The 57671-nt window shown below is 58.4% G+C and carries 48 protein-coding genes and 1 pseudogene (1 of these 49 running past the window's edge); 29 read left to right on the top strand and 20 right to left on the bottom strand.

What is annotated here, in order from left to right:
• Nucleotides 1-1186, bottom strand: partial view of a xylulokinase gene (gene xylB / locus IPK17_RS17385; RefSeq protein WP_343418957.1) — the 5' portion only. It extends 299 nt beyond the left edge of the window; the window shows 1186 of its 1485 coding nt (coding positions 1-1186); its start codon is at nt 1184-1186; its stop codon lies off the left edge, out of view.
• Between the two features lie 113 nt (nt 1187-1299).
• Here xylB and IPK17_RS17380 point away from each other — a divergent pair, with 113 nt between their 5' ends.
• The 6 genes from IPK17_RS17380 (at nt 1300) to IPK17_RS17355 (ending at nt 9352) form a co-directional block, all read left to right on the top strand.
• Nucleotides 1300-1956 carry a hypothetical protein gene (locus IPK17_RS17380; protein ID WP_343418956.1) on the top strand — a complete coding sequence of 219 codons (657 nt, stop codon included), beginning with the start codon at nt 1300-1302 and terminating at the stop codon, nt 1954-1956.
• A 375-nt stretch (nt 1957-2331) separates the two neighbouring features.
• Nucleotides 2332-3684 (top strand): thioredoxin domain-containing protein, encoded by a 1353-nt coding sequence (locus IPK17_RS17375; protein WP_343418955.1) that lies wholly within the window; start codon nt 2332-2334, stop codon nt 3682-3684.
• A complete protein-coding gene (locus IPK17_RS17370) occupies nt 3678-4361 on the top strand; it encodes a YyaL domain-containing protein (RefSeq protein WP_343418954.1) in 684 nt (227 codons plus the stop codon). The genes IPK17_RS17375 and IPK17_RS17370 overlap by 7 nt, the downstream gene beginning before the upstream one ends.
• A gap of 248 nt (nt 4362-4609) precedes the next feature.
• Entirely contained in the window at nt 4610-5065 is a 456-nt protein-coding gene (locus IPK17_RS17365) for a hypothetical protein (protein ID WP_343418953.1), read from the top strand.
• A gap of 119 nt (nt 5066-5184) precedes the next feature.
• Nucleotides 5185-6783, top strand: coding sequence for a DUF4365 domain-containing protein (locus IPK17_RS17360; protein ID WP_343418952.1), 1599 nt, complete (start codon nt 5185-5187; stop codon nt 6781-6783).
• Nucleotides 6784-6946: 163 nt separating this feature from the next.
• Entirely contained in the window at nt 6947-9352 is a 2406-nt protein-coding gene (locus IPK17_RS17355) for a lytic transglycosylase domain-containing protein (RefSeq protein ID WP_343418951.1), read from the top strand.
• On the opposite strand, the gene IPK17_RS17350 is transcribed toward IPK17_RS17355, so the two are convergent.
• A complete protein-coding gene (locus tag IPK17_RS17350; protein WP_343418950.1) occupies nt 9338-9817 on the bottom strand; it encodes a response regulator in 480 nt (159 codons plus the stop codon). The genes IPK17_RS17355 and IPK17_RS17350 overlap by 15 nt on opposite strands.
• A gap of 205 nt (nt 9818-10022) precedes the next feature.
• Here IPK17_RS17350 and IPK17_RS17345 point away from each other — a divergent pair, with 205 nt between their 5' ends.
• The 5 genes from IPK17_RS17345 (at nt 10023) to IPK17_RS17325 (ending at nt 16124) form a co-directional block, all read left to right on the top strand.
• Nucleotides 10023-10946 (top strand): ABC transporter ATP-binding protein, encoded by a 924-nt coding sequence (locus IPK17_RS17345; RefSeq protein ID WP_343418949.1) that lies wholly within the window; start codon nt 10023-10025, stop codon nt 10944-10946.
• Nucleotides 10939-12180 carry an ABC transporter permease gene (locus tag IPK17_RS17340; RefSeq protein ID WP_343418948.1) on the top strand — a complete coding sequence of 414 codons (1242 nt, stop codon included), beginning with the start codon at nt 10939-10941 and terminating at the stop codon, nt 12178-12180. Before IPK17_RS17345 ends, IPK17_RS17340 begins: the two co-directional genes overlap by 8 nt.
• A complete protein-coding gene (locus IPK17_RS17335; RefSeq protein ID WP_343418947.1) occupies nt 12177-13472 on the top strand; it encodes an ABC transporter permease in 1296 nt (431 codons plus the stop codon). Before IPK17_RS17340 ends, IPK17_RS17335 begins: the two co-directional genes overlap by 4 nt.
• 119 nt (nt 13473-13591) lie before the next feature.
• The gene (locus tag IPK17_RS17330; RefSeq protein WP_343418946.1) at nt 13592-14674 is read left to right on the top strand and encodes a WD40 repeat domain-containing protein; all 1083 of its coding nucleotides are present in this window, start codon (nt 13592-13594) and stop codon (nt 14672-14674) included.
• Between the two features lie 316 nt (nt 14675-14990).
• Nucleotides 14991-16124: a cytochrome P450 gene (locus IPK17_RS17325; protein WP_343418945.1), complete on the top strand. Its 1134-nt coding sequence runs from the start codon at nt 14991-14993 to the stop codon at nt 16122-16124.
• Nucleotides 16125-16164: 40 nt separating this feature from the next.
• On the opposite strand, the gene IPK17_RS17320 is transcribed toward IPK17_RS17325, so the two are convergent.
• Nucleotides 16165-18300, bottom strand: a complete 2136-nt coding sequence (locus IPK17_RS17320; RefSeq protein ID WP_343418944.1) for a histidine kinase N-terminal 7TM domain-containing protein — start codon at nt 18298-18300, stop codon at nt 16165-16167.
• Between the two features lie 338 nt (nt 18301-18638).
• Nucleotides 18639-19622: a hypothetical protein gene (locus IPK17_RS17315; RefSeq protein WP_343418943.1), complete on the bottom strand. Its 984-nt coding sequence runs from the start codon at nt 19620-19622 to the stop codon at nt 18639-18641.
• A 157-nt stretch (nt 19623-19779) separates the two neighbouring features.
• Here IPK17_RS17315 and IPK17_RS17310 point away from each other — a divergent pair, with 157 nt between their 5' ends.
• Complete coding sequence (locus IPK17_RS17310; RefSeq protein ID WP_343418942.1) at nt 19780-20475, top strand: hypothetical protein; 696 nt, start codon at nt 19780-19782, stop codon at nt 20473-20475.
• A gap of 130 nt (nt 20476-20605) precedes the next feature.
• On the opposite strand, the gene glgP is transcribed toward IPK17_RS17310, so the two are convergent.
• Nucleotides 20606-23179, bottom strand: coding sequence for an alpha-glucan family phosphorylase (gene glgP / locus IPK17_RS17305; protein WP_343418941.1), 2574 nt, complete (start codon nt 23177-23179; stop codon nt 20606-20608).
• A 242-nt stretch (nt 23180-23421) separates the two neighbouring features.
• Here glgP and IPK17_RS17300 point away from each other — a divergent pair, with 242 nt between their 5' ends.
• Entirely contained in the window at nt 23422-23859 is a 438-nt protein-coding gene (locus IPK17_RS17300; protein ID WP_343418940.1) for an isoamylase early set domain-containing protein, read from the top strand.
• A gap of 198 nt (nt 23860-24057) precedes the next feature.
• Here IPK17_RS17300 and IPK17_RS17295 read toward each other — a convergent pair whose 3' ends face one another.
• The 4 genes from IPK17_RS17295 to IPK17_RS17280 all read right to left on the bottom strand — a co-directional run bounded on the left by IPK17_RS17295 (nt 24058) and on the right by IPK17_RS17280 (nt 29653).
• A complete protein-coding gene (locus IPK17_RS17295) occupies nt 24058-24729 on the bottom strand; it encodes a hypothetical protein (protein WP_343418939.1) in 672 nt (223 codons plus the stop codon).
• 211 nt (nt 24730-24940) lie between these two features.
• The gene (locus tag IPK17_RS17290) at nt 24941-26197 is read right to left on the bottom strand and encodes a glucose-1-phosphate adenylyltransferase (protein ID WP_343418938.1); all 1257 of its coding nucleotides are present in this window, start codon (nt 26195-26197) and stop codon (nt 24941-24943) included.
• A gap of 295 nt (nt 26198-26492) precedes the next feature.
• Nucleotides 26493-27950, bottom strand: a complete 1458-nt coding sequence (locus IPK17_RS17285; RefSeq protein ID WP_343418937.1) for a glycogen synthase — start codon at nt 27948-27950, stop codon at nt 26493-26495.
• Nucleotides 27951-27958: 8 nt separating this feature from the next.
• Nucleotides 27959-29653: a glycoside hydrolase family 57 protein gene (locus IPK17_RS17280; RefSeq protein ID WP_343418936.1), complete on the bottom strand. Its 1695-nt coding sequence runs from the start codon at nt 29651-29653 to the stop codon at nt 27959-27961.
• Nucleotides 29654-29894: 241 nt separating this feature from the next.
• On the opposite strand from IPK17_RS17280, the gene IPK17_RS17275 reads away from it, so the two are divergent.
• Nucleotides 29895-31103: a hypothetical protein gene (locus IPK17_RS17275; RefSeq protein ID WP_343418935.1), complete on the top strand. Its 1209-nt coding sequence runs from the start codon at nt 29895-29897 to the stop codon at nt 31101-31103.
• Nucleotides 31104-31380: 277 nt separating this feature from the next.
• Nucleotides 31381-32841: a PAS domain S-box protein gene (locus IPK17_RS17270; protein ID WP_343418934.1), complete on the top strand. Its 1461-nt coding sequence runs from the start codon at nt 31381-31383 to the stop codon at nt 32839-32841.
• 109 nt (nt 32842-32950) lie between these two features.
• Here the strand turns inward: IPK17_RS17270 and IPK17_RS17265 are convergent, their stop codons facing one another.
• Nucleotides 32951-34168, bottom strand: coding sequence for a sensor histidine kinase (locus IPK17_RS17265; RefSeq protein ID WP_343418933.1), 1218 nt, complete (start codon nt 34166-34168; stop codon nt 32951-32953).
• Nucleotides 34169-34170: 2 nt separating this feature from the next.
• Entirely contained in the window at nt 34171-34596 is a 426-nt protein-coding gene (locus tag IPK17_RS17260; RefSeq protein WP_343418932.1) for a response regulator, read from the bottom strand.
• A gap of 244 nt (nt 34597-34840) precedes the next feature.
• Between IPK17_RS17260 and IPK17_RS17255 the strand changes: the two genes are divergently transcribed.
• The 13 genes and pseudogenes from IPK17_RS17255 to IPK17_RS17195 all read left to right on the top strand — a co-directional run bounded on the left by IPK17_RS17255 (nt 34841) and on the right by IPK17_RS17195 (nt 48395).
• Nucleotides 34841-35311, top strand: a complete 471-nt coding sequence (locus IPK17_RS17255) for a response regulator (protein ID WP_343418931.1) — start codon at nt 34841-34843, stop codon at nt 35309-35311.
• A 2-nt stretch (nt 35312-35313) separates the two neighbouring features.
• Nucleotides 35314-36054 carry a nuclease-related domain-containing protein gene (locus IPK17_RS17250; RefSeq protein WP_343418930.1) on the top strand — a complete coding sequence of 247 codons (741 nt, stop codon included), beginning with the start codon at nt 35314-35316 and terminating at the stop codon, nt 36052-36054.
• Nucleotides 36055-39249, top strand: coding sequence for a PD-(D/E)XK nuclease family protein (locus tag IPK17_RS17245; protein WP_343418929.1), 3195 nt, complete (start codon nt 36055-36057; stop codon nt 39247-39249).
• Between the two features lie 68 nt (nt 39250-39317).
• Nucleotides 39318-40297 (top strand): annotated as a pseudogene (locus tag IPK17_RS17240) (UvrD-helicase domain-containing protein); the annotation flags it as partial.
• Nucleotides 40298-40393: 96 nt separating this feature from the next.
• Nucleotides 40394-42562: a UvrD-helicase domain-containing protein gene (locus IPK17_RS17235; RefSeq protein WP_350341639.1), complete on the top strand. Its 2169-nt coding sequence runs from the start codon at nt 40394-40396 to the stop codon at nt 42560-42562.
• On the top strand, nt 42559-43524 hold the full coding sequence (locus IPK17_RS17230; RefSeq protein ID WP_343418927.1) for a hypothetical protein: 966 nt from the start codon (nt 42559-42561) through the stop codon (nt 43522-43524). Before IPK17_RS17235 ends, IPK17_RS17230 begins: the two co-directional genes overlap by 4 nt.
• Before the next feature lie 100 nt (nt 43525-43624).
• Nucleotides 43625-43864 (top strand): PIN domain-containing protein, encoded by a 240-nt coding sequence (locus IPK17_RS17225; RefSeq protein ID WP_343419121.1) that lies wholly within the window; start codon nt 43625-43627, stop codon nt 43862-43864.
• Nucleotides 43771-44622, top strand: a complete 852-nt coding sequence (locus IPK17_RS17220) for an NYN domain-containing protein (RefSeq protein ID WP_343418926.1) — start codon at nt 43771-43773, stop codon at nt 44620-44622. The genes IPK17_RS17225 and IPK17_RS17220 overlap by 94 nt, the downstream gene beginning before the upstream one ends.
• Before the next feature lie 2 nt (nt 44623-44624).
• Complete coding sequence (locus IPK17_RS17215; RefSeq protein ID WP_343418925.1) at nt 44625-45740, top strand: TolB family protein; 1116 nt, start codon at nt 44625-44627, stop codon at nt 45738-45740.
• 228 nt (nt 45741-45968) lie between these two features.
• Nucleotides 45969-46964: an SH3 domain-containing protein gene (locus IPK17_RS17210; RefSeq protein ID WP_343418924.1), complete on the top strand. Its 996-nt coding sequence runs from the start codon at nt 45969-45971 to the stop codon at nt 46962-46964.
• Nucleotides 46965-47166: 202 nt separating this feature from the next.
• Nucleotides 47167-47841: a Crp/Fnr family transcriptional regulator gene (locus IPK17_RS17205; protein ID WP_343418923.1), complete on the top strand. Its 675-nt coding sequence runs from the start codon at nt 47167-47169 to the stop codon at nt 47839-47841.
• A 72-nt stretch (nt 47842-47913) separates the two neighbouring features.
• Nucleotides 47914-48129 (top strand): YgaP family membrane protein, encoded by a 216-nt coding sequence (locus tag IPK17_RS17200; protein WP_343418922.1) that lies wholly within the window; start codon nt 47914-47916, stop codon nt 48127-48129.
• A gap of 26 nt (nt 48130-48155) precedes the next feature.
• Entirely contained in the window at nt 48156-48395 is a 240-nt protein-coding gene (locus IPK17_RS17195) for a thioredoxin domain-containing protein (RefSeq protein ID WP_343418921.1), read from the top strand.
• A gap of 34 nt (nt 48396-48429) precedes the next feature.
• Here the strand turns inward: IPK17_RS17195 and IPK17_RS17190 are convergent, their stop codons facing one another.
• From IPK17_RS17190 to IPK17_RS17150, 9 genes are all read right to left on the bottom strand, one after another.
• Entirely contained in the window at nt 48430-50061 is a 1632-nt protein-coding gene (locus IPK17_RS17190; protein ID WP_343418920.1) for a hypothetical protein, read from the bottom strand.
• Between the two features lie 529 nt (nt 50062-50590).
• Nucleotides 50591-50968, bottom strand: coding sequence for a methylglyoxal synthase (locus tag IPK17_RS17185; protein WP_343419114.1), 378 nt, complete (start codon nt 50966-50968; stop codon nt 50591-50593).
• A gap of 78 nt (nt 50969-51046) precedes the next feature.
• The gene (locus tag IPK17_RS17180) at nt 51047-52123 is read right to left on the bottom strand and encodes a glycosyltransferase 87 family protein (RefSeq protein WP_343418919.1); all 1077 of its coding nucleotides are present in this window, start codon (nt 52121-52123) and stop codon (nt 51047-51049) included.
• Nucleotides 52124-52306: 183 nt separating this feature from the next.
• Entirely contained in the window at nt 52307-53548 is a 1242-nt protein-coding gene (locus IPK17_RS17175) for a DUF6056 family protein (protein WP_343418918.1), read from the bottom strand.
• Entirely contained in the window at nt 53476-54249 is a 774-nt protein-coding gene (locus IPK17_RS17170) for a hypothetical protein (RefSeq protein WP_343418917.1), read from the bottom strand. The genes IPK17_RS17175 and IPK17_RS17170 overlap by 73 nt, the downstream gene beginning before the upstream one ends.
• Nucleotides 54250-54854: 605 nt before the next feature.
• Nucleotides 54855-55232 carry a methylglyoxal synthase gene (locus IPK17_RS17165; RefSeq protein ID WP_502748894.1) on the bottom strand — a complete coding sequence of 126 codons (378 nt, stop codon included), beginning with the start codon at nt 55230-55232 and terminating at the stop codon, nt 54855-54857.
• Complete coding sequence (locus IPK17_RS17160; protein ID WP_343418916.1) at nt 55229-55939, bottom strand: glycosyltransferase; 711 nt, start codon at nt 55937-55939, stop codon at nt 55229-55231. Before IPK17_RS17160 ends, IPK17_RS17165 begins: the two co-directional genes overlap by 4 nt.
• Nucleotides 55887-56255 (bottom strand): glycosyltransferase, encoded by a 369-nt coding sequence (locus IPK17_RS17155; RefSeq protein ID WP_343418915.1) that lies wholly within the window; start codon nt 56253-56255, stop codon nt 55887-55889. The genes IPK17_RS17160 and IPK17_RS17155 overlap by 53 nt, the downstream gene beginning before the upstream one ends.
• Nucleotides 56256-56563: 308 nt before the next feature.
• The gene (locus IPK17_RS17150) at nt 56564-57040 is read right to left on the bottom strand and encodes a PHP domain-containing protein (protein WP_343418914.1); all 477 of its coding nucleotides are present in this window, start codon (nt 57038-57040) and stop codon (nt 56564-56566) included.
• Nucleotides 57041-57471: 431 nt separating this feature from the next.
• Here IPK17_RS17150 and IPK17_RS17145 point away from each other — a divergent pair.
• Nucleotides 57472-57671, top strand: a 200-nt coding sequence (locus IPK17_RS17145) for a hypothetical protein (protein WP_343418913.1), incomplete at its 3' end; no start/stop codon positions are given.

Here is a 57671-nt window from a genome sequence, read left to right as displayed (position 1 = left end):
TCGCGGGCAAATTCGCATTCGCCATCAGATTGAAGCAGTCCTTGAGGCTGAAGGCCACGCCTTCGAGCACGGCGCGCGTCATGTGCGCCTGTGTGTGCCGCGTCGTCAGACCGATGAACGCGCCGCGCGCCAGCGGATCCGGATGCGGGGTGCGTTCGCCGCTCAGGTACGGCAGGAAGATCAAGCCATCGCTGCCCGCGGGCACGTCCGCTGCCGGGGCGAGCAGTTCATCAAACGACTGGCCATGCCCGAGCGTGTCGTGATACCACTGTAAGCTGCCCGCCGCGCTCAACGTGACGCCCATGAAGTGCCAGCGTCCCGGCACGGCGTGCCCGAAGGCGTGCAGACGGCCTTCCGGCTCATAGCTGTACTGATCGAGCGGCGCGAACACGACGCCCGACGTGCCGACCACCAGCGAGACGACGCCCGGATCAACCGCGCCGACGCCGACCGCGCCCGCCGCCTGATCGCCGCCACCGCCGACGACGGGCGTGCCCGCCTTCAGGCCGGTGAGCGCCGCCGCTTCCGCGCTGATCACGCCGGAAACTTCCGAGCCTTCGCACAGCTTGGGCATCCACGCGGCGGGGATCTCCAGCGCGTCGAGCACGTCGCTCGACCAACGGCGGTTGGCCACGTCGAGCAGCAGCGTGCCGGACGCTTCCGAGATGTCCATCACATACTCGCCCGTCAGCTTGTAGCGGATGTAGTCTTTGGGCAGCAGCATGTGCGCGCCACGCGCATAGACTTCGGGCTCGTTCTCGCGCACCCACACGATCTTCGGGGCGGTGAAGCCGGTCAGCGCGCGGTTGCCCGTGAGCTGAATCAGGCGTTCCGCGCCGACGCGCTGCGTGATTTCGTCGCACTGCGCCTGTGTGCGCTGGTCATTCCACAGAATGGACGGACGGAGCACGCTGCCCGCCGCATCCATCAGGACGAGGCCATGCATCTGCCCGGTCAAGCCGATGGCGCGGATCGCATCGCCGCTGATGCCGCTCGCGCTGAGCGCCGCACGGATCGAGGCGACGATGCCGTCCCACCAATCGGACGGATTCTGTTCGCTCCACAGCGGCTTCGGGGTGCTGATCGGTTGGGGAGAGGTGTGAGAGGCGACGACCGCACCGCGTTCGTCGATGATGAGGGCTTTCGCGCCCGTGGTACTGATATCTAAGCCGAGCAAGTAAGCCATAACAGCTTCTCCAAGGTGACAGGATATTTGTGACGGATTCTATCTACTAGGTTAGGTGGATTGCCAGAGCAATTCGTCTATAATCAGTAGTGTAGGAAGTTAAGGATGTAATCATGACGACGCATGACGATCAGCGCCCGCTGTCCGATGACCGTACCATCCCTGCGCGGAGCGCCAGCCGCGAACGTCCGCGCCTTGAAGTGCCGATAGAGTCGCTGCCGCCCGATGCGAAGCCGCTTCCCTGGCTGCTCGAACTGTACTATCGCGCCGAGACGGACGTGAACAAAGAGCTGGTCGCGCGTTTTCCGCACATGCCCGTCATGTCGCTGATCCACTTCCGCACGCTGGGTGACCGCATGAAGCTGTACAGTGCCACCATCTCCACGCAGGACGGCGCGGCCTCGCTGACCGTCGACGTGGACGGGAACTCAAAGGCGGTCTGCTTCACTTACACGCTGAGTTCAATGCTCGCGCTGCGCTTCAGCCTCGCTGGATTGCAAGACAAAGATCGCGCCCAGTGGCTGTACGAGATGCGCACCGAGCGCGGCGAAATTGCCTTTCTGTGGGATCAAACGCGCTGGGGCAGCGATTACCTGATCGGCGTGTCGTTCAAGAACTTCACCAACCTGTTCGCCTTCTCGCCGCACCATGTCGAAGCAGGCGTGCGTCTGACCCATGAGGTCACGCACAAGCTGCTCGACTGGCTGCACGGCTTCTGGAAGCTCGATGCCGCTTCGACCGATGGTACGCCGTCCGCGCAGCCGTGGTAACGCGCTAAAGCTCACCCTGCTTGCTCCGCCACTAAAGTGCGTCTCGGGACGCGATAGAGAGGGACAAAAAGCGCAGAAATTTCACCATGCGCGAACTGTTTGTAGGGACAAGCCTTCTGGCTGTCCATTCTTCTCCATAGACGCGAGGATGCCCGTCCCTACAGGAAAATGCCCTTTTGGGAAATTTTCTATATCGCGTCCGTTTTGGTTTTCAGGCGACGGACGCCATGTATGGCGTCCCTACAAATCCCGCTCTCTGCCTAAACTGCCCCAGCCGATGTGGCTGACGCTCATCCGCAATTCCCCGAATTCCCACTATAATCTCCATGCGCTCTGTGGTTTACTGGCATTCTGGTGAGGTGGTGGAGTAGTCGTATGAATAGACTGGCGAACGAGACGAGTCCGTATTTGCAGCAGCACGCCGACAACCCGGTCGATTGGTATCCGTGGGGCGACGAAGCGTTTACCAAAGCGAAAGCGGAAGATAAGCCGGTGCTGTTGAGCGTCGGCTACAGCGCGTGTCACTGGTGTCACGTCATGGCGCACGAGAGCTTCGAAGACGAGGCGACCGCAGCGATCATGAACGACCTGTTCGTGAACATCAAAGTCGACCGCGAAGAACGCCCGGATGTGGACGAAATCTATATGCAGGCCGTGCAGATGATGACCGGGCACGGCGGTTGGCCGATGACCGTCTTCCTCACGCCGGAGGGCAAACCGTTCTACGGCGGCACCTATTTCCCGCGGGAAGCCCGCTACGGCATGCCGTCGTTTCAGCAGGTGCTGGAAGGCGTGATCGATGCCTACCGCAACCGCCGCCCGCAGCTCGAAAAGATGGCGAACGAGCTGTCCGGCTCGCTCCAGCGCGAAAAGCTGGCGATTGGCGGCACGCCCGACGACCTCAATGCCGAGCTACTCACGGCAGCAGCGAGTAAGCTGACGGCGGCGTTTGACAAGCAGTACGGCGGCTTCGGCGGCGCGCCGAAGTTCCCGCAGCCCATGAATCTCGAATTCTTGCTGCGCGAATATCAGCGCACGGGCAGCGCCGAGCTGTTGGACATGGTCACGTTCACGCTCCAGAAGATGGCGCGCGGCGGCATGTACGATCAACTGGGCGGCGGCTTCCACCGCTACAGCGTGGACGCGATCTGGCTGGTGCCGCACTTCGAGAAGATGCTCTACGACAACGCGCAGTTGAGCCGTGTCTACCTGCACGCCTACCAGATCACCGGGGAGGCGTTCTATCGGACGATTGCCGAAGAAATCTACGATTACGTGCTGCGCGAGATGACCTCCGCCGATGGCGGCTTTTACAGCGCGACCGACGCCGACAGCGAAGGCGAAGAGGGCAAGTTTTTCGTGTGGAGCAAAGCCGAACTGGACGACCTGCTCGGCGACGATGCGCGGATCGCGGTCGAATACTGGGGTGTGTCGGCGCGCGGCAACTTTGAAGGCCACAACATCCTGTTCGTGCCCAACGACGAAGCGGTCGCGGCGGAACGGCTCGGCTTGTCCGTCGCTGACCTGCGCGCCAAGCTGGCGCTGATCAAGGACAAGCTGTTCGCCGCGCGGACGCAGCGCGTGCATCCCGGCCTTGACGACAAAATCCTCACGGCGTGGAACGGGCTGATGCTCGCCAGCCTGAGCGAAGCGGCGCGCGTGCTGGATCGGCGGACTACCGCGTCGCCGCTGAACGCAACGCGACCTTCCTGCGCGATCACATGCTGACCAACGGCGACCGCCTGCTGCGCACGTTTAACCACGGCGTGGCGAAGGGCAACGGCTACCTTGAGGATTATGCCAACTTCATCGACGCGCTGATCGAACTGTACCAGACGACGTTTGACGAGGAATGGTTCACGCTGGCGCAGGCGCTGGCGACCGCTGCGCTGACGCACTTCCGCGCCGAGGATGGCGGCTTCTTCGACACCAGCGACGACCATGAAACGCTGATCACTCGCCCGCGCGCCATGCAGGACAACGCGCTGCCCTCCGGTAGTTCGATGTTCGCGCGCGATCTGCTGCGCCTAGTGGCCTACACCGCTAATGCCGACTACGACGAGGCGGCGCGCAAAGCCTTGAGCATCCTCTCGGCGGCGCTGCGCGAATACCCGCAGGCCTTCGGCGAGGCGTTGAGCGCGGTCGAACTGATCGTCATGGGTATTGACGAGATCGCCATCATCGGCGAGCCGGACGAGGCCAAGCCCATGCTCGACGCGGTGCAAAAGCCCTACCGCCCGAACGCGGTGGTCGCGCTCTTCCCGACCGATGTGGAAGGCGAGGCGTCGATTCCGCTGCTGAACTATCGCAGCATGCGCGACGGCCTGCCGACGGCGTACGTGTGCCGCCAGTTCGCGTGCAAACTCCCCGTGACGACGGTGGAAGCGCTAGAGAAAGAGCTTTAAAGACGCAACGCAAAGTCGCCAAGGCGGAAAGGCGCAAAGTGTGATCGGTGTAGGGACGCGATTTATCGCGTCCGCTGCTTCCGACCCCACCCCCGGCCCCTCCCCGAATTCAGGGAGGGGAGACAGCAGGGACGTTCGTGTAGGGACGAGGCATGCTTCGTCCTGATTTCCGTTTCCTTCGAGAACTTTCCTTGGCGTCTTGGCGACTTCGCGCCTTTGCGTTGAATCTTGGTCTTTGGGATGAGGCTATGACACACCAATCTCCCCAGCAGTACTTCAAGCTGATGCTGCTCACGGTAGTGGAGCAGGCGTTCGCGGCGGCTGGCTACCAGCTCGAAGATCGCCCGGTGCAGTGGGCGGGCGGACAGTTCCGCTTTAGCCAGCCGTTTGACGATGGGCTGTACGGTTTCATCGAGTATCAGGTGCTGGCATATGCCGAGGGCGCGCCGTCGCGCTTCCGCGTGTCGCTGGTGCGCTCTGACCAGCCGAATGCTGCGCTGCCGAGCGATCACCCGCGTTATGTGCGCAAAACGCTCGCCGAACTGGTCGTTGCCGATTTCGGCGTGGCGATTTTGCCGTCGCCGGACTACTGGTGGACGTACCAGAACGTGACTGAATTGGGCAAGGCGCTCGCCGAGGCGGGGCACTTAGTGGTCGGCTATGGGATGCCGTATCTCTCCGGCGATTTAGAGCCGCCGGGGTGACGCTGACTCAATGGCGGAATTGTCGGAGAAGAGTATCTTTTGTTTCTGCCTTACTTGTATTTACTAGGGTTAATAATAACGAACAAAGCGCAAAAAGTCAGGGATACTACGAGGGAACAATGGGCAAGAGCAGTCTATTTCATGACCGAGATGGGATTGCAATCGATGCACTTCGCACTGTACTTCCGAAGTATTGGATTTATAAGAACCCTGGGAATATCTTCGGAGGAAAAGAATATAGTGAGGATTTGATTATTGAAGTAGTCAACGACGATGCGCTTTTCACAGTGACCGGCATTGAGTTTGGCGTTCAGAATAAGACGGATGTTGAAATACGCAAACATTTTGTGACAGTGAAATTACAGACATCAGATGTACATCGCCTTATGGGATTAATGCGTCCTGCACTGATTCATGCACATCATGTCGCCACTAAGACGAGTTATTGGATCTGGTTGAATGAATGGTATTCAAAAAACCAAACGAAGTTGAAAAAAGACAATGTAGTTATCAGAATTCCAAAGACTCAAGTGCTCAATGAAAGTGCGGTTGCCAGTATCAAATCTTATGCAACTTGGGACTATCATAAACGCCAAGCGGCTCAAATGGCTCGAATAATTGCCAATCAGCACAAGAATGATTATGCAGTACGGGTAATTACAACCGAGTCATCTATTACAACCATTATCGACCCAAAACATGATGGCGCTGTTCCTAGACTTGTTCCCTTGGATGCAGAAGCGATGCAATCAGTCGAAAAAGCTTACCAAATGGGGACGATGCTTCGCCTCTCAGGTGAATTTGCCATTTACAATTTCCCCGAACTGATTAGTAAAGATATGCTTACCGATGTTGAGGCTTGGGTTTTCCCAACTTCACCTATGCAAAAACGTCCATTAAGAATCGAATTTCTTGATGGAAATGACAGAATACTATTCAAAACACCACACGTAATTGTTGAGTGTATTCGACCTGGAACAGTTCTATCTGTCTGGCAAGGAGACTCTGTAACTCAAAAAGTTACATACAAAATGGAATTCAATAGGGTAGAACAGACAGCAAATTTTATCGTGAACTTCCATGTCCCATCATGGACAGCGAAAAGCGTATACGAGTTGCTTACTCTACTTGACCAATTACGAACATGTACACGTATTCACATTACCAATTTGGAAACGGAAGAAGATTGGTTTCACAATGGACAGCAGCTCTTTTCAGCCGACGTCCCACTCAAAATGCAAATTCTTCATAGGATAGTAAAAGGAATATCAGTTATTGAAGAGAAGTTGGGTATGTCATTCCCAATTCCCCCAGAAGTTACTAATACTATTTTGGAGACGATAGAACAAATTGCGGAGATTGTGACTGATGGAGCGATATTAATCGATAGCGCAGATATTGTGCCAAAAGGAACTTCAGTCTTTTCACAAGTAGATATTCCTCAAGCAAAGCTGATGCTCGCTCAGTGGGAGAGAGGTGAAAGCATCGGAATCTACTTTGTTGGCTCACGAGCTAAAGTAGAAACCGAAGTTTTGGGTAAAAATGTTGATTTGGGAGTAGCTCAATACGGTTTTGCGAATATACAGCTATTGAACCTAGAAGAGATGAAAACTAGACTCGAAGTCGCAGATGTAGCAGACGATAGACCTATCCCTATTGTGTTTGATATTGACCGAGAGCAAGTATATCTACAGTTCCTCAACTGGTTGCCATCATAGTATTGTAATCCATAAAACCAAATGGGACATACAAAAGGGAATAAACGTCTGAACGACTCCGACAAAAGTACCTGCCGCTTGACTCTCCGCCGCTCCCCCTACGCACGTCTGCCCCCCACTTTTTGGCTTGATCCCCTCACCGTTTGCCCGCATAATCGGCGGCATGACGAAACTGATCCGCTTTTTGACCCTGATCGCGCTGCTGTTCGGCAGCGCGGGCTGCACGCTCAACGCGCAGCCCGAACCGCCCACCGTGTTCGTGACCGCCACGACCGACGTGCAAACCGTCGCGCAGCAGGTCGTCGAACCGACGATTCAGCCCACGCCGACCGTCGAACCCGCGCTGCTGCTCCGCATCGCCGACCGCTACCTGCTCAACGGCTACTACGAAAACGCCGTCTACAGCTACCAGTCGCTGCTCACGCAGGCGGGCGCGCCCGCCGACGCGCAGGCGTCCGCCGCCTTCGGGTTGGGGCAGGCCGCGCTCAAAGAGGGTCTGTTCGCGGATGCGGTGACGGCGCTCACCCAGTTCATCGATCAGTTTGGCAGCGATTCCCGCATCGCGCAGGCGCATTTCCTGCGCGGCGATGCCTACCTCGGCCTGTCGCAGTGGGACAGCGCGATCACCGATTTCAAGCTGTATCTCACGCTGCGCCCCGGCCTGCTGGATAGCTATGCGCACGAGCGCATCGGCGACGCGCAGTTGGCGCTCGGTCAAACTGCCGACGCGCTCACCAGCTACACCATCGCGACCGCCGCCGCGCGCAGCCTCGTGCCGCAGTTGGCGCTGCGCGAACGGGTGGCGCAGGTCTACCTGAACGCGAATCAGCCGACGCAGGCGCTGGCCCAGTACGAGGCGATCCTCGCCGTGGCGCAGAATGCCGCCTACAAAGCCGGGATCGAACTGCTGGCCGCGCGCGCCATGATCGCGGCGGGCGACACGGACAACGGCCTCAACCGCATGGAAACCATCTTCCAGACCTACGCGGATCGCCCCGAAGCCTACGCCGCCATGCAGGCGCTGGTCGAAGGCGGGCGCGGCGTCAACGAACTGGCGCGCGGGCGCGTCAGCTTCACCTATGGCGACTATCAGGGCGCGATCGAGGCGTTCAACAGCTACACCGTGCAGAATCCCGGCAACATCCCAGCAGAACTGTATCTGCTGCTGGGGCGCGCCTACCGCGAAATCGGCAACACGGCGGCGGCGGTCACGGCCTTCCAGACGATTGTGCAGTCGTATACGTCGGATGAGCTGTTCGGGCAGGCGCTGCTCGAACAGGGGCGCACGCTGCGCATCGGTGAGGATATCGCGGGCGCGATTGACTCATATATGCGTACGGCCACCACCTATGACTATCTGCCCGAAGCCGCCGAAGCCTTGTGGCGCGCGGGGTTCCTCTACACGGAAAACAATCAGCCGACCGAAGCCCGCGCCGTCTTCGAACGCTTGGCGGATCGCTACCCGGATACACAGCAGGCGCGCGATGGGCTGTTCCTCGCCGCCTCGACGGCTTACGCCGCGAATGATCTGACCTCGGCGGAACGCTTCTACGCGGAACTCGCCGTCAAGTCGACGGGCGAAGATCAGGCGGCGGCTTACTGGTGGGTTGGACGGCTGGCGCTCCAGCGCGGCGATCAGCGCACGGCGCAGGAAGCCTTCACGCAGACGCGCGCCGCCGCGCCGGACAGCTACTACAGCGCCCGCGCCGATGATCTGCTCAACAATATTCAGCCCTTCCAGCGACCGGGCACCTTCCGGTTCCAGTTCGACGATGCGGCGGAAGTCGCGGCGGCGGAAGACTGGCTGCGGCAGACCTATGGAATCACGCAGGAAGGGGTGCTCTGGCCGCTCCCCGACACGCTGGCGAATGATGAGCGCTTAGTGCGCGGACGCGAGCTGTGGACGGTCGCGGCGTACGACGAAGCGCGCGCCGAGTTCGGCGACTTGATCGAAGCGAACAACACCAATCCGCTGGCGTCGTACCAACTGGCGATCTATTTCCGGGGGATCGGGGCGTATCAGGATTCGGTCGTCGCGGCGTCCTACGTCATCCGCAACGCGAACGTTGGCACACTCGACGCGCCGCCGTACATCGCGCGGATGCGCTACCCGGCCTACTACCTCGACGTGGTGCAGGAAGTCGCCGACCGCCGGGGACTCGATCCGCTGCTGATCTACTCGCTCATCCGCCACGAAAGCCTGTTTGATACCTATGCGACCGCCGCGGCGGGCGAAAAAGGCTTAACGCAGGTCGTGCCGAGCACGGCGGAATACATCGCCGGGGAAATCGCGTGGCCGGACTACCAGCACAGCGATCTCTTCCGACCGTATGCGGGCATTGAATTCGGGGCATTCTACTTGCAGGAACAGTTGAATCGCTTCAGCGGGAACACGGTCGCAGCGCTGGCGGGGTATAATGCCGGGCCGGGGCGCGCGGATAGTTGGCTGCAGCTTTCCGGCGGTGACCCTGATCAGTTCATGACCGCGATCAGCATCGACAGCACCCGGCTGTATGTGCAGCGCATCTATGGCTACTATAACATCTACCGTGCCCTATACGGGCTGTAGCGGGGGAGAAGCAGCAGTGAGGGCGCAGGATCTGCGCCCCTTGCAGCGGCAAGCTTCGGTGTTATGCCAGTTCTGCGCCGAGCATGGAGCGGACTTTGGACACCAGATCATGGTGGAGAATGGGCTTGGGCAGGTAGTCGTTCGCACCCGCTTCAATGCCGCGAATGATGCTTTCCGCATCCCCCGCGCCGACAGAATCAGGACAGGCGTCTTGCGCGTCCGGTCTTGCTGGCGCAGCAATTGGCACAAATCGATTCCGTTCATGCCCGGCATCATCACGTCCAGAATAATCAAATCTGGCGTGTATTCTTCCAGAATGCCGAGGGCACTTTTGGCATCGCGCGCCTTTTGAACTTCGAAGCCCCCGCGTTCCAGCATGATGCCGATCAGCGTCAGCGCGCCGATTTCATCATCAACAACGAGAATGTGTTTCTTCATTACCCTTACGTCCTGCGTCAGCGACATCGAAAACCCTTAAGCCACAACTGCAGATCAGAAATATGAGTTAGCTCACATCAACTTTTTTACAACGTTGTTATATTAGCGAGTCTACACAAGAAGCTGGATCGACGCAATCAGCAAAACCTCAATTTTTCGCGAATTCCGTGAAACCTTAAGCCTTGGTCTTGCGTATTACAATAGGGGTACCTTCACAACTATAGGGGAACGTATGCCACAGCAAGTTGCAATCTCCATCGATCATATCTCCAAGACGTATGGGGACTTTCGCGCCGTCAACAACCTCTCGTTTGAGGTGTACGGCGGCGAGATCTTCGCCATGCTCGGCCCGAACGGTGCGGGCAAAAGCACCACCATCCGCATGATCCTCGACATCCTCAAACCCGATTCCGGCAAAATCAGCGTGTTCGGCGCGCCTATCAGCGACGCAGCCAAGAATCGCATTGGCTATCTGCCGGAAGAGCGCGGCCTCTACCGCAACGTCCCTGTGCTGGAAATGATGGTGTATCTGGGTCTGCTCAAGGGCTTGACGCCCGGCGAAGCGCGCAAGCGGGCGCTGCGCTACCTCGAACAGGTCGATTTGGGCGAACATGCCAAGAAGAAAGTCAGCGAGTTGAGCAAGGGGATGCAGCAGAAGGTGCAGTTTGGCGTGACCATGCTGCACGAACCTGACCTGATCCTCATCGACGAGCCGTTCTCCGGCCTCGACCCGGTGAACACGCAGGTAATCGAAACGCTGATCCGTGACTTTAAGGCGCGTGGTGGCGCTGTGGTCATGAGCACGCATCAGATGTATCAGGTCGAAGAGATGGCCGACCGTCTGCTGATGATTAATCGCGGCGAGCAGAAGCTGTACGGCAACGTCAGCGACGTGCGCGCGCAGTATGCGCTGCCCGCAGTCAATGTGGAAGGGCGCGGCGACTGGGCGTCGATCAGCGGCGTGGATCATGTCGAGCAGAAGCAGAATGGCCGCGCGAGCGCGCTGTTGTACCTTAAGCCCAATGTCAAGCCGGATGATGTGCTCGGCGAAATCGCGCGGCGCGACGATATTTTCATCCAGCGCTTTGAACTCGCTGTGCCCAGCCTGAACGAAATTTTCATTCAGGTGGTGGCGGGAGATAAGCACCGTGAATAAGGTTTTTCTCGTTGCGCGCCAAGAATATGTGCACAACCTCAAGCGCGGCGGTTTCCTGTTTGCGGCGTTCGGCATTCCGCTGTTCACCATCCTGATGATGGTGGTGGTGTTCGCGTTGACCGTCAACAATGAGACGGATACGTCGCGCGTGGGGCAGATCGGCTATGTCGATTTGAGCGGCGTGCTGGATGACGCCGTCGAGCAGCCGGAGAACTTCATGCGCTTTGAGACGGAGGCCGCTGCCGAAGGTGCGCTGACCGCCACCGACGGCATCGGCGCGTATTTCGTCGTGGAAAGCGACTACCTGAACAATGGGCGCGTGCGCCTCGTCAGCAATGGTGATACGCCGGAAGTGCTGGAAGATGACATTGATGCCTTCTTGCTGGCGAATTTAGGGGCCAGCAGCGGCCTTGATCCGGAGATCGCCGCGCGCATTCAAGACCCCGTCGACAGCCGCCTGCTCACGCTCGATAACGGGCGCATCATCAGCGGCAGCGGCCTCGCCGGGGTGATCCTCGCGCCGCTGATCTTCGTGATGGTCTTCCTGCTGGCGACGCAAACGACCAGCGGCTACCTGATGTCGGGCGTGGTCGAAGAGAAGTCAAACCGTATCATGGAGATCCTCATCACGTCGATCACGCCGTTTCAACTGCTGGCGGGCAAAATCATCGGGTTGGGGCTGCTCGGCCTCACGCAGTTGGTGATCTGGGTGGTGATGGCGCTGATCGGCTTGCAGTTGGGGCGCAACGTCGAATTTCTGGCAGGCGTTACACTCCCGGCGGATCTGCTGCTCATCGGTCTGCTGTACTTCCTGCTCGGCTATTTCTTCTTCGCCAGCGTGATGGGCGGCATCGGTGCGGTGCTCGGTTCGGAGCAGGAGAGCCGCCAGCTCGCCAGCTTGTTCACGCTCGTGCTGGTGATCCCGTTCTTCCTGATCGTGCAGTTCTTCGAAGAGCCGGACAGCGCCCTCGTCACCTTTTTGACGCTCTTCCCGCTGACCGCGCCCGTCACCGTGATTTTGCGCATGGGCTTCGGCGTGATCCCGGCGTGGCAGTTGATCGCCAGCATCGCGCTGCTGCTGATTACGACGGCGTTCGCCGTATGGGCGTCGGCGCGCGTATTCCGTTGGTCGCTGCTCATGTACGGTAAGCATCCCAGCATCAAGCAGGTTTTCGGCGCGATCTTCCGGTCGCGCGGCATGGCGACATCCGCCACTGAGGAGCGCGCAGCATGAACGGCCACACTGGGCGGGTGTTTCTCTACGAACTGCGGCGCAATTGGCGGCGGCGCGGCTATCTGTTCATGACCTTCGGCATCCCGATCATCGCGGCGGTGCTGCTGTTCGGCTACCAGTTCATCCAGCAGGCGAGCGCGTCGACCGGCGAGGATACGCCGTCGGAACCGCGCCCGTCGAATGACAGCGACAACTTCGGGAGCGACATCAACAGCGCGGGCTACGTCGACCTGACGGGGCGCTTTGGCGATCCCGGTCGGCTGAGCGAAATACTGCACCCCTACGCCGACGAAGACGCGGCGCGGGCGGCGCTGGCAGCGGGCGAGATTCAGGTCTACTACCTCATCCCCGCCGACTACATGGAGACAGGCGAAGTCACGACCGTCCAGCCCAAGCTCAACATCAGCCTGATCTCGGACGGGCCGATCCAGGCGCTGATCCTCAATCAACTGTCGGAAGGCGTCGACCAGACGCTCTACTACCGCCTCGTCGATCCGTCGAACATCGAGCAGATCAACCGCTCGCTGACGATCGGGCAGGTGGACGAAACGACGGGCGCGGTCACGCAAAACGAAGACGCCTCGTTCGTCGTCGTGTACATCTTCGCCTTCGCGCTGATGCTCAGCCTGTTCATCACCAATGGCTATCTGCTGCAAACGGTGATCGAAGAGAAAGAGACGCGCCTGATCGAGATTCTGATTTCGACGGTGCGTCCGACGCATTTGCTGATGGGCAAAATCTGCGCACTGGCGCTGCTCGGTCTGCTGCAAGTCGTGGTGTGGATTGGCAGCTTCTTCCTGATCGTGCGGGTGGCGGGCGGACAGCAGTTGAACCAGACGCTCGGCATCATCGCGTCGCTGGCGAACCTCAACATTCCCATGGACGATGTGCCGCTCATGCTGGTGTATTTCGTGATCGGCTACTTCCTGTTCGCGGGGCTGTACGGCATTGTCGGCGCGCTCTCCAATTCGATGCGCGAAGGCCCGCAGTACGCGGTGATCTTCACGCTGCCGGCGGCGCTGCCGTTCTACTTCCTGACGCTGTTCGTATCGTCGCCGGATGGCACGCTCCCGGTGATCCTGAGCATGTTCCCGATCACCGCGCCGATGGCGATGGGCATGCGCCTCGTCGTCAGCGATGTGCCCGCGTGGCAAATCGCGTTGAGCCTTGTGCTGTTGGCGCTGGCGGCGGTCGGCTCGATGTGGCTGGCGGGGCGCATGTTCCGCGTCAACACGCTGCTGGCGGGCAAACTGCCCAAACTGCGCGACATCCCCGCGCTGCTGCGGGGGTAAAGCCAAGAGTTAACCACAGAGAACACAGAGAGCACAGAGGAGAAGGTCAAACCGCTGTGCTCTCGCCAAGTTTTGCGACAATACTGTTTTCACCCTCAGGTAGTAGATCGCGATTCGTTATGCCGCAAAAGATTCGCTCACATCTTTGGCAACTTCTATTCATAGTAATTGTGCTGGTTATGGTCTCAAGCTTTGGCGTGAGTGCTCAAACTTTGGAGCGGAGTTTGGACATTGCCTACTCCGTCGATGATATTGCGTGGAGCCCCGATGGCACGCTGATTGCCGTTTCTGGCTCAGAAGGAATTTGGATCTATACGGCAACCCTAGAACCGCGAGTACATTTTCAGCAGGACAGGACGCGCTACACAACCTCAATCGCTTGGAGCCCGAACTCGGCGCGACTGGCGACTGTTGGCAATGGAGCGATTTTGATCTGGCGGCGCTCCACCGACGATACATTCACGCTAGAGACGAGTGTCAACCTTGACGGCTATGTGCAGCTTCTGGTGGCCTGGAGTCCCGATGGCACGCTGCTCGCGAGTCAGGATGTTCCTGATCTTGAAGATCCATGGGGCGCATCGAGTCGCATCCAGCTCTGGAATACAACGTCATGGGCGCTAGAGCGAACGATTGCCGACAATTCTTATCGCCCGGGGATGCTCATTTGGAATACGAGCAGTACACAGTTAGCAACGACAACGGACTTTGGCAGAAATGTAATACTCATTGACGTAGCGAGCGGTCAACAGTTGGCTGCTTTTCCGGCTGTCGAAGCCCCAAGCGCTTTGGATTGGAGTGTGGATAATCTGCTGTCCGTTGGGGGTGGAACATATTTGACGACCCGCAGCGCGGACGACGGACATATTTTGTCGACGTTTTTGTATCCGCAGTTGCAAAATGTCCGTGAGTTAGCTTGGAGTTCAGATGGAACTCAACTGCTGATCAATGAGGATCGCTTGGAGGCGGGCGTGTTGGATTTTGCGACTGGGCAGCGGATCGGGATCTTTCCGAATGCCTATGAACTGACATGGAGTCCTGACGGAAAGACAGTTGCTGCCGCCGGAGTCAACTTGAGCAATAACAGCATTACTCTAAACGTCTGGGATGTAAGTCAGTTGTCGGTCGATGAAAGCCTGCCCACGTGGACACCTTATCCGATGCTCACACATGAATCAACGCCAACCAGCGTGCCGTCAAACTAGTCGAACTCCCTCACCCAAAAATGTTCTTGAGTGGCAATGTAAAGCCTGTCAAAACGCTGCTGGCATCGAGCGCATCATCGCCGGAGCGCAGCTGCTTCAAGCGTCTACACTACGTGCGTCCCAAAACAAACATCGCAGCGGTCGCCGACAATGCAGCGCAACGATCTCTCTTCCCCTGCGCGTTTTCTACGGCTACACTTAGTATGTAACCTGTTCTCTTGGTTTTCCTCTTGCTGGTCGATATCACGCGCTTTGGTGATGCCTCCTACCATCCATATTTAATTGTTCAATCAGGTAGTTGTGAGGTCGCCAGTCGATGGTCGTGAGCCAGACCGATCCCTTTGATATATTCTCCCTTGAGGCGCGGGGAAATCATGCGTTGTATGCGCGTATGCGGCGCGAAGACCCGATCCATCGGGCGCTTGATCCGCACACAGGCGAGGCGGTCTGGTTTCTCACGCGCTATGACGACTGTGTCACGTTTATGAAAGACAAGCGCTTCGGCAAAGTGCCGCGGAGCGCTGCCGAACCAGCGTCCGCCCACGCGATGCAGACGGCCATCAACCGGCATATGCTCAATCTGGATGAACCTGACCACACGCGCTTGAAGTCGCTGGTGCATCTGGTGTTTACGCCGGGGCGAGTGCGCGATTTGCGCTCCCGCTTGCAGGCGATTGCCGAGGAGTTGCTAACGACGATTGATCGGGAAGTCGCAGAGGGTGACGAATTTGATCTCGCGGCACACTACGGCGAAGTGTTCCCGCTGCTCTCCATCATGGAGATGCTGGGGCTGCCCGCGGCGGATTACCCTGAGTTCCGACGCTGGACCAAGACCGTGCTGCTGCTGTCTGAGGAGACTTCCACCGAAACGGCGATCCTCGAATTGTCGCATTACCTGAATCAGCAAATTGATGCGCGGCGCACGCACGCCAACGCTCCGGATGACTTGCTGACGGGACTCATTTTCGCGGAAGCGGCGGGTGATCGACTGAGCCGCGAAGAACTGCTGTCGATGGTGTTTCTGCTGTTTGCTGCCGGATACGAAACTGTCGCGAATTTCATCAACAGCAGCATGTTGACGCTGCTCAATAACCTCGATCAGATGCGCTTATTGCGGGATAACCTTGACGATCCGGTGCTGGTAAGTTCGGCTGTCGAAGAACTGCTGCGCTACAACAGCCCGTCATATATGACGCTGCCGAGCTGGGCGTTTGAGGATGTCGTGCTGGGCGGCAAGCAGATTCGCTGTGGAGACAGCGTTCATGCGGTGCTGCATGCTGCCAATCGTGATCCGGCGGTCTTTGACCACCCCAACGTCTTTGCTATTTCGCGCCAGCCCAACAAACATCTCGCCTTCAGTCTGGGCATCCATTATTGTCTGGGCGCACCCTTGGCGCGTCTGGAAGGCGAAATCGCCCTAACCACACTGCTGCGCTGGTTACCTGATTAGTGAGGCACTTTGTCACGGGGAGCATCTGTCCTAAGCGAAATTATACGGCTGGGACGGGTGTCACCGTCGGCAGTTCGATGCGGAACACGCTGCCCACGCCGACCTGACTGGTCACGCTGAGGGTGCCGCCGTGCAGTTCGATGATCCGCTTGGCAATCGGTAACCCGAGCCCGAATCCCGATGAGGTGTGGGCGTCATCCGTGCGGAAGAAACGATAGAAGATGTGGGGCAAATCTTCTTCGGCGATGCCACAGCCGGTATCACCGACCTCAATCACCAGTTCTTCGCCGTGTTGCTTGGTGGTCACGGTGATTCTTCCCCCATCCGGCGTGAAGCGCACAGCGTTGTCCAGCAGTTGGCGCAGCGCTTCCAGCAGATGATCGGGGTCCACCTGTGTCAGTTCGAGCGCTGGCGCTAAGTGCACATCCCAGTGCAGCGGCTTGGCGGTCAAGCGCGCGGTGATGAGCACTTGGTTGACGAGTTGGTTCACGTTGACGGCTTGGCGCTGCAGTTCGATGCCACTATCCAGCGATGCGAGGACGACCAGCATATCGATCAACCGCACCATGTGATTCACGGCCAATTCGATCTGTTCCACCTTAGCCTGACGCCGTGCGGCATCGTCGGTGCGACTCATCAAATACAGGCTGGTGCGAATGACGGAGAGTGGCGTGCGAAATTCGTGCGATGCATCGCGCATAAAGTGCGTCAGTATATTCACCCGCTCGCGCTCCAGCCGCAGTTCAAATTCTTGCTGCTGCGCGTGTTTCCGCTCCGTCATATCGCTGGCGCGAACCAGCAGCAGATCGTTGTCGCCCAAGCGCGTGTATTGAATGTGCATATCCAGCCACATCAATTGGTTGTTTTTGTCGCGCCCCATCCATTCAAAGACCTGCGGCCCCTCGGTACGCGCCTTTTCAAACCACTGGAGCGCGTGTTTAGTGGTGAACGGCTCGATCCCCGTATTGAACTGGTTGAGATCGCGGCTGCCGACCATTTCTTCCCGGCTATAGAGATAGAGGGCGGAGGCGCGCGCGTTGGTGTCGCGGATGACCCCGGTGTGCGCGTCACAGATGAAAATGGCATCGGTCGAGGCGTCGAAAATCGCTTGGAAATAGTTCAGGCTTTGCCGGAGCTCGCGCTCCATCCGTTTTTCTTCCGTGATGTCCGACAGCACCACGACCTGTCCTTGACAGCGCTGGTGTTCGTCGAGCAGGGGCGAAATGGCGACCCGTAATGTGAAGTGCTTGGCATTGTTCGCGATGCCATCGAGGATGACGTTCGGCGTCGGGCCGCTGGCGACCCAGCGGTGCCAGTCCACCAGAACCGTCTGAATCGGCTTCCCGATCAGGTGATCGATCTGGGTTCCCTTCAGCTCACTCAAAAGCTTGAGCGCCGCAGCGTTCGCATCGACAATGCGCTGCTGCCGATCAATGACGAGGAAACCCGAGCTCATCTGGTCGACGACCTGGCCACGCGCTACAGGTACAAGATCGAGCAGACCAGTTTGGTAGAGGCTGTAAGTGAGGATGAGCCCGGTGAGCGTAAACGAGAGCGGCGTAAGATCCAGCCCCGGCAGCGGATTGAGCCCGGCGAAGGTGATGATGTTGGAGATCAAGGGCAGGAGCCCCGCGAACAGCACGAGTGCGGCTTGCCAGCGAAACACCCATTGAGCGCGCACCAGCGCCTGAAACAGCCAAACCGCGCTAATCAACAGCAAGCCGTACGAGTAGACGACATGCAGCCAGAACCACGGACCACCGTCGAGAATCGTCGCGGAGTCGGCGGCTTGTTTCCCGGCGAAGAATAAGCCGTGCCACGGATCAGTCCAGAGGAGAAGGAGAGTGAGCGCCGGTTCCACGGTCAGCAACAGTAAGCGGCGGCCATGAATCAAGGTCTGGCGACCTGTGTAATAGAGCGTAAAGGCGAAGAACGCGCCGGGGACGACCACGACTCCAAAATAGGTTGCATCGAGCCAGAACAATCGGGTAGGCGCAGGCGGCGTGAACCAATAGGCAGCGTAGGGGAGTGCCCACGCGCACATTCCCAGTGTGAAGCTGAGGACGGCATACGCGCCGGGCGTTGAGCGATGTTTCCAGATCAAGGATGCAGTGTAAGCCGAGACACCGGAGGCCAGCAGGAGCAGCAGAAAGTAGTAGTGCGCTTGATCAAGCATGATTACTCGGAAAATGCACGGGTTGTGAGTCTTGGCTCCGCGGCTCTACAGCGATCAGCAGCGAGAACAGCTTCATCATACGTTGAACTCAGCCTTACAAACCGTAAAGCTCGTGTAATATCGGATAACCTACTGATGATTTGAGCGGCAGAACGGGTCTAAGATCGGTTATCCGTGGGGGGACAAAGGGCCCGCACTGCGTCAGATTCCGCCGCTATTGCGGGATTGAGCGAACGTGAGCTATGGATCACACTGCTCTGACCCCACCCCTCTCCGAGTTCAGGTGGAGGCAGAAGAATCGCGTCAATTCGCAGTGCGCCTCTACCGTAGAACACGACTTATTGGTTCATAGGGCTGTTCACCGACGACAAAGCCGCTTGCTGCTGCTCGGCCTGCTGCATGACCAACGCCGCGTGCAGCGATACCCAGCGATGAATGTCCTGCCGATCACCGGAGATTCGCCATGTGCGCGACTGGAACGGATTGTTCCCGCGCCAGCGACCATCGGGCTGGCGCTGCGCGTCCAGCCACGCGAGCGCGCGGTGTGCGCCAGGGTGGGCGAGCGCGTTCAACTCGCCGAGCACGCGCAGCACGAACAACACGTCCGCCTGATAGAACGTCGGGAAGCTGAGTTTGCCCCACAGTGCATGCACGCCGCCACGCGACGGATACCGCCCGGCTGGCAGGTCGTGCTCGGAGCTCAGCAGGAAGTCGACGGCGTGATCGATGGCGCGCTGAACACTCGTGGAGCGCTGCGGCAGCGCGGCCAAGCCCCACAGTGCGCGCGCCGCGCCCCAGGCGCACGGCAGGTAATCGTTGATGTGACATTTGCACTGCCCCGCGGTCAAGTTGCGCGCCACATACTCGCTAATGCGGGTCACACGCGGATCATCTGCCAGCCCGCAGTACGCCGCATAGCGCAGCAGGTTGCCCCACAGACAGGTGAAGCCGAACACTTCCGGGCTCGGCACCGTTTTGTCGAATTGCCCCTCCAGCATGTGATTGTGCTCGGTCGCTGCCAGCATAAACTCCAGCCCGCGCCGCAGATGATCGTCGCTTGGATCGGCGGCTAACTCGGTCAGCACGATCATGCTCCAATGCGTGCCGATGTATTTGGTCCCGTACATGCGGGCATCGCTGACCCAATGCCCGGCAGGCGTCTGTTTGCTCAAAATGAGGGGGATCGGCCCGGTGGTGCGCATCTGTTCGCGCGTAGTCTGCACGTCGCTGTGGCTTTCGGCATAGCCGAGCAGACGACGATAGGTGAGGTAACGCAGCGACGGGGTGGGACTTGCGAGTAACCAGCTAGTCAGGCTCTCCATCAGGGCATCTCCTTGTCAGCTAACTACTGATCTCAGTATAGCAGAATCAGATGCGCGCTCGACGTTCCTCGCGTGGCGTAATGTTAGGTGTTACACGTTAGTGCCGTGTAAGGCAAGCCAGCTACGCTCTGGAGAATACAGCAAGGAGCAGCTCGCAGTGCGCAGAGTGTTAGGCGGTTTTCTCAAGTTAATTACGGCGCTGGTTCTCGTCGGCGTGATCGTCGTGAGCATCCGGGGCGGGTCACAGACGGGTGACCCTGTCGTGGTCGCCACCGCGTCGCCGATCTTGGCGACGGCGACGCTGAGTCTGGTCGATCTGCGGCAGCCAACCCGGGAGCTGCTAACCGTTGAAGCCGGCGTGGTGCCCGTGGCGGTTGACATTACCAAGCTTACATTGGCAACGAGCACGCCGATCCCCATCTACACGCGCCCGATCACGCGCTTGGTGACGCTGACCCCCACGCTGACGAATACGCGCATCCGCCCCTCATCCACGGCGACGCTCGAACCGACGGGCGTGGAGCCAACCGCGGAGTCCGCCGAACCGACGACTGCGCCGACCAATCAACCACCGCCGCCCACGAATACGCCCGTTCCGCCGACGGCTGTCCCGCCGACCGCCACGCCGATTCCGCCTAGCCCAGTCCCCTCGACCAGTACGCCCATTCCGCCAACCGCGGTGCCGCCGACGAACACGCCACCCCCGACGCCTGTCCCGCCCACGGAGACACCTGTGCCGACAGCGACCAATCCGCCGCTGCGGCCGCCGATCCTCGAGACACTGCTCCCGCCGCTCTTCTCACCGCCAGAGGAACCCACGGAGGAAGCGTGCAGCGACTGTGCAGGTGACTGACTGGCTGCTGGTCGTCGCCTGCCGCGCCCGATCAGCGCCTTGACCTTGAATCACCAAGAGCGCAGCGAGTTCTGACTCGCTGCGCTCTTGGCTATAGCTGTTTAGGTTGTGGTTTTCAGGTTGATCGCGGTTACTGCGCCCAGCGCACAATGCGCAGTTGGAACGGGCTCGGCAGCGACCCATGCTTGGGCAGTACGCGCACCGACAGGCCACGCTGACCGCTGTTCTCATACGTCACCTTCGTGCTGAAGGTGTACGCGCCGTCGACGGCTTCCGCCGTGTTCAGGTTCATCGGCACGGCCTGCCCGTCATCGCTGATGTCGCCGCGCGTGCCGAGCTTGCCATAGTACAGCTCGACCTGGACATCGTCGGGCGTGAGCTGACCGAGATGCACGACCGCCGTCACGCCGAGTTCCGTGCCCACGCGCAGCGTCTTTTCCGACACGCGCACATCGCGCACATACACGCCGCGCCATGCCTCGTACAGCCGACCCTTCCATGTTGCGAACTCGAGACCGTCTTCGATGTTCTTGCCCGTCAGACTGCGCGCCCGGTCGTAGCAGGGCATGTACATCTGATCGGTGTATTCCTGCACCATGCGATGTGTGTTGAAGTACGGCGCGAGGACTTGCAGGCCAGTCTTTACCTTGTTGATCCACCCGCGCGGCACATTGTCACGCCCGCGCTCGTAGAACGTCGGTATGCTGTCTTTTTCGAAGATTTCGTAGAGCGCCTGACTCTCGACAAAATCCTGATGATCCCATTCGTATTCCGGGTACTCTTCGCCCGCGCCAATCGCCCAACCGACGCTGGGCGCGTAGCCTTCATCCCACCAACCGTCGAGGATCGAGCAGTTGAGGCCGCCGTTGTAGATGACCTTCATGCCGCTCGTGCCGCTGGCTTCCTTCGGGCGGCGCGGGTTGTTCAGCCACACGTCGACGCCCTGCACGAGATAGCGCGCGATGTGCATATCGTAGTCTTCGAGGAAGACGATCTTGTGGCGGAAGTCTTCCTGCCGCGCCGTGCGCGCGATCTGGCGGATGAGGTCTTTGCCGCCCGTGTCATGCGGATGCGCCTTACCCGCGAAAATGAACTGTACCGGGCGTTCCGGGTTGTCGAGAATCGCCTTCAGGCGTTCCGGGTCGCGGAACAGCAGCGTCGCGCGTTTGTAGGTAGCGAAACGGCGCGCAAAACCGATAGTCAGCGCATCCGGATCGAGCACTTCTTCCGCCGTTTCGATCTCGTGCTGCGCCGCGCCGCGATTCTGCAACTGCGCGCGCAGACGGCGGCGCGTGAACGCGACCAAGCGTTCGCGGCGGCGTTCGTGCGTGCGCCACAGTTCCGCATCGGGGATCGAGTCGACGGTGCGCCATACGTTCACATCCGACGGTGAATCCCGCCACGCCGGATCCAAATAGCGGTCGAAGAGCTGTTCCATATCGCGGCTCATCCACGTCTGTACGTGAATCCCGTTGGTGATCGCGCCGATGGGGATTTCGTGTTCGGGGATTTCCGGGTACATCCACTGCCACAGCTTGCGCGACACCACGCCGTGCAGCTTGGCCACACCGTTCGCGCCCGACGATGTGTTGAGCGCCAGCACCGCCATCGAGAACAGCTCGTAATCGCCCATGTTTTCGCGCCCCAGATCGATGAACTGGTTGCGATTCAGGCCGAGGTCCCGGTAGTAATCGGTGAAGTGCTCGTCGATCAAATCGAAGCCGAAGCGCTCCAGACCCGCGGGAACGGGCGTGTGCGTCGTGAACAGATTCGCGGCGGCGGTGATGTCTTTCGCCTGCCAGAAATTGACGTTGTTTTCGCGCATGAAAATGCGAATGCGTTCCAGCGCCAAAAACGCCGAATGCGGCTCATTCATGTGGCAGACAGTCGGGCGCAGATTCAACGCTTCGAGCGCGCGAATGCCGCCGATCCCCATGAGGATTTCCTGCCGAATGCGCGTGCGCCGATCTCCACCGTACAGGCGATCCGTCAAATTGCGATCTTCTTCGGCGGGGTTTTCCGGAATGTTCGAATCGAGCAGGAAGAGCGGCACGCGCCCGACCTGCACGCGCCAGATTTGCGCGAATAATTGACGGCCCGGCATCGGCACGCTGATGCGCAGCGGATTACCATCGGCGTCCCGTTCCAGCGTCACCGGCAAATTCGAATAATCGTTGATCGGGTAGGTTTCCTGCTGATACCCATCCGCGTTCAAATACTGGTGAAAATAGCCCTCTTGATAGAGCAGGCCGACGCCGACCATCGGCAGGCCGAGATCGCTGGCGCTTTTCAGGTGATCGCCGCTCAGCACGCCGAGACCGCCGGAGTAATTCTGCAAACACTCGGTGAGGCCAAATTCCGTCGAAAAATACGCTAAATACGGCTTATCTGATTTGGCATAGTGGCGTAAAAACCACGTATCATGCCCGATCATATAATCATCAAAACTGCTCAACACTTGCCGGAAATGCGTCATAAACGCCGGGTCGTCACACAGACCTTCGAGGCGATTCTGATCCATCAAGCCGAGCATATATACCGGATTATGACCCGTGGATTCCCACAGATCCCGATCCATACGGCGGAACAAGGCGATCGTTTCGTGATCCCACGACCACCGCAGGTTATAGGCCAGTTCACGGAGGCGTTCCAACGTTTTCGGCAAGTTGGGAACGACGCTCACTGTTGCAATGGGTTTGACCATGTTGAAGTTCATCTCCAATTTCTTCAATGCGCAAACGGGCGAATTTTGTTGCGTGCGCAACCGTTCGCTGTGTTTACGATAACGCATTTTGCCAAAAAGCGGAAATGAATTACCGCCAAAAGTTGGATGTTTTTCGTACCAATCTCGTTTATTTTTGCAAATAGGAAGTTGACAAAATTTTAGTTGTGTTACAATGCGGGGTGCAAGTACCTGCGTTCACAAAGTAAGGGGATTCGTTGGGTATGCTCAAGAAGCAGTATCTGAAGACTAAAAACGTCTGCAAAGTGACGTTTTCACTGCCCGCAGCAGTACAGGGTGAAACGGTTTTCCTGGTTGGCGACTTCAACAACTGGGACGAAAAAGCGACGCCGATGAAGCGGCAAAAAGACGGCAGCTTTACCACCGTGCTGGAACTCGAAAAGGGGCGGGAATATCAGTTCCGCTATCTGGTCAATGGGACAGAATGGCACAATGATTGGGAAGCTGATCGCTATGTGCCGAATCCCTTTAGCGGCGATAACTCGGTCGTAGTCACTGAAGGCGACGCAGCGCCGGCAGCCGAAGCCTCGGCGGAAGCGAAGCCGAAGCGCGCCACCAAGCCGAGAACGCCGAAGACTCCAACCACCAAGACCAAGACCACCGGCAGCAAGTCCAAAGCCAAGACTCAACAGTCGAGCTAAGTCAATTTGATCGTTTGAGCGCAGAGAACGTATGGACGACATTCGCGTCGTCCAATGCAGGTGCAGCGTAAGGGCGGGGATAACCTCGTCCTTTTTTATTGCCGCAATTTCGCAAATTTTCGGCCTGCGAATCTGTTTTTGTGGGGCGCGATTCAGCGCGTTTACCACGTCCAAACCTGACTAGGAAAAACGAAGTCGTTACCGCACCCTCCCGATTTTTGCCGCATGCGCATAATCGATCAATTCCGGCGAAAGCGCCGAGTTTTCGGCTAGAAAGCTGTCAATAATTGTGGCAACTCGCGCTGGATAGCGATACTGCCAATGCCCTAATCCATGCAGCGCACTTTCACGACAAGCCAGAGAATCGATTTTCAGAGTTGCTTCCATGATGTCGATAAAACAGTGGTTGATTTCTTCGCCATGTGGCTCGTTGGCACGGCCAATCACTGGCAACACGTCCCACCACATGTAGCAAACGCGATTTAAGTGATTTTTGCCCGGTAAATCGTCAATGTGCATCAGGTGTGGGGGACACCGAACAGAAAAAACCTGTTCGAACAAGGAGCGAAACGAAGCTATGCAGCGCTTTCGTACCTCCCACGGAATATCGTTGTCCACAAGCAATAACGTATCTTCTGAAGCGTGGGACACCAGATAGTACAAACCTCGGTCAAGCTCAGCGTTTGAAAAAGGCGAAAGGATCGACCCGGCATTTTCGAATGCAGCGGTGATATACGTTAATGTGTCTACAGGCGACACATAGCCCTCGCCAAAATTGGGGAGCATCTCGTTGCTATTTCCACGAGACATCTCCTTGAAAATCGCGGTGAGCCAATCTGCAAAAGAGAGCGTAGTAGCATTTTCATCCATAGTAATCTCTGTTTGCCTTGCTACGAACGGCTGGGCGCGAAACTTTCTGTGATGCGTACGGTTTTGGCGCAGCGGACGCGATTCAGCGCGTCCCTACGAAGTCACGGTTTCCCGTATGCGCCGCTTAAGTCTCGTTTGCGGTGACGACAACCACAACGGAATCAAAAAGGGCGCACATGGTGTGCGCCCTCTCACCGCCATGCGCGCAAATCTACTTCTTTTTGTAGCCGAGGCGCGTACCATTCGGGACGATTTTGTCGGGGTACGCCGCGAAATCTTCGAGGCGCAAATCCGTGCCCAAAATCGTGCTGTGCCCGACGGTATAGCCCGCCGGAACATGCGCGTTTTTGCCGATGCACGAAATGCCGAGTTCGCCCATTGGCGGAATCGCGCCGACCCGCGCGTTATGCCCGACGACCGCGATCTTGTCGATGATACAGCGTTCGACCACCGCGCCCGCTTCGATGTACGTATCGGTCAAAATCACCGATTCGCGCACCACCGCATTCGGCCCGATGAACACGCCGGGGGAGAGCACCGAGCGTTCGACCACCGCGCCTTCCGCGATCACCGAACCGTCGGTGATCAGGCTGTCTTTGATGATCGCGCCCGTCGCAATCTGCACCGGGGGTCGTTCTTCCGACTTGGTGTGAATGATCCACGTGCGGTCGTTCAGGTTGATCGACGGCGGGCTGGCGAGCAGATCCATGTGCGCTTCCCAGTACGCTTCAATCGTCCCCACGTCAATCCAGTAGCCGCCGTACGGATACGCATAGACCGACATGTTTTCGGCCACCATGCGCGGCAGAATGTCCTTGCCGAAATCATGGTTGGTTTCCATGCCGTGATCTTCTTTGAGCATCCGTTCCAGCACCGAATAGGTGAACACGTACACGCCCATGTTCGCCAGATTGCCGGGCGGATTCGCGGGCTTTTCGATGAACGAGCGCACGCTGTAATCGTCGTTGATGTCGACGATGCCGTAGCGGCTCGCTTCATCGAGCGGCACGGTGATGGTGCAGATCGTCGCATCAGCTTTCTTGTCGCGGTGATACTGGATCAGCACATCGTAATCCATCTCGTAGATGTGATCGCCGGAGAGCAGCAGCACGTAATCCGGACGACCACGGCGCACAAAGTTGAGGTTCTGCGTCACCGCGTCCGCTGTGCCCACGTACCAATCGGTGTCGTAGCGCCCTTTGTACGGCTGCAAAATCTGCACGCCGCCCGTGAACGAGCGATCGAGATCCCACGGACGCCCGCGCTCAATGTGATCATTCAGGCTGTGCGGCCGGTACTGGGTGAGGATCAACACGTCGAAAATGCCGGAATTGACGCAGTTGCTCAGCGGGAAGTCGATGATGCGATACTTGCCTGCGAATGGAACCGCGGGTTTGGCGCGCTTCTGTGTGAGCGTCGCCAACCGCGTACCTTCACCGCCTGCGAGGATGACTGCCTTGACCTTCATGGATGGACGCCTCCAAATAACCCCTATTTAAGCCATATTTTGCCGCAGCGCGGCGGTATAACCTAGTGAAAGAACAAACCTCACCCCTAGACTGGGATGGTTGTTGCTGTAGGGACAGGGCATTGGGTGTCTAGAACCCCCTCACCCCCAACCCCTCTCCCACGCAAGCGGGGAGAGGGGAGATGCTGCGAGTGCTGTTGTCTCCCCTCCCTGAATTCGGGGAGGGGTCGGGGGTGGGGTCGGAATCTGACGTTATTCGACACGCTCATGTCTTGTCCCTCCACCCGGATGTCGGTTACTTGTGCCGATCCTGAATCCAGCCGTAGAGGCGGCTGTATTCGCGGGCGCTCTTGTCCCAACTGAAATCGACACGCATGGCGCGATCCTGCATGCGCCGCCACGCGTTTTTGCGATTGCGATAGGTCCACAGCGCCCAATCGAGCGTGCCGACGACCGCTTGCGGCTCTTCCCAGTTGAACACAAAGCCCGTGCCGAAATCCGCTTCGCCGTCGTCGTAATTCATGACGGTGTCGGCGAGGCCGCCGGTTTCGCGCACAAGCGGCAGCGCGCCGTAGCGCATGGCGATCATCTGGCCGATGCCGCACGGCTCGAAGTGGCTCGGCATGAGGAAAATGTCGCAGCCGGAGTAAATGCGCTGCGCGACGGTCGCGTTATAGCCGAGGAAGCATTTCGCCTTCCAGTGGAAGTCCGCGCCGAGGCGGAAGAACATTTCGTTGTATTCCGGCTCACCCGACCCCAAGCCGATGAACTGCACGTCGTGCTTGGCGAGGACGGTGCGCAGCGCGGGCAGTGCGAGATCCAGCCCTTTTTGCTGCACCAGCCGCGTGACCATGCCGATCACGGGAATGTCGTCGTCGACGGGCAGGTTCGCTTCTGCCTGGAGTTGGCGTTTGTTCGGTAGGCGATTTTCGACGAAATCGTCGGCGCTGTAATTCGATTCGAGCAGCGGATCAGTCGCCGGATTCCACTGGTTCATGTCCAGCCCATTGAGAATGCCGCGCACATCGGTCAAGCGGTTGCGGATCAGATCCTGCAGGCCGAAGCCGGCGTTCGGATACTGGATCTCGACGGCGTAGCGCGGGCTAACCGAGGTGATCATGTCCGAGTACGCCAGCGCAATCGCCAGCATGTTGTCGCTCAGGCCGCGGGCTTGCAGTTCGGGGTGATCGCGACCGGGAATGCCCTGTTCCCACGCCCACCCGCCGATATGTTCGCCTTGATACTGCATGTTGTGGATGGTGACCATCGAACCGACGTGACCCCAGCCCCATTCACTCCGCTTCTGGCTGAGGAGGAACGGCACGAGTCCCGTGTGCCAGTCGTGGACGTGGAAGATATCCGGGAACCAGCCTTGCTGATCGCGCAGTGCTGCCGCCGCGTCGAGCGCCGCCTGACAGAAGAACATGAAGCGCGGCACGTCGTAATCCCAGTTGGAGTAGACGGTCGCTTCCTGCCCGAAGTAGGGGAGCGCGCGCACGAAGTAGATCGGGACGCCTTTGTGCGTCGCCGTGTAGAGATCGACATGGATCGTGCCCGTGCGGCGGTGCACATCGAAGGAGAGGAGGTAGCTGATGCCCCAGCGGGCTTGATCGATGAACGCATACAGCGGCATGATGACGCGCGCGTCGACTCCGTTGGCGCGCAGCGCGACCGGGAGCGACCCGGCCACATCCGCTAGACCGCCGACCTTGGCGTAGGGATCTGCTTCTGCTGTGACGAACAAGACGTTCATAAGGACTCCTAGCGGAACCAGCGGTAATCAATATCTGCGAAAATTTTATCCAATTCCCAGTATTCCTGCGCGGCTTCGACGTTCGGATTACCCGCTTCGAGGCTGGTGGCCAGCTTTTCGAAGCGGTCGATGTGCTGGCTGAAGCGCCGGATCGCGTATTCGCGCGCCTGCCCGGTCGTCACCAGGAACGACCAGTCGGAGCTTTGCACGAGCAGCGCTTCACGCGCCGCTTGATTCAACACCTGCAGCGCCTGATCATCCGGCGCGTTGAAGTTGGTCGCCAGCACTTCCATGCGCTCTTCGACTTCGTGAATCGGCGACCACATCCAGTGCGTTTCGGTGTTGTCCCACACGAAATGCGTGCCGCCCGCGCCCCAACTGCTCTCCGGCAGATCGAGCACGTTTTCCGGCGGGTGCTGATCGATGAACTGGCTGGCGCTCGTCAGTTCGACTTCCGGGTGCTGATTCAAATGGCGAATCACTTTGCCGAGCCAGTTCACGCCCTCGTACCACCAGTGACCGAACAGCTCGGTGTCGTAATTGGCGGCGACGAGGCCGAACTTGCCCGTCTGGTTGTGATACTGGCGCAGTTGATCGCCCACCAGATGCGCAAAGTGTTCCGCGTGCTGCTCGACTTTATATTCAGCCCAATCAGGATGATAGAAATCTTTGTCGCCAAGTTCAACTTTTGCCCCGGTGATGCGCCAGTACTGCAGGCCGCTCGTCCCGGCTTTCTTGTGGAATTCGCGGTAGTCGAAGTCGCCGGGGTAGCCATACTGCGCGCTCCACACCTGTTCGCCGACCTTGTGGTTGCGCCCGATCACCGCGACGCCGCTGTGGCTCTGCGCGTTCGGGTAGTTGGTCGTGTCGCTGACGTAGTAGGGCTGGAAGGTGGTCGCAGGCTTTTTGCTGGTGCTGAACTGGTCAGTGAGCGGGATGACATAGCGCCGTTTGATCGCGCCGTAGGGGCCGATCACATCGCCTGCCGCCACGCCGACCGGGCTGCCGCCCGTGATGGTGTGCGTTTCGCTGAAGAACGTGCGCAGATCGTTTTCCGCGAGGATGGTCTCCAACCCCGCGCGTTTGCGCCCCGTCTCGGTGATGTAAGCCGGACGGTAGGCGCATTCGGGCAGCCACACGGCGCGCGGACGCTGCCCGAACATGCGCTCGTAGCTGCGAATGCCCGTCTTGACCTGCGCGCGCACGCTGCTGTCACGGCTGAACAGGGGCAGATAGCCGTGCGTCGCCGCGCTGGTGATGATTTCGATGCAGCCCGCTTCCTGCAAGCGGCGGAACGCGCCGATCAGGTCACGGTTGAAGCGCTCGTTGAACGACTTGCGCGTGTGTTCGTGAACGTCCCGGTACCACTCCGCCAGATAGCGCAGATGCCCGTTTTCCGTGCCGGGCATGAGAAAGTAATCGACGTCGCGTTTGGCCGCCTCGATGCGCTGGGCGAGGTATTGGTCAAAGTGTTCGAGCACGTCGGGGTCGGCGAGCTGCTCGGCGAGGACGGGGGTCAGTCCAATCGTGATCGAATAGGGGACGCCCTCCTCTTTCAGGTCATACAGCATGTTGAGCAGGGGGATATAGGTTTCGTTCGCCGCTTCATGAATCCACTCTTCCCCGTGAGGCCAGCGGCCCGCCAGCCGCGCATAGGGAAGATGGCTGTGCAACACGAACGTAAATGCGCCCAATGCGGTCACAAACAACTCTCCTCAGGGCAAATTCATTTGTTGTCCGCATTGTAACGTTGGAGAAGGGAGAGGCGCAAATTACGAAACGGGATTGCGGATGAACGTCACAGGGTTTTTGGGGTGGTTTGTGCGGGGAGACTACCCCTGCCTGAAGCGCTATCGATAAACTGCTATCGATAACACAAATTGTTGATCATAAAATCCTGAACTGCCTATAATGATCTTGGAGTTAAATTAGGAGTCCAAGATTATGCGGAATGCTCGGCGGGTGGCCGTTGGCCTGCTGGTTTTGATCACGTGCACCACGATCCCCGCGCTCGCTCAGGCGGACACCTGTACCAATATTGTCGATCAAGCGCTGGTGGTCACGGGCGCGAACTGCGCAGCGGTGGGGCGCAACGAAGTCTGCTACGGCAACGTGCAGCTCGTCGCCGAACCCCAAGCCGACGTGACTGACTTTGTTTTTGCTGCGCCGGGGGATGTGGCTGCGCTGGAAGCGGTGCGCACACTGAACCTGAGTTCGCGCCTCGAAGACAGCGAGGAATGGGGCATTGCGCTGATGCGGGTGCAAGCCGATGTGCCCGATGCGCTGCCCGGCGAAAACCTCACGCTGGTGCTGTTTGGCGAGGTCGAGGTGGAAAACGCCGCCGAGGCTGAAGCCAACCCGATGCAGGCGTTCTTTTTCGAAACCGGGCTGCGCGGTACGCAGTGCACCGAAGCGCCGGACAGCGGCATCCTCGTGCAGACGCCGGACGGCTATGACGAGATTTCGTTCACGGCGAACGACGTGGATATTCGCCTCGGTTCGACCGCGTTCTTACAAGGCGAGGCCGAGGCGGAGATGATCGTTAGTGTGGTCGAAGGGCAGGCGACGGTCACCGCGCAGGGGGTCACGGTGGTGGTGCCCGCGGGCAGCCGCACGCGCATCCCGCTCGACAGCGACCGCCGCGCCTCGGGGCCGCCCAGCCCGCCCGAACCCTACGACTTCGAGCGGATGTCGCTGCTGCCCATCCGCCTACTGCCGCGCACCATCACGATTGCAGAGCCCATCGAAACCACGCCCGAGCCGCCGTCAGGTGGCGGCCTCCTGCCTGCGGCGGGCGAATACCAATGGCAGTGGGTGAGAGCCGAAGCCAGCTCCGCCGGCTGCCCGGACGGGACGCTCGAGTTCGTTGTGCGAACGTTCGCCGATCCGCCCCCATTCCGCTTGCCGGGTGATGAGTTTGATATGGTGATTTTGGGGACGGCCGCCTTTAGCAGCAACGCGCCGCCTCCGCCCGACGCTATCAGCACCAACCCGGAACCGGGCGTCTACAGGATGGATTTTGAAGATGCAGGTGGGGTTGGTCACTACGAAGTGCAGGTGATCGATGCGAATTCGATGGAAGGCACGATGACATACACCTCGCAGGGATGTGCGATCACGCTTCCCTTTACTGCATCACGGGTGGGTGACTAGCTGAGAGGGTAGCGCATCGATGGGGCGCACCAGCGTGCGCCCCATCGATTCATGACAATGTTATGTCCGTGGCAGCACGAATGTGAAGATGCGCCCTGGTTGTTCGGGCTTTTGGCGTGTAAGTAGCCGCTGTGCACTTTCCTACCGCAGAGGCGCTTTCGGGTTTTGTTCAGCTTGTGAGACGATGGTTGGCTATATACTTAAGGTAATCTGATAGTCAAGAAAGTGCTTTCATTCGGCTGTAGCTGTGACTTTAGAGTGAGTCAAGAGGGTGAAAATGGCCAACAGCGAACTCTTCGACAAGGCATGGGTGCAGCAGCAAATTATCGATAACTCGCCTTCAGGCATGATGTTCCTCGATGCTCTGCAGCCCGAATTCCCCATCATCTACGTCAATCAAGCTTTTGAACGGATAACCGGCTATACGGCGGCAGAAATAATTGGCAGAAATCCCGGATTTCTATGGGGATTTGATAGTCAGCACGAAGCGTTCGAGGAAGTGTGGCCGGTCTTGAACCGGGGTGAAGCCGTCACGGTAGTGGTCCAGAACCATCGCAAAGACGGAAGCTTGTTCTGGAACGAGCTGCATCTGACGCCGATCCACGATCAGCGCGGTACGGTGATCCAGTATCTAGGTACACACACAGATGTCACCCTACGCGAAGAAGAAGTCGAGTATCGAGCCCTGTTTGAGCAATCCAACGATGCCGTCGTCATTTTTGATCTTCATGATCGGGTCAAACGCGCCAATCGCCGAGCCGCTGAAATGACAGGGTATTCGGTAGAAGAGTTGGAAGACATGACCTTTTACACCGTAACGCCAGTAGAACTCCAACAGTCGGTGCTCGCCCTCGCTCAGAACCTTAAGGCGGGCGGCCATATTGCCCCCTTTGAAAGCCGCACGCGGCGCAAAGATGGCAGTCTCGTTGATGTGGAGGTCAACTTTGAGTTGGTACGCGACGATGAGGGAAATCCACGACACTTTCAGTGCATCGTTCGGGACATCACTGAACGCAAGCGGGCGCTGGAAACAGAGTTTGAGCTTCGTCTTGAAAAGGAGCGAACTCGTCTGCTGACCCGCTTTGTTCAGGATGCAGCTCATGAGTTTAGTACGCCGCTTTCAACCCTTCATACCGGCATCTACCTGATATCACGGTCAGAAGACGCGGAGCGGCGGGCTCTCAAAGCCAAACAGATGGAGAGGGAACTCGACCGGATTAATCGGCTGATCGAGTCATTACTGTTATTGATGAAAGTGGAAAGTGCGGAAGCAGCGAACTTCCTGCCCCTGCAGTTAGGCGAACTGGTTCAAGCGCAATGTCAAGTGGTTGCAACCAATTATCCCGTTGGACCAAGCTTACGGACGCAGATTTCACCACACCTGCCGTCTGTGTTGGGTGATCCGTATCTGGTCGAGCGTGCTTTCTATCAATTGCTTGATAACGCCTACCGCTTCACCCCGGAAACTGGTTCAGTCACCGTAACTATGTATGGGGGAGACGACCAAATCTGCGTTGAAATCAGCGACACTGGTACGGGGATTGAAGCAGCCGATCTGCCCCATATCTTTGAAACATTTTGGCGACAGGATGCTGTTCATACAACGCCCGGTTTTGGTTTAGGCTTGCCTATCGCCCGCAGGATCGTGGAACAGTTGGGGGGCACGATCACGGTCGAAAGCATACTTGCGCAAGGCTCATGCTTTCGTGTCACGCTCCCGACCATGTCGGAAGCATAAGTCACCGCCTTAAGTTGACTGAAGGCGGACATTTAGGCCAGCCGTCGTATCAGAATCACAGGGGCGCACATCGTGCGCCCCTAGACTACAGCCAAATTCAAGTCAGCGATTACGCCCGTGGCAGCACCAGCGTGAAAATGCTGCCCTGACCGCCGGGACTGCTGGCGCTCAGGTAGCCGCCGTGCGCCTCAGCAACGCGCCGCGCGATGAACAAGCCTTGCCCCAGCCCACGCGGATCGATCAGCCGCCCGGTGCGCGTCTTCGGCTTACCGCGGTAGAAGCGTTCGAAGATGTGCGGCAAATCCTCATCGGAGATGCCCACGCCCGTATCGACCACCTGTACGGCGATATGGTCGCTGTCGGCGAGACCCGCGGTCACAATGATGTGCCCGCCGCTCTCGTTGTAGGCGATGGCGTTCTGTACGAGGTGCCCGAGCGCCCAGCGCAGGCGCTGATCGTCGCCGCGCACGCGCAGACGCGAGACCTGCCGCGCGTTGAAAGAAATGTCGAGGTTGGCGCGCCGGACTTCCGGCATCATGCCCGTGACGACGCTCCAGATCAGCGCTTCCAGGCCGACGAGATCGCCGCGAATGCTGAACGCGCCGCTCGTCAGTTCGGAGATGTCGAGCAGTTCGACGATCATCCGGTCGAGGATGTCGACGTTGCGCGTGAGCGTTTCCAGCAGCTTGGGGTTCGGCGCTTTGCCGTCCGCCGTCTGGTTGATGATGACTTCGCTCATGCCCTTGATGACGGCCATCGGCGTGCGCAGTTCGTGCGAGATCGCGGTGATGAAGTGATCCTTGAGCCGATCCGCCAGTTCTTCGCGCGTGACATCGCGCAGCACGATCATCGTGCCGATGCGTTCGCCTGCTTCGTTGGCGACGGCGGCCAACTGCGCGCCGATCACGCGGTTGTTGACCTGCACGCGCCGCGGCTCGCTGAGCGGCAGAATCTCCGAGCTGAGTTCGGTCACGCTGCGGTACTCGTTGAAGAGCGTACCGAGTTCCGTCTCCCAGAACGACTTGATCGAGCCGAGGAGTTGGCGGGCGGCCTCGTTGACGAACACGATGCGCCCCTCGTTGTCCTGCATGATCACACCCTGCTGGATGGTCGCAAGGATGCCGCCGAGGCGCTGAATTTCTTCGTCCCGCTGTTTGATGACGAGTTCCCGCGCATCGTTCAGCGCGACGATTTGCTGCGTGCGTTCAACTTCTTTTTGCCGCCCAAAGGCGCGGTAGATGCGGCTGAACATTTGCTCCGAGGCCTTGCCCAACTGGTTGACGCGGTACAGCGTCCCGCTGATCTCCTTGGGATCGGGTTGAGTCATGCTTAGGCGTTCCGTTTCTGCTGCGCAACCCGGTCGAGCGTCGCGCGGAATTGTTCGAAGTCAGGCAGCGGCTTGCTCAGAATGTGATCGACCCCGTCGGCGGTCATCATCTCATGCTGCTCGCGTTCGCTCAGCGCGAAGGCGGTCATGAGCACGATCGGCGTCTGCTGGAGCTGCGGCAGCGTGAGCATGCGCTGCGCCAGCTCGTTGCCCTTTTTGCCGGGCATGCGGATATCCATGAGCACGAGGTCAGGGATGTTCACGCCGCCCTGTTCGACCCGATCCAGCCAATCCCACACCTTCTGACCGTTTTCAAACGTGAGCGTGTTGTATCCCCACACCTGACACATCATGGCGATCAAATTGCGAATATCCGCTTCATCTTCGGCGATTAACCACGTCACGACGATCAACTCCTCGTATTCCATGCCTAGAGCTGCACGGCATCACTCATTATCCGCGCATTTCCGCAGGAATGATTCCCCCAGTTGCAGGGGGAAGGACGCGCGCGGACAGTCAATTCTCGCTCAACTGCGCGCCGCACCTTAACATCCCTTACAGGTTTCACACTTTAAGTATAGTCGAGTAACGGAAAATTGTTTGCTGAATCGTTGAGAAACAGATGATAATGGGTAGAGCATGTGTTATGGTTCCGTTTGAGGAGCGTTATCTTTGTCAAAGTGGATGTTGGTCGAGGACGAGCCCGATATTTACGAACTGTTGATCGCCATGTTCGAGATGTGGGGCATTGAAGGTGTGGCGTTTGTCGATGGGGAAGAGGCCACGGCCTGGATCGAAGACGCCGAGCAGGGGCACGTGATCGGCGAGACGCCGGAGCTGGCCTTGCTGGATATTCGCTTGCCGGGCGCGGTCAGCGGCCCGATGGTGGGGGAACGTCTGCGCAAAAGCCCGCTGTTCAAAGACGTGGGCATTGTGCTCATCACGGCGTATAAGCTGTCGGTCGAAGAAGAGAAGGCCGTCATTGCGCAGGCTGGCGCGGACAAGCTGATCTACAAGCCGCTGCCCCGCTTCAACGAGCTCAAGAAGCTCATCGAAGAGGTGATCGCAGCGCGGCGGAAGCGTCTGGAAGCGGCGGCGGCAGCGCCTGCCCCGGCAGAGAAGCCTGAAGACAGCCAGAAGTGACGATGCGGAACCTCAATCCTAAACGCTCGCGCACGCGCCGCCAGCTGCGCCTGACGACGATCGCGTTTGTGATCGCGGCGTTCGGCGTGTTCGCCTGTACGATCAGCCTGATTTTGTCCGCGATTCCGCTGGTCAATATTCAGTCGTCGTCCTACAGCCTGTACAGCCTCGTGCTGTACGCGGTGCTGGGGTTCGGCACGCTGCTGATCGTCGTGGCGATTGCCTTGGCCTTCCGCGCGCTGCTGCTGCGTCCGGAAAACGATCTCGCGCTGATCGCGGGGCAGTTCCTCACCCAGCAGCTGGATGAACGCTATACCCTCATCCGCAACTATAACCGACCGGGCGTCGGTTATATCGATGCGGTGCTGGTGGGACCGCCGGGGGCGCTCGTCCTGCGCATCCTCGACGCGCAGGGTGACCTGTATAACGACGATGTGAATTGGGTCAAGCGCGGGCGCGGCGGGCGTTTCGAGACGGTCAACATCAACCCGACGCGGGAAGCGCTGGCCGACATTCGCAAGCTGCGCGAACACTTCCAGAAAAATCGGCTGGAAGTGCCGGTCTACGGGGCCGTTGTGTTCAACCGCAGCGAGCGCGATCTGCGTCTGAATGTGCAGAATCCCGCTGTGCCGCCGACGCACCTCCATCGCCTGCTGGATACGCTGAAAACGGATTATTTCGCGAAAGATCGCATCGATGCGGCGCACGCGCAAGCCGCCGTCACCCTGCTGATGGGCGAATAAATGCCAAGTCAACTGCTGCTGGCGCGCGCTGGATCGGGCAAGACCGAAACGGCGCTGGCGCGTCTGCTGGAGACCAAACGCGCCAATCGACTGGCCAAAGTCTGGGTGCTGCTTTCCACCGAGCGCCAGATCGCGGACTTTCGCCACCGCTTGTCGGGTGTGCTGTTCAACATCGAGTTCTTCACCTTCTATCCCCTGTACAACCGACTGCTGACGCTCGGTGGGACGCCGCAGCGCTGCCTCGACGATACGGCGCGCTACGGTCTGCTGCGCGAGATTCTGCGCGGGCTGCCGCTCGACGTGTACCGCGAGATCGCCACCAAACCCGGATTCATCCGCGTCGTCGCCGACCTGATCTACGAACTTAAGCAGAATCTGATCACGCCGCAGGCGTTTGAACTGGCGGCAGGAAATGCCAAGGAACGCGAACTCGCGCGCATTTATGACGCCTACCAGAATATGCTGCGCGAACATCACCTCGTGGATCGCGAAGGGGAAGGCTGGCGGGCGCTCGATGTGCTGGCGAACAAGCCCGCGGTCGCGGCGGATGTCGATCTGCTGATTGTGGATGGCTACGACCAGTTTAATCTGCTGCAGGCGCGGCTGATCGCCCAACTTGGTCGGCGGGTCGGCGAGACTTTGATCACGCTGACGACGGTTGAGGGGCGCGAGGCGACGCTTGGGCGCCGCTTTGAAGATGCGCGCCGCCGCCTGCACGCAACGCATGACGCCTCACAGTTGACAGAAGTTCGGCATCTGCCGCCCGCCCCCGATGAAGCGGACCGTGGGCTGCAGCACCTCGCCGATCACCTGCTGCTGCCCAAGCCGCAGATCTACCCCACGGCGACCGAGGCGATCCGTTTGTTAGAAGCGCCAGATCCGGTGGCGGAGGCGGCGCTTGTGCTGCGGCGCGTCAAGCGCTTGCTGCTTGATGGCACGCCCCCCGAACAAGTTCTGATCGCCGTGCGCGATTGGTCGACGTATGCCGACGCCTTCGGCACGGCGGCGCGCGCCTATGGCGTCCCGGTGGCGATCAACTATGGTGAGCCGCTCAAGGCGAACCCGGCGATCACCGCGCTGCTGAATGTGCTGGCGCTGCCCAAGCTCAACTTTCGGCGGCGCGAACTGCTCGACACGCTGCGGTCGCCCTACTTCCGCGTTCCCGGCCTCGACGAACCGGCGGTCAACCTGCTGGAACGGGCGGCGAATGAGTTCATGGTCTTCGCAGGGCGCGCGGAGTGGCTGCAGGCCATCGATCTACTCATTGCGCCGGAGACCGATATCACGCCAGATGATGACGATGACGACGGCGGTCCGGCGGCGGGAATCACCGCGGAGCGGGCGGCAGAACTGCAAGCGGCGCTGACCGCCTTCTTCGCTGCGCTCACGCCGCCGGAGACCAAGGACGTGCGTGTCTTGGTCGGGTGGTTGGAAGCGCTCATCGGGCAGGATGCGCCCGATCCCGATGACGATCCGGTCGATGCGCCGCCTGTGCCCGCTTACACGTTGGACATGGTGACGAGCATCCGCTACAACCCAGATGACCGCTTTACGGCGCTGGTCGAGCGCGATCTGGCGGCATTGGGTGCGCTCAAGCTGATCCTGCGGGCGCAGCTTTCGGCGGCGGCGCTGTTCGGCGCGCTGCAGTTCGCCCCGGTCGATTATTCTGCGGACACGTTTTTGCGCGATCTCAGCGCGGCGGTGGATCAGGCGGTCTTTCGGCGCGGCGCGAAGCGGGATGGGCGCGTGCTCATCACCTCCGTGTCGGATGCGCGCGGTCTGCCCCATGCGTATGTGTTCGTGCCCGGTATGGCCGAAGGTCTGTTCCCGCGACCGATCCCCGAAGATCCGCTGCTGTTGGACAGCGAACGCGCGCGTTTGCAGACCGACGGCCTCGACCTGCCGACGCAGGCGGAACGTGCCGACGATGAGGGCCTGTTCTACGAGCTGATTGGCTTGGCCGGGCATGCGCTGTGCCTGTCCCGCCCAGTTTACAAGAATGGCGAAGCCTGGGCGGAAAGTCACCTCTACCGCGCGGTACAGGCGGTCTTTCCGCACGTTGAACCAGAAGTCATCCGCCTCGGTGCGGCGCTCCCGGCAGATGAGGTCGGGACGCGGAGCGAAGCGGCGGTCGCAGCGACTGCGTCGCCAGCGCTGCGGCGCTGGTTGGCGCAAGCTGATCCGGCGTTCTGGGCGCAGATCGAACTCGGACTGTTGATCGAGCGCGGGCGCTTGTCGCGTCAGCCGTATGATCGCTATGTGGGGCGCTTGGCCGATGAAACGCTCATCCGCCGCGTCGCCGATTGGCTCAGCCCGGCGCAGCATGTGTGGAGCGCGACGCAGCTCGCCGAGTTCGGCGTGTGCAACTTCCGCTTCTTCGCGCGGCGGCTGCTCAACCTCGAAGCACTGGAAACGCCGGAAGAGGGGATGGACGCGCGCCAGTTGGGCACGCTCCAGCATGAAATTCTGGAGAAGACCTACGCCGAGTTCAAGGCGGCTGGGCTGCCGATTGCGCCGGAACACGTCAACACAGCGCTGACGATTCTGGAACGCGCGGCGGAGTCGGTGTTCCCCGGCGCGCCCAAGCGCCTCCGCTTCCGCCCATCGGCGCGTTGGGCTGACGAGCAGCAAGTCATCCTGCGCCGTCTGCGCCAGTTCGTGAAGTTTGATTTTTCCGAGAAGCACCCGATCCGCAAAGAGTTCCCCGGCGAACGGCAGCCGCACGCCTTCGAGCGGCAGTTTGGCTTTCGCGAAGAAGCGCGGCTCGATCTCGGCGGCGAAGAGCTGCGCTTGCGCGGCGTGATTGACCGCATGGATCGCATCGGCGACCGCCTCGTGATCATTGACTACAAGAGCGGCAGCACCAAAATCCCGAGCAGCGAAATCGAGCAGGGGCGGAACTTTCAGATGCTGGTGTATCTGGCGGCGGCGCAGGCGTTGGTCGGTGCGGATCAGGTGGCGGGCGGCGCGTTCTTCCATATCAGTGACCGCAGTGTGAGCGGTGCGCTGGCGCCGGATGATCCCGTTCTCGATGCCGGGAAAACGCACATTCGCCGTCTGCTCCACGACGGGCGGTCGGGGCGCTTCCACGCGCGCGCCAATGGCATGGACAGCGGTCAGTGCACCAGCTACTGCGATTTTGCGCAGTTCTGCCGCGTGCACGTGACGAATCAGGACAAGGATGCGGATGCCTAGACCCCACCCCCGACCCCTCCCCGAATTCGGGGAGGGGAGCCAACATTATTCGCCAGACCGAATTTGGGATGCGAATTATCGTGTCCGTTTTAATCAATCCAACGACGGACGCCATGTATGGCGTCCCTACAAGGATGGTTCGCCGAGCAGCGGGGTGTGCCATGAAACCGACTAGCGCGCAGCATCATGCCATTCACACGCACGATCGCAACCTGATCGTCATGGCGGGTGCGGGCAGCGGAAAAACTCGCGTACTCGTCGAACGCTACCTGATGCTGCTGCGCGAACACGACGATTGGCCGTTGAACGCCCTCGTCGCCATCACGTTTACGCAGAAGGCGGCGCAGGAAATGCGCGACCGCGTGCGCAGGGCGCTGCAAGACGCCCTCAGCGCGGCTAAAGATGAGCGGGCGCAAACGCTGTGGGCGGGGCGCATCGCGGCGATGGACAGCGCGCGCATCGACACCATCCACGCGCTGTGTGCCTCAATTTTGCGGGCGAATGCCGCCGAAGCGCAGATCGACCCCGGTTTCAGCGTACTGGACGAAACTGAAGCCAAGCTGCTGTTGAACGATACTATCGACGCCGTGCTGCGCGATCTCGACGCCGAAGCGCGCTTGTTCCGCGAGTATGATGCCAAAGCCATTCGAGAGTGTGTGGCCGCGTTCGCGAAGCAGGACGCCGTGCCGCTGCCGGGCGATGCGCTGGTTGGTTGGCGGTCGCAGTGGGAACAGCACACGGCTGACTGCCTCGCGCGGCTCTTGAGCGAACCAGAGTATCAAGACGGCTGGCAGCCCGCCGCTTTTGTTCCGACGGGGGATAAGTTGGCCGAGGTGTGGCAAGCGTGTGAAGCTCAGATGCCCGCTTTGCGCGCTGCTGACAAACGCGGCGTTTGCTCCACAACCCTGAGGTTGCGGCGCGCTACCGGGGAGCCGAATTCAAGCACGTCCTGGTGGACGAGTTTCAGGATACGAATGCTGCCCAGTGGGAGATCGTTAAGGCAGTCGCCGACCCGGCGATCCCCGGCTGCCTGTTCGTCGTCGGCGACGCCAAGCAGAGCATCTACCAGTTTCGCGGCGCGGATGTGAGCGTGTTCGACGCGGTGCAGGGCGAAATCACGGGGGCGGGGGGCCAGAAGATCGACATGGCGCGTTCGTTCCGCACGCACAAACCGCTGGTCGACGCGTTCAATCACATCTTCAGCCGCTTGCTCATGCGCGATGACACGTCACCCGTGCGCGCCTACCAGATCGCGCTCGATGCGCTGATGGAAGCCGAACGCGCCGATATGCCGTCCGACGCACCGCCGCTGGAACTGCTGCTGCTCCCCAAGCTGGAAGGGGACGACGGCGAGAAGGTGGATCGGCGGGCATGGGAAGCGCGCGAACTGGCGCAGCGCATCCGGTACATCGTTGAGGTTGAGCAGCGCATGGTCTTCGACAAAGAGGAGCGCCGCCTGCGCCCCATGCGTTATGGCGACGTCGCACTGCTGTTTCAGGCGATGACGAATTCGACGCTGTACGAAGAGGCGCTCAAGGCCGAGGGCTTACCCTACGTGTCGATTGCCGGGCGCGGCTACTTCGACCGGCAGGAAGTGTGGGATCTGCTCAATCTGCTCAAGGCGCTCTACAATCCGGCGGATGATCTCGCGCTGGCGGCGGCGCTGCGTTCGCCGCTCTTCAACCTGAGCGATGAAGCGCTGCTGGCGCTGCGCTTCGAGCGGAAAGATCGCCTGTGGGCTGCGCTCGGTGAGGCGACTCTGCCCGCCTATCGCGCGGCCTTCTGGGAAGAAGCCGACGTCCTCACGTTCGCTTATGAGACGCTGCGCGATCTGCGCACGCTGGCGGGGCGCGTGACCATCCACGAACTGCTGACGGAAGCGCTGGAACGTACGGGCTATCTCGCCGTGCTCTCCGGCCTGCCCGATGGCGCGCGGCGGCGCGGCAATGTCGAAAAGCTGCTGGACAAAGCGCGCACGAGCGGCAAGTCGACGCTCGGGGCGTTCTCGGTCTACCTGGACGATTTGCGCGCGACCGAGGCCCGCGAAGGCGAGGCCATGCTCGACTCGACCGATGCGATCCGCTTGATGACCGTGCACAAGAGTAAAGGGCTGGAGTTTCCGCTCGTGGTGATTGTGGATGCGTCATACGGGTGGAAGCACGGCGGCGCGAAAGACGCACTGATCTATGACGCGGCGGCAGGCTGGGCGTGCACCGTCTATGACGAAGGCAAGCAGGTCGCGCCGTTCGCCTACCGGCAAGCGGAACGTCTGCAAGCCGGTCGCGAGGAAGCCGAAAAGCGTCGCCTGCTCTACGTAGCGGCGACGCGCGCGCAGGACTACCTGCTCATCAGCGGGGCGGTGGATGTGAAGGATGGCCAGCTCAAGGCGAGTGGCTGGCTCGGGTGGCTGATCGAGGCGCTCGATCTAGCGGACTCGGCGCTGGACGCCGCGCAGGTGTTTGAGCAACCGTGGGGTAAGCTGGCGATCACCTGCCCGCAGGCGGTTTTGCCGCCGCTCCCGCTGCCTGATCCCGAACCGGAAACGGAGACCCGCGCGGAAGCGGTAAGCGCGCCGCCGCTGCTCGCCCCGCTGCCCGTTGATCCGCGCACGACTCTGCGCTCGCTGACCGCCACTCAGATCATGCAGATGGGGAGTGCGCTGCACGGCACGCCCGCGGACACGCGCCCGATCTATCGGGAACAGTGGCGGCGCAGTGTGCTCGGCGACGCGCCCGCCCGCATCGACATGACGACCGTGCGCCAGGATCGCATCTCCGACACCAAAATCGGCGAAATCGTGCACGAGGCGATTCGCGATGATCTGCCGGATAACCGCGCGGCGCTCGCGTATCTGCTGGACTGCCGCGCGTGGGAACAGGGGATTGTGACCCCCGAGGCGCGCGCCGAAGCGGTCAGCCGGGCGTATGGGCTGCTGCAAAAGGTTCGGCAGAGTGATGTGTTCACATGGATTGGCGAGGCGACCCAAGTGCTGCGCGAAGTCCCGTTCATCTATGAGACGGGGCAGCGCGCCATTCACGGCCAAATCGATCTGCTCATCCAGCGCCCGAGCGGCGCCTGGGCGGTTATCGACTACAAGACGAGCTACGTGGGCGGCGTGTCGCTCACGGAACACGCGCGGCAGTACATTCCGCAGGTGGGTGTGTACGCCGCGGCGGTCAGCGCGTTGCTCGGAAGCATCCCGCAGGTGTATATTCATTACATCCGTTACCAGAAAACTGTCAGTATTGCCGAGGCGGATTGGCGCGCGGCACTGGCACGCCTAGAAGATGATATCGGGAGCTTGTTAGGATGATACGCGCGTTGATCGGTGAGGTTCCAACGTGGGCACGTCGAGAGCACCCCATGCTGCGCTACGAGCTGGGCAAGTCACCGGAACCGCGCCGTTCCATCCGCCTGCTGCGGGCGCTGGGCGTGGTGCTCCTGTTCGGCGTGCTGGCCGGGGCGGGCTATCTGATCGCCACCAATATGCTGACGCAGTCTGCCGGGCAAACGCTCGTCGAAAGCCTGCACTATATCGCCTACTTCCCGCTGATCTTCCTACAGTTTGCGGCGGGCACGGCGGCTTTCACCATGACCGCCGATGTCGTCGGCGAAGAGCTCCGCCGCCAAAACTGGGATAACCTACGGGCGACCGCCAATGGCGCGGAGATTGCGCTGCGCACGCGCTGGTTCGCCGTGTTCTTCCGCCTGCGGGGGTTGATCGGCGTGCTGGTCGTCAGCCGCGTGATCCTGATCGGCCTCATCCTCTACGAATTGACCGCGTTTCAGGGACGCTATCTCGATCTGCTGACGTTTGGCATCACGCCGGAAGTCGCGCTGCCGGTCGCGGTGGTGCTGCTGGCCTTCATGATGACGGCGGCGTTTCTGCTGCCGCTGACGGGGATCGCGTTCGACGCGGCGCTCGGCTTACTCGTCTCCGCCTATGTGCACAAGCGGACGTTCAGCACGCTGGCGCAGTTCCTCGTGATTCTGGCGCGCTTTGGCGTGATGATCGGCTTGCTGTTGGCGGCGCGTGATTACCTCGCCGGGGCGCTCACGCTCTCCGATCCGCTCGGATGGCTGCTCGTGTGGGGGTTGGGCGGCGCGGGCGATCAGGGGCTGGCGTACCTGCTGCTCTCCCGCTTCGCCGAAGTGTGGGCGACCGTCCCCTATGGCATCTTCCTCGGCCTCGCGCTGATCGGCTTTGCGTTCCTGCAAGCGTGGCTGGCGGAACAGGTGCTGCACTTCGCAGTGCGCCGTGCGCAGCGGGGGTAAAGATCACCAGACAATCATGTTCTTATGACTTATATAAAAGGCATGATTTATAATAGAGTAATCGAATGTGCCGCTCTATATAGAAAGCACCTCTAACTTCATGCCTGAAAATCAACGTCTCCTTGCACTGCTCATCGATGGCGATCAAGCCTACGCCGATCTAGTTCAAGAAATCATCATGAGAGCTGGTGCTGTCGGGAAAATCCTGATCAAAAAAGTCTATACTAACAAATCTTCTATGGGACAGTGGGAGCCTGTAATTGGCAAACATTCCCTAACACCTGTTTGGGTGCCGAACAACACGAAAGGCAAGAACTCGTTGACATCACACTCGTCGTAGATGCCATGACGTTGCTGTACGAAAGACCTGACCTTACGGGTTTTTGTATTGTTTCGAGCGATGCTGATTTCACTGCTTTAGCAAAGCACGTTCAAACGAAAGACAAATATGTATTGGGAATCGGCAAAGCAGTAACGCCAGAATCATTTCGCAATGCCTGTTCGGACTTTGTATGTCTAGATGAACCAACTACTCCAACAACACCGGTCGAGTCGATCTCTGAAGCAGTGTTATCGCCATTGATTGAGCTACCTGATAGCGATTTTCTTGATTTAGCGATAAAGGCTTACAAGCAAGTTTCAGGCGCTGAGAGTCGCATCGGCAGGGTCCCGGCACGTGTTTTACGAGAGTCTATGTTGCAGCTAAATCAAGGGTATCACCCTAATGCAAAGTTGACGGTTGAGCGCTTGAAAAAACTGGCTGTGTCATCACCAATCATTATCCAACTTCACGAAGAAACAGATGGCAAGACAGCAATTCACTGGGTGCGTATCTATGAAGATACTCCTATTGATAGGCTGAGACGTGCATATCACTTCGTAATTGAAGATAAACGGTTCACCTATGAAGATGGGTGGGTAGCTTTAGCAGCTATTGGTGAAGCGCTGCAAACTCTCTATCCAAGTGTCGAACCTCTGGAGTATAAAGGGGTAAAGCAACCGAAAAAGGTGGTTCAAAAACTTACCCAGGATTACCACGAAATTGTCGACTTAAGATATGACGCACAACAACATCCTTATGTATATTTTAAAAACTGATCGTGAGGTATATCCTCCGCCGCCTGCTGATCGCCTCCGTTTTCACCTTCGCGCTCCTCACTGCGATCTCTGCGCTGGCTGTGCGCCTATTCCGTCCGTCCACTACTCCTGACCTCAGCGGGCAGATCGGCTTTTTGCTCGGCGAGAACTGCCGCGCGTCAGACTGCGACTATCGCATCGCTGTGACAGACGGGCAGGGCTATGCCCCGCTCACGCTTCCGGTCGAACCGCTGGCGTTTGGATGGTCGCGCGATGGCTCACGTTTGGCGTACATCGGACGCAGCGCCGAGGCGGGAGGGGAACAGGCTTCAACGCTCTACGTTGCTGACGCCGACGGGACGCAGGCGACCGCCATCACTGCGCTGGATTTCCTCGACACGCTGACATGGTCGCCGGACGGCCAGCAAATCACCTTTTCGTATAATCGCAATGGCGACAGCGGCATCTACGTGATCGGCAGCGACGGTTCGAGACAGCGCCGCCTGATCAACGGGCTGGTGAGCAATTCGCCTGTCTGGTCGCCGATGGGCGAATGGATTCTGTTTCAGGTGCGCGGCTTTCAGGGGCAGCAGATCTATCTGGTTGATCCCGAAACGAGCGGCATCCTCAACCTGACGGGCGACTCCGCTTACGATTACGCGCCGCAGTGGTCACCAGACGGCGAGCACATCCTCTTCCTCTCGCGGGATCGGTCGCGCACGTTTGCGGCGGGCAATCCGCTCACACAGGCGTTCATCATGGATCGGCGTGGGCGGAATATCCGGCAGGTAACGCGGTTCAGCGGCAATGTCTTTGTCGCGCGCTGGTCACCGACCGGGGACCTGCTGGCGGTGTATGTAGCGGAAGCGCGGGCTGATCAGACCTTTGTCGGCACACTGTACGCGCTGGATCTCGCCCACGGGCTGTTATTTCCTCTCGCGGCCAGCGCTGGGAATACCATTGGTGACTTCGCGTGGTCGCCGGATGGCACGCACATCGCATATGTGCTCAGCCCACAGCAGGACAGCCAGATTTGCGTGCAAGCGCTCGGTGATGTGGCCCATTGCAGCACCGCCGATGCCGCGCGCAAGAGCAATCTGCACTGGCTGACAAGCTTGCTGCCACCCAGTGGCGAATAAGCCTTCATCACGCGAAACTTCTCCGGAACAAACTAACCCCAACGAACGTTTTAGCAATAGACACTGATCCCCAACTTTTGTCGGAGTTTGGCTGTGACAAAACGCGGAGGCGAATTCCGCAGGTTGTCAGATAGCCGAAAAGAAATAGTGGGCGTAAAGTGAATATAGGTAACATCCGGTACTCAGCGTCATTTCGACGGCGATTGGACCGGAAGGGGGTTATCAACGATGTTGCGCTCTAAACTTTGGCTGGTTCTGCTCACCATGCTGCTGATCGTCCCGACGGTCTACACGGCGGAAGCGCAGTGTGTACCGCGCGCTGACTGGACCGGGAGATATACGGTTGTGCGGGGCGATACACTGTATCGCATCGGCTTACGTTACAGCCTCACGGTGACGACACTGGCGCAGGGTAACTGCCTGCCCAACAGCAATTACATCTACGCCGGGCAGGTGCTGCGCGTACCGAGCGGATCGACGGGCGGGCCGATCTCGGTGTATGTGCCCGCGACGACCTACGCGTATCAATACCCGAATGGGGTGTATCTGGCGACGCTGCTCCCCGGCACGGTCACCGCGCAAGGGCGCTCCGCCGACACGAACTGGATTTTCGTGCGGGCGGCCAATTTGCAGGGCTGGGTGTGGAGTTATTCTCTCCAGATCGACAGCAGCCTGATCCTGTCTCTGCCGATCACAAATCAGGCGGGCAGCATTGATGGCGGCACGGGCAACCAGTGTAATCAATACTTGTCTTCCCGTTTGAATGTGGGCATGCAGGCGCGCGTCACGCCCGGCTTGCCCAATAACCTGCGCGCGACCGCCTCGACCAGCGGCGCGTGGATCGGTTCCCTGCCCAGCGGCACGCTGATGACCATCCTGAGCGGCCCGCAGTGCAGCGGCGGCATCCTCTGGTGGCAGGTCAACGCGAACGGGCTGGTCGGCTGGACGGGTGAACTGCAAGCCGCGACCTACTGGCTTGAGCCCGCGACGGGGGGCACGACGGGCGCGACCGCGACCATCAACACGTCGTTCCTGAACGTGCGCAGCGCTCCGAATGCGTCGGCGTACATCCTCCTGCAAGTCAGCCGGGGACAAACGTTCACGGTCGTTGGGCGGCGCTCGGACAACCGCTGGCTGCAGATCAGCGCCAATGGCGTGATCGGGTGGGTGAACGCGAGTTACGTGGTTGCCTACAACGTGAACAGCGTGCCGATCACAGCTTAAGTAAGCCCCTCAAGTCTAGCCTCATTCCGGCGACCCTGACGGTTCTTTGCCCCTCTCCCGCGGGAGAGGGGCGGTTAAGCGCAGCGCAACGGGGTGAGGCTGATGGTTTCGCCAGGCTCTAACATCCGCTAGACTCGTCCCCGACGATTGATCTACTAACGGGCACGGAAGTGCTCGTTTGCGCCACTCACGGGGATGTACCATGCTGACTCAGGAACAATTCGCCCTCATTGCGCCGCATTTGCCCTTTCTGCGTACTGCCGATGCCGCGCTCGTGCGTGACCTGCGCGAACAGGCGTTTTACATGCGCATTCCGGCGGGACGGGACGTGTTCGTGGAGGGCAGCCGCGTCGAGGCGATTGCGCTGCTCGTCTCCGGGGTGGTGCGCGTCTACAAGGTCGGGGAGAGCGGGCGCGAGATCACGCTTTACCGCTTTGGCACAGGCGAATCGTGTGTGCTGACCGCCAACGCCATCCTCAGCCAGCAGTCATTTTCCGCCATTGCGACCGTCGAACAGGACGCCGAAGCCATCATGATCCGCGCAGATGTCTTTCAGGGTTGGGTGCGGCGCTACCCCGTGTGGCTCGACTTCGTGCTGGATTTACTCTCGCAGCGCCTCGCCAGCGTGATGGAGATCGTCGACGAGGTCGCCTTTCGCCGCATGGATTTGCGCGTCGCAGCGCTGCTGCTCGACCGTTCCCGCCGTCGCAACCCCATCGAGATCACGCATCAGGAGATCGCCGCGGAACTCGGCAGTTCGCGCGAGGTGATCAGTCGCATATTGGAGAGCTTCACGCGGCAAGGGCTGGTGCAGCTGGCGCGCGGCACGGTCGAAGTGCTGGATGCGCGGACGTTGACCGATTTTGCGGCTCGGTGACTTTGTCACATACACGGCTCTCGAAAAGACCTATCCTCTAGTCATTCAACGATGAACAGAGGAGAGAACACCATGCAGGCATTCGTAGGGTTCATGGCTTCGACGGCGGGTCGCGTGGCGCGGATTGTGGCCGGTGTGGTGCTGATTGTGCTCGGGTTGGTCGGCAATGCGCCCGTGGTCGCCGTGATCGGCATCGTGCCGATTTTGGCGGGCGTGCTCGATTTCTGCTTGCTTGCGCCCCTGTTTGGCCAGCCGTTCAGCGGCCCGAAGATCCGCGGCGGGAAGTAGAACCGATCCCGGCAATGAAGCAAGGCATGAAAGTCACGTATTACAAATCTGCGCTGTGTCCACGGTGCTGGTTCTCGGATCGCCGCCTGCAGGAGCTGCGCGCCGCGCACCCTGAGGTGGAGATCGAAACGGTCGAAGTGCTGGCCGACCCGCGCCGCGCCCTGCGCGACAAGGTCATGATGCTCCCCACGATTATCATCGGTCAGCAGCGGTGGCATTACGCGCCGCCGCTCACCGAACTCGAAGCCGCTCTCGACGGGGTTTAACCTGTCAGAGCGGTTTTTATAGCGTTTGTAGCAACTAACTGCTCAATGCCATGATTAACCTTTCGATTTTTACCGATAAATAATTCTCCAGACGCCGCATGTGGTCTTTAACTGGTGTGCCAGATATGAGATCGACTAGGCTAAAGACAAGCAATAAGACCAAACATAAAGTTACAAGATAGTTTGGAACTGCAGATGTCAGTACTGGAAGATTCCAAGGGAACGTGACGATAGTTGCGTATATTAAAATGATGACAACACTAAGCCGTATAGCTCTAGTAATTGCTTGAGCAATCTTATGTGCTCTCATGCTGATTCGTGAAGTGCGCTCAATTTCAGCAGTTCGCAAGTGCTCTGCGTTTTTATCTGCTTCTTCACGCCGCCTAGTTTCTTCTTGTATTTTTGCTTGGTCCTCGGCCCGTAAATGCTCATGTACGTACTCAAGAGCCTCCTTGATTGTCAATTCGGTGACTACTTCTTCACCGCCGTGAGTGAGGTACATTAGGCCATGTTTGGCTTCAAGTGAATATCGCAGTAAATAATAATCATCCTTCGTAATAGATTTATTTGCTAATAGTTTTTCGGTCTCCGAATAGTATTGCCTTACAATATTCTCATCAGGCTGCATTGAAGCATAATAGTCCGCAATAATACGTTTTCGAGGGAGATTTGGAACTTGGTGAGGTTTCTTTAGCCAGAGCAAATTGGTCAACGTATAGTCAGTAATACACAAAGCAACCCCAACGGAATAACGACCACCTGCAGAAAACTCCCGCGCAATGCGTGCAAGAGTGAAGTTGCTGGAAACAAAAACTGCCATACACTCTTCGATTAGTTCAGTTTGTCTTCCTTGTCGAAGTCGTGCAATTGCAGCAATTGATGCAACATCTCTATCAACGGCGTACCCATCTGGGTTTCGGTAGGTAATGGTTTCCAGCAGGCGGTTTTTCAGCGCTCTCTCGTCGATAACATACGCATGTTCCTTGTAATCAGGCTTATCAATTACACTAATGCGTACTGCTGCTAAATCACGTTCAAGCTGAACGGAGAGTAGTTCAATATCGGAAGCGGTGTATCCGTTAAGTAGAAAATAGTCTATACTCGCACCATGAGCATCTTTGAGTTGACCTCTCCGGATTCGGGCTGCACACGCAGTAAGAATCCCTCGAACCTCATCGATAGTATGGCGAAAACATTTCAACTCTGCCCCGACTTCGTAGAGCAAGTTCAGTAATTCTGAACACGGTGCTTTACGTACGTCGCCCGCATAACCCAAGGCATTTATAAGAAATGCTGTATCGAAATAAACACTAGTGCGCTTGAAGCGTCTATTTGCATGCGTTGCGTCTGGTAAATAGGCGGAATTTGCGAGCATGTTACCAACTACAATTGTTTCCCAACTGGCAAAATGTGATGAATAAGTAGTTTCAAGGTGCTGAATAAACGCACCCATGAAGTAACGTCTTGACTTATCTACGCGCTCTTGAGTGCTTGGAATAACGGTACCGCCGTTGTGACTTCTGAGAATTAGTGCATTTTCACGTAAGTACTCTTGAAATATATTATCCGCCTCGTCAGATGTAATTCGGACTTCATGAATTGCCTCACAGTATTTAATAAATTCTTCAACGAGGCGTTCATAAGCATTGAGAACAGCTTGTTGCACTCGGTAAAAACCTAGTTCAAGTCTGCTAAGTTCCGAAATATTGCGATAATACACATGATTCTCAACTCGAATGTACCCCTTTTTCTTACACGGTTCAGAATAGTCTTAAGTGTGTTCTGTGGTATCACGAGACCAAATCTATCCTGCAATTCCTCCTGTAAAATAGGTGTCGTAACAATGTCTTCTGATGACAACCTTAGTGTTTCCGCAACTAGAGGAACGAATATATCTAAGTAATCTTTTTGGTTCTCCCAGTTAACCTTGAGGATAGCTAGACTGACAACAGTAGGGTTAATCTGGTTCGACACTTCAAAGACCTCTCATGTTGTATCAGATGGGAAAGGGTAACCAAGAGTAAATTAATGAACATACAAGTAATAGTATAACTCTATATGCCAATTAATTACAAATTCACATACTGTCTCGATTTTACAGGACGTAATCTATATCGAAGTTATCGGTATGTACGAATCAACGCCAAACTTAAGACCGTAGAGAACCCATCCGAATCCTCTGCGGTTGAAGCTCGTTACAGGGCTTTGGTCGAGATAATGTAGGTCTCGGTGGCGGGGTTGGTCGCCAGCGGCACGTTGTGCACGTTGCAAATGCGCAGCAGCGAGTTGATGTCCGGGTCGTGCGGGTGTTCGTCCATCGCGTCGATGAAGTAGAACACGGATTCCACCTTGCCTTCCGCCACGCGCGCGGCGATCTGCGCGTCGCCGCCCACCGGACCGGAGAGCATCCGCCGTACGGTCAGCCCCGTTTTCTCGTTGATGAGCTTGCCCGTTGTTTCCGTGCCGATCAGGTCGTAGCGCTCCCGCACCTCTTTGTGCTCGGCGGCAAAGGCGATCATTTCGTCTTTTTTGTCGTCGTGTGCGATAAGGCGACCGTTTTGCGCTGCGTCAATTCAATCTCCTCATGTGCCAGCTCAAGAAATTCCAGCGCGGCGGGTAGACCCACTGCATCAGGAGAGCCGTTAACCCGCTTAATCCGCTTTAAGGTTCGCGTCTCGGGCAATCAAGGAAGTTAATGATTTCCGCCATGTCGGTGTATACAGGTTGTCAACCAGGGTCACGCTAGTGAACACAAGTGGCACAGTGAGCAGGCGCAGTTCAAGCGGAGCGAGCGAAAGCGCCCATACACAGACACCAATCACAAGGACGAGGGAGCGCGAGTACCGGACGAAAACAGGTGCGAACAGCGTCATATGATATAAGCCCGAAAGTGGTAAAAGCAGCACGATCCCGGACACGGCGAAGGCCCAACGCCGCATCATATCATGCTTGCGCAGTGCCATAATCACGGCAAAGATGCCCACAGGAATTAAGATTGGCAGGACGGTCGGCATCCAGATCATAAACTTCACATAACCGGGATAAGCGCGAAGGATTTCCAGCCATTCGGCCACCCACCAGCCAGAAGTTAAGAACGATACTCCAGACCATAGCCCCATGACACCGATATAGATCAGCAGTGCACGGCGACGCGCGAGCAGCATAAGGAACGCCAGCGGTACGGTAAGGATCAGAGTGCCTGAAGCCAGCGCGAACCAAAGAGCGGCGCGCGTATCTTGCTGCCGCTGAAGTGCGCCCAAAGCGAATACGGCACACGCGCTTGTCCATAGCGTAAACTGGCCAAGCGTAAATGCGACAACGGGTTCGCGCAGCAAAAACAGAACGACGAACGCCCACAGCGGTTTCACTCCCAGCCGTACGAGCGCCAGGACGAGGAGAGTGGCTGAAAAGACACGGTAGACTACGGATGCAGCGCCAATGGGAAGCACGGTTAGGGGGAGGCCAAGGAAGAGTGCCGGGACAGGATAACCTCCGCGGAACTCGTCCTCGCCGGCTACCGCCAATCGCCCGTAGACGTCCCGTTGATTTTGTTCCACAACCCGCCTATCAAACGGGTTTCGATGCTCCCGCACAGCAACCGCCCCGTTATAGAGCGGCACGAAATCTGCCGGACGTGAGGGGGCAATGAGTACCAGAGTCAGGATAATTCCGATGAAGGTGAAGCCATGAAAGATGTTTGTTTTTGACCACTTGCCGAATTGCGCCATATCTAGCTCGTTTAGTTAGGGACACCTTAATGTAGGGTAGAAATTCTCTATCGACTACTAATTTGCGTTTCAGTGCAAGTCGGCTAATTCTCAACCTACCGAACTCGAAGCCGCTGTAGAGGAGGGAGCCCTGTCAGAGCGGGTTTTGCTTGGAGTGAATAGAATTACACTTCTCTCGCGCTGTTATTCGCGTATAGCTGTTGCACATGTCATTACCCAATTGGCAGTTAGGGGCGTGTCAAGCCCCGCCAGCAGCGCAAACCCGTTTGGTTGAGATGTTGCTCTCGTGGCAACGGTGTACAGCGTTGCTATCTGTGCTGTGATGATTAGTGCGCAGACTATCAATGCTTTGCTCCAGCGCACTTTGAAACTCGAGCCCATCAGAAACAGTCCAGCAGTCAATGCTGCTGTGGGTATCACATAGAAGCGCGGCGGGGCCAGTCCACCCAATTTATAAGCGGCTGGGAGCAAATTAATGGTGCCGATTCCGAAACCGACGATCAAAGCAAGTATGAGTCGATGTGGCCGGTGCGCATCCGTGCCGAATAGCGCCGCACCCATGAGCACACAGGCGATTGCAAGCAGTGGCGCGGCATACAGGACTCGGGATAAGTTCGCAAACGTACCTACAAACGCATTGAAGGCTGCGGTGGGCAGATCCTGTGGGGTAGCTACGGCGGCTGCCCGCACAGCATTGCCGGGAGCGATGAAAACAACTGCGGTGCCGAGAAGTAAGCCGATAATCGCTATCGCTGCCTGCGGTGGGCGGGAACGGAGTTGGAATAGCGCGAAGACTACGACGAGCGTGATCCCGGTCGTTTCATGGAAACCGCTGGTGATTCCGCTGACGATGAATATTATGGGTAACGGAGCTCGACGATCAACAAAACCCCAAAGTAGTGCGCCTCCGATGAGCGGGGGCAGGTACGACATGCTTCCCGCAACCCAGAACACACTTTGAAATGCAAACGTGTCGAGCAGTCCGATGTAGGCCAGAATAAGTAGCCCACTAAAGACCAGCTGGTTACGCTTCCAACCAAGGGCAAAGGCTAGTGCGCCAATCATCGCCGCGATGAATATCCCGGACATAATCTGGGGGGCAGCTTGCCCAAAGATGGTGAAGCTAACCGCCGTCGACAATACTTGTGCCCATCGTCCAGACCAAGTATTGTAGTACGTTGCCAGTTCACCCAGCACCCCGTTATTCAGCGCTCCCAGGTAATGACAATAGTCGTCTGCGGCCAAGGTTGCCTGCAAGCCTATTACGAAGAGAATGATGATGCAGATCAGTACTATGTAGCGTAGTACTGTGCTTGGTCTTGAACTTGAAATAGTCAAAGTCTTCGCTGAACCTAGGGTAAAGGATAACCAATCTGCAGCATACCGTAAACAACGCTCAACGTAAACAAAGTGAGTGTAAGCCACTCTTGGATACGCCCGTCACGCAGGCCATTTGCCCATAAACCACGCGCTGAGTAATGACGAAGCAAGAAGGTAACGGTCGCCACATAGAGCACAAACATTGCGGCATGAGCGCCCCATACCCAGTTTCCATCGGCTGCACGAGCACCCGTTTCTAGCAATAAATAATACTGCCCTAATCCTATCAAAAGACTTAGCCAAGCGAGGTTAAGATGCAAGTCAGCTTTAGTCGCATGGAAATAGAGCAGATAGACAGTTCCGGGAAAGGCAATTGAGGCGACGAGGGCGCTTAGGGCGGCGAATGACTGAGATTCTAAACGCATATTAACAAAGGCAAACGGACTAAAGATGATGCTGCCGCTTGTTTCAGGCGAGTCATATACCATTATGAATTGCACTGTGAGCATGATAACAGATGGCAGAATGAAGCCTAGACTTAAGCTTGTCCAACTAATCTTCTGTCTCTGGATTACGCGGAAAAGCGCAATAAGCACAGTTGCTGGCAATAGGACCAAGCTGTAACTCGGTTTTGCGAAAATAATGACAGTCGCTAAGCTGATACTGACCAGAATGCCATTGAGAGTTGCTTTTGCCTTACCGTAAAGTGAATATGTTACCAACCAGAAGAGTGGTAGCATAAATGGTTTAGAGACCGTAAGGGTTGGATTATGCCAGACGGTTGCAGATACATAGCCATAATGCACATCTGGCAACGCGAACAGGTAGATGGGGCAGGCGATCGAGAGGCACGCGCTAGACCGCCAGCTAGCAAGCTAAAGAAAGGCGTCTTAGGCAATATGGTTTTGAGATGCAATTGGACAACAACTGCGGTCAACACATGAGCTAGCGTACCAACAATCAGCCCTCCAGATACCTCTGGAACTTGCATCAATGCTGCTACGCTGTATGCAATCAAGGGAAAAGAATGTGGGGAACTACGAGTCTGCCTGTTTCTCGCGTGTACTGCCAGAATTGAAGATGCGCACTATAGTCAGAACCTTGGTTAAGGACAAGGTAGATTTGATGGGCGCTAACGATGCTGACGATGAGAAGAACCAGCAGAATGGCAGAGAAATTAGCAAGGACTAGGCGTGAATGCGAGTTCATTTATATAGGTCCTCAGAGGACTTTGAAACAGTAATATTCTGCAGGCAATACAGCGTAGATTTGGATTAAGGTATATTAATCTCTACCGTATAACTAGAAACTAACCCAAGGTGCACGCAGCAAACATTGTTTTTGAATGCCAATCCGCAGAGAGTTCGGATGCATTCTCTGCGGTCGTGGCGCTCTCTGCGGTTGAAGCTCGTTACAGGGCTTTAGTCGAAATGATGTAGGTCGCGGTGGCGGGATTGGTCGCCAGCGGCACATTATGCACATTGCAGATGCGCAGCAGCGAGTTGATGTCCGGGTCGTGCGGGTGTTTGTCCATCGCATCGATGAAGAAGAACACGGCTTCGACCTTGCCTTCCGCCACGCGCGCGGCGATCTGCGCGTCACCACCGACCGGACCAGAGAGCATCCGCTGTACGGTCAGCCCCGTTTTCTCGTTGATGAGCTTGCCCGTTGTCCCCGTGCCGATCAAGTCGTAGCGTTCCAGCACATCTTTGTGCTCGGCGGCAAAGGCGATCATTTCGTCTTTTTTGTTGTCGTGTGCGATCAATGCGACCGTTTTCCGCTGCGTCAATTCAATCTCCTCATGCGCCAGCTCAAGAAATTCCAGCGCGGCGGGTAGACCCGCTGCATCCGCGCATTCAAATGATAGGCTTCCGCGTAATAATTCTCAAGCTGCGCCATGATCGCCATCCACGGGTTGCGGTCGGCAATCGTGCGCGCGCTGCTCGACATCTGCCGCCGCAGCGCGTGATCGTCGCGCAGGGTACGGGCGGCTTCGGCAAACTCGGCGCGGTCGTCCGTGCAGATGAAGCCGTTCACGCCGTGCTCCACCAGATCGGTGATGCCGCCCTGATTGATGATCACGGCGGGCAGACCGCTGGCGAGCGCTTCCTGCACCACCTGCCCGAAGGTTTCGCTCACGCCCGTGAAGAAGAAAGCGTCGGCGCTGGCGTAGGCATCCGCCAGATCATCGCCGAACAGGTAGCCCGTGAAGTGCGTGTTCGTCCCGGCGAACAGCGTTTCAAGTTCGGGACGCAGCGCGCCATCGCCGATGATCGTCAGCGCGACGCCCGGGGTACGCGCCACGTTGAGCAGCAGATCGACGCGCTTTTCGTTCGCCAGGCGCCCCACATAGATGCACAGCAGCGAAAGTCGGGATCGCGCCCATTGAGCAGGCGCGCGCGCATCGTGGCGCTGCGACGCTTGGGGTTGAAATGTTCCCCGTTCACCGCGCCCCCAGCGGCGCAGGCGGTGATAGCCGCTGCCGCGCCAGTTCACGCAGGGTGTAATTGGAGGGCACGAGCGTCAAATGACAGCCGTTGTGAATCAGCCGCAGCCAGTCGTTGACGAAGCCGCTGAAGAATGGCAGGCCGTAGTGTGCCGCGTAGCTTGGCAGATCGGTCTGGTAGTTGGCGATCACCGGGACGTTGACCTGCCGCGCCATCAGCATGCCGCTCATCGAGAGCACGGCGGGGCTGAACATGTGGATCAGGTCGGGCTTGAAGTCGGCGATGTGCTGCACGACGAGCGGGTGCGGCAGGGCGATGCGCGTTTCCGGCGCGGCCCGGGAGCCGAGCGAGGGCAGCGGGATCACCGGGCTGCCGTGGACCGATGAAGGTGCAATATCGGGCGCGAGACGATGACTTCGCGCCGGTGCGCTGGAGATAACGCAAGGTGAGTAGGCGGTCTTCGAGACGCCATCGACCTTGGGAGGAAGGCCTCCGCGAAGATGGCGACGCGCTTCACGCGGTCGAAGACTAGGTCAAAGTTGGGCGCGTCGAAGGCGCTTTCGTCTCAAATACACGCTCCGATTCCATTGAATCGTGGTGCGCGTGAGTTTCCAAGTAGGTAATCACTGGCCATCGTTTTCCCTCAGCCGTCGTCCAACCCTGCGTAATTGACTCACGCAGGTCGTCCGCGAATGCTGCCTCTAAAACGGGTGTAACCTGTGCCGATACAATCAGGCGTATGCGCGTCGCTGTTCCCCACCTGCGGCAGCGCCACTCGATCAAACACGCGCTGCGCCAGCCAATTGCAGCCTCGTGTGAGTGCGCCTGCGTTGAACACTTCGACGGCATCGATGCCCATGGGTATTAACCCTTCGGGTTGTGAAAAGTAGCGCCGCAGGGTGGTGCGGGAGCGATAGTCACCTCGAAGGGGATGCGCGAGGATGGCGATGCCGCCCTGCGCATGAATCGCCGCGGTCGTTTCGGCGAGCGACATGCCTTTCTTGATCGGCTCGGTGACCCCCAAGCCGAGAACATGCCCGTCGGCGCTGGTGACTTCAGTGCCGGGAATGATGTCAAACGGATAGAGATGGCGGTGCTGGTACGCCCACGGACTCGCGCTGACGCGGTCATGGTCGGTTATGGCGATCACGTCGAGGCGTGCCCAGACGAGCGGCAGTGTCTAGCATCTGCTGGACTGTGCCGGTACCGTCGCTGATGTTGGTGTACAAATGCATCAGCGCGACCGATGAGTTCCACTATATCTCTCCCATGATGGACAATAGTGATAGGTACATGGAAGATCGTCAAGCGGATGGCAAAGGTTTTTAAACGAATTCTAAAATTGTGCGCTCAGCCGCCTTACCGTAGACGCGCAATCCGTAGGATAATGAGCCTATGTCTGCTACGGGGTATTCATGACCGCATCGTCAACCCGCTTTGTCTCGCTGCGCTGGCGCTTGATCGTCCCCATCTTCGCCGTGATTTTGATTCTCCGATGATTTCCGTGTACGCGCTGTCGCGTGGGCTCGCGAAGCGGGTCGGAAATGTCGCGGGTGAATGTGCTGCATGCGGCGGTCGCCGATGATGCAGACGCGGGTTGAGGATGCGCTGCCCGGTTCCGCTCCGGCGACTCAATGGGCGCTGACGACGCTCCGCGGTTCACCATTGCCGATGTTGCGATCAATTCGGTGGGGCGCTGGGTCGGCTCGACGATCCCTTTGCCGGATGATTTCTATCCCCTGCGTGCTGACCGATGGCGTGCAGACGCCGACCATTAACGG

The organism is Candidatus Flexifilum breve, assembly GCF_016713355.1.
This window is presented reverse-complemented; position numbering and strand designations above follow the sequence as displayed.

What these genes read in the sequence shown, in the direction of transcription:
- IPK17_RS17380 (WP_343418956.1), top strand. Translation starts at nt 1,300, where the DNA reads ATGACGACGCATGACGATCAGCGCCCGCTGTCCGATGACCGTACCATC.
- IPK17_RS17375 (WP_343418955.1), top strand. Translation starts at nt 2,332, where the DNA reads ATGAATAGACTGGCGAACGAGACGAGTCCGTATTTGCAGCAGCACGCC.
- IPK17_RS17370 (WP_343418954.1), top strand. Translation starts at nt 3,678, where the DNA reads ATGCTGACCAACGGCGACCGCCTGCTGCGCACGTTTAACCACGGCGTG.
- IPK17_RS17365 (WP_343418953.1), top strand. Translation starts at nt 4,610, where the DNA reads ATGACACACCAATCTCCCCAGCAGTACTTCAAGCTGATGCTGCTCACG.
- IPK17_RS17360 (WP_343418952.1), top strand. Translation starts at nt 5,185, where the DNA reads ATGGGCAAGAGCAGTCTATTTCATGACCGAGATGGGATTGCAATCGAT.
- IPK17_RS17355 (WP_343418951.1), top strand. Translation starts at nt 6,947, where the DNA reads ATGACGAAACTGATCCGCTTTTTGACCCTGATCGCGCTGCTGTTCGGC.
- IPK17_RS17350 (WP_343418950.1), bottom strand. Translation starts at nt 9,817, where the DNA reads ATGTCGCTGACGCAGGACGTAAGGGTAATGAAGAAACACATTCTCGTT.
- IPK17_RS17345 (WP_343418949.1), top strand. Translation starts at nt 10,023, where the DNA reads ATGCCACAGCAAGTTGCAATCTCCATCGATCATATCTCCAAGACGTAT.
- IPK17_RS17335 (WP_343418947.1), top strand. Translation starts at nt 12,177, where the DNA reads ATGAACGGCCACACTGGGCGGGTGTTTCTCTACGAACTGCGGCGCAAT.
- IPK17_RS17330 (WP_343418946.1), top strand. Translation starts at nt 13,592, where the DNA reads ATGCCGCAAAAGATTCGCTCACATCTTTGGCAACTTCTATTCATAGTA.
- IPK17_RS17325 (WP_343418945.1), top strand. Translation starts at nt 14,991, where the DNA reads ATGGTCGTGAGCCAGACCGATCCCTTTGATATATTCTCCCTTGAGGCG.
- IPK17_RS17320 (WP_343418944.1), bottom strand. Translation starts at nt 18,300, where the DNA reads ATGCTTGATCAAGCGCACTACTACTTTCTGCTGCTCCTGCTGGCCTCC.
- IPK17_RS17315 (WP_343418943.1), bottom strand. Translation starts at nt 19,622, where the DNA reads ATGGAGAGCCTGACTAGCTGGTTACTCGCAAGTCCCACCCCGTCGCTG.
- glgP (WP_343418941.1), bottom strand. Translation starts at nt 23,179, where the DNA reads ATGGTCAAACCCATTGCAACAGTGAGCGTCGTTCCCAACTTGCCGAAA.
- IPK17_RS17300 (WP_343418940.1), top strand. Translation starts at nt 23,422, where the DNA reads ATGCTCAAGAAGCAGTATCTGAAGACTAAAAACGTCTGCAAAGTGACG.
- IPK17_RS17295 (WP_343418939.1), bottom strand. Translation starts at nt 24,729, where the DNA reads ATGGATGAAAATGCTACTACGCTCTCTTTTGCAGATTGGCTCACCGCG.
- IPK17_RS17290 (WP_343418938.1), bottom strand. Translation starts at nt 26,197, where the DNA reads ATGAAGGTCAAGGCAGTCATCCTCGCAGGCGGTGAAGGTACGCGGTTG.
- IPK17_RS17285 (WP_343418937.1), bottom strand. Translation starts at nt 27,950, where the DNA reads ATGAACGTCTTGTTCGTCACAGCAGAAGCAGATCCCTACGCCAAGGTC.
- IPK17_RS17275 (WP_343418935.1), top strand. Translation starts at nt 29,895, where the DNA reads ATGCGGAATGCTCGGCGGGTGGCCGTTGGCCTGCTGGTTTTGATCACG.
- IPK17_RS17270 (WP_343418934.1), top strand. Translation starts at nt 31,381, where the DNA reads ATGGCCAACAGCGAACTCTTCGACAAGGCATGGGTGCAGCAGCAAATT.
- IPK17_RS17265 (WP_343418933.1), bottom strand. Translation starts at nt 34,168, where the DNA reads ATGACTCAACCCGATCCCAAGGAGATCAGCGGGACGCTGTACCGCGTC.
- IPK17_RS17260 (WP_343418932.1), bottom strand. Translation starts at nt 34,596, where the DNA reads ATGGAATACGAGGAGTTGATCGTCGTGACGTGGTTAATCGCCGAAGAT.
- IPK17_RS17250 (WP_343418930.1), top strand. Translation starts at nt 35,314, where the DNA reads ATGCGGAACCTCAATCCTAAACGCTCGCGCACGCGCCGCCAGCTGCGC.
- IPK17_RS17245 (WP_343418929.1), top strand. Translation starts at nt 36,055, where the DNA reads ATGCCAAGTCAACTGCTGCTGGCGCGCGCTGGATCGGGCAAGACCGAA.
- IPK17_RS17235 (WP_350341639.1), top strand. Translation starts at nt 40,394, where the DNA reads ATGGCGCGTTCGTTCCGCACGCACAAACCGCTGGTCGACGCGTTCAAT.
- IPK17_RS17230 (WP_343418927.1), top strand. Translation starts at nt 42,559, where the DNA reads ATGATACGCGCGTTGATCGGTGAGGTTCCAACGTGGGCACGTCGAGAG.
- IPK17_RS17225 (WP_343419121.1), top strand. Translation starts at nt 43,625, where the DNA reads ATGCCTGAAAATCAACGTCTCCTTGCACTGCTCATCGATGGCGATCAA.
- IPK17_RS17210 (WP_343418924.1), top strand. Translation starts at nt 45,969, where the DNA reads ATGTTGCGCTCTAAACTTTGGCTGGTTCTGCTCACCATGCTGCTGATC.
- IPK17_RS17205 (WP_343418923.1), top strand. Translation starts at nt 47,167, where the DNA reads ATGCTGACTCAGGAACAATTCGCCCTCATTGCGCCGCATTTGCCCTTT.
- IPK17_RS17200 (WP_343418922.1), top strand. Translation starts at nt 47,914, where the DNA reads ATGCAGGCATTCGTAGGGTTCATGGCTTCGACGGCGGGTCGCGTGGCG.
- IPK17_RS17195 (WP_343418921.1), top strand. Translation starts at nt 48,156, where the DNA reads ATGAAAGTCACGTATTACAAATCTGCGCTGTGTCCACGGTGCTGGTTC.
- IPK17_RS17180 (WP_343418919.1), bottom strand. Translation starts at nt 52,123, where the DNA reads ATGGCGCAATTCGGCAAGTGGTCAAAAACAAACATCTTTCATGGCTTC.